We start from the raw sequence: 57,671 nt of genomic DNA, 5'->3' as shown, positions 1-57,671 counted from the left end.
CAGGTAATTCATCTGGGAATAACTTATCAGCACGAACTGGGTTACCATTTTCATCAAATGGCAATTCGTGGAATCCACCAAGGTGAACATCTTGATCAACATCTTTCCAACGAATCTTAGCTAAGTATTGCTTTTCCTTGTCCCGTTCTTCTTCAGTCTTAGAATTGTTAAGACCTGACCACATTGATTCAGCCATGTCGTACATTACTGATGTGGCAACAGCTTTAATCCGGACATCAATCGAAGCAGCAGTTAAAACATGTGATCCTAAACCACAGATACCAATTGCCCCAATCTTTTCACGATCAATGTATTCCTGGGTACCAAAGAAGTCAACGGCAGCAGAGAAGTCTTCAACAAAGATATCTGGAGAAGCCATATTCCGAATTTCACCAGAACTTTCACCAGTAGTTGATTGGTCAAATGCTATAGTTACAAAGCCACGTTCAGCCAAAGTTTGGGCATATAAACCACTAGCTTGTTCCTTAACCGCTCCAAATGGACCAGAAATTACAATCGCAGCATATTTATTCTTCGGATCAAAATTTTCTGGAAGGTAAAGGTCACCAGCAACCATAAAGCTGTAACGGTTTTGGAAACGAACTTCTTTTACTTCAATTTTAGGATTAACTTTGAATACACGAGTGTCTTCGGTTAATGGTTTTACACTATATTTCATGATTTAATCTCTCCTTAGATGTCTTATTTAATTGTACGAACAATCATTTCATTAACTTCTGGCATGTCACTGACAAATTCAACTGTCCTCGCAATATTATCTACATGTAAGGCAACTTTTTTCAAATTCTGCTTTTTATTTTCAGGATTATTGATTAAGCTAGACAATTCCGTGGCTGCCGAACCTGGGTATACAATCGTTGTTCAAATACCATTATTATGTTGTTCTTGGCACAATCTTTCAAAAATTAACCGCACAGCAAACCTTGAGCCATTATAAACTGACAAAATTGGTATAACATATAACCAGCAATTGAGACAGTCGTGATGATTTGATCACTCTTTTGTTTAATCATATAATCCCTTCTTTTAACTTATTATATTTAAATCTCTCCGCTATTAGAAATACTTATATAATATAGGTATCGATAGTTTTTAGTTATTGGAGAGAATTAATAATGGAACTTCGCGTATTACGTTATTTTCTTACTGTTGCACAATATCAAAACATGACCAAAGCAGCTCATGAATTACTTGTTTCACAACCAACCCTTTCGAAGCAATTGTCTGACTTGGAAACCGAACTCGGCGCAAAATTATTTACTCGTGGTCACCGCCAAATTACCCTCACTCAAGAAGGAGAATACCTTCGGACGCGAGCAAGAGAAATTGTTCAATTAGTAGACCAAACAGCTGCAAATATTCAATCTGACCAGGTAATTACTGGACGCTTATCAATTGGCGCTGGAGAAAGTGTCGGAATGAAGCGAATAATGAAAGTTGTCAGTGAAATCATCCAAGCCTATCCAGATGTAAAAATTCACCTCATTAGCGGAAATGCCGATGAAATGGAAACTGCTTTAAAGCACGGAACAATTGATTTTGCAGTTTTAATGGGTAAACGTGATCTTAAGAAGTATAATTACCTAAATTTACCTGAAGTTAATACCTGGGGATTAGTCATAAAAAAGAATGATCCTTTAGCAACAAAGGATGTTATTACTCCTAGTGATCTCATTGGACTTCCTCTTTTAGTGTCAGAACAAGCCTTGGAAGAACATACCTTTCAAGAGTGGTGGGGTAATCTCGATGAAAAAATGAATATTATCGGTACGTTCACTTTAGTATTCAATGCCCAACTAATGGTCAATCAGGGAAATACATATATGATTATATTCGACCATCTTATTAATAATTCGAATAGTAATAATCTTGTTTTCCGTCCCCTTTCTCCTGCTCTTACTGAACCAACAAATATTATTTGGAAAAAGAATATCGTCCAATCAAAAGTAGCCCAACTATTTATTAAACGTCTTACAGCATCTCTCAATTAAAACTATAATTTTAGCTTTAAACATCTAAACGCGATATAGTACAGTTAGAATAATAAAATTGATAATAACTAGCTTTTGGTAAAGGAGAGGTAAATATTGCTTAGGCTTGACTGGTGTTTACGGATGCTTATGGCTGCCTTATGTGGAGGAATTATTGGTTTTGAGCGAAAGAGTAAGGCCAAAAATGCTGGAATTCGTACCCATGCATTGATCGCTGTGGGAGCAGCAATGGTCATGATTATTTCAAAATATGGTTTTTTCGATTTAATGAAGATTACTCATAGTAATTGGAATGTTGACCCATCGCGGATTGCCGCGCAAGTTGTTAGCGGAATTGGTTTTTTGGGTGCTGGAACAATTATTAATCGTCATGATCAAATAATTGATGGTTTAACAACCGCAGCAGGAATCTGGGTTACTGGTGCAATCGGCCTTGCCTACGGTAGTGGTTTATATAGCATCGGGGTTATCGGTACTTGTTGTGTCCTCTTAGCAGAAGTGCTTGGAAAATATCTGGATCAATTTGCACTCAAGCAAAGTAAAGGATTCTCTTGCTTTATCCAGTTAGAAGGAAACACTGATGATTTGCATGCACTTATTAATCAGTTAAACAAAAAATATTTTAATGTCCCGCTCAAATACTCGATCTATGATTATGGAGACGGAAAAATCTCCTGCCAACTTTATGGTGAATTAAGATCTGGGGTTAAATCAGAGAACGTTTTTACTGATCTTACTGGGCTAGGCAATATTAAAAAAGTTGAGCTAGAATAAAAACATAGGAAGTGACAAGATGGCTTATAATTTCAGAAAAGAGCAGAGTTCCCGGAAAGAGTCCTAGTTTAATTTGTTACTCCCCCACTAGAAGGACTATGGTGGCAAGGCGGTATTAAAGGGGGGCGATTACGTGCATAAAGATAAGTTTCATTTTATAAAACAAATTATTAGGCTTAGCAATAAATGATGATGATCTTGATCTAATTCAAAAAAATTTTAGCGAATTTAACGCTTGATTATTAACTAAAAGGGCATCAGAAGTTGTAACTAGCTTCTGGTGCCCTTTTAAAACTTTACTTTTACTTGCGCCGTACTGAAAATCGATCCAACTATAATAGAATTATTTTCTTTATCTATTCGATAGAAAATCTCGTAACTATGTCCAATCAATAACCGGTATGTAGTTTGATTAAACTGATACAGGTCTGTTATATCTGTCCCCATTTGCGGAAAATCTGTTAATAAATCTATCTTTTGGCTGATATGGTCTGTAAAACAGCTAATAGTTATTGAAGACAATTGTAATTTATTTTGCCAATAATTAATAATTTGTTCTAAGGAATCTCCAAATTGACGTGTATACCTAATCTTCATGCTTTCCCCAACCATACTTGCCAAAACGTTCTTTCATTTCCTCAGGAGTAAATAATTTATCACTAGCAAAAGATGCTTCAATCATTTTCCGATCATGTTCAATATCTTCAGAACTGACAATAGGAGAATACATAATTGTTCCATCATCCTTTAACCTAGGTTCGAATAATGCATTTTCACTTACCTTAAATTGAGCAGGAATAGTTAATGTTAAAGACGTCCCTTGTTTTCGCGCTTTTACTGGTTTATATTGCATATAAAACACCTCAATATAATTATAACATAATTATATTGAGGTGTTTTAGCTTACTTAACATCCTTTGGTAACATCCCCACTGGATTTTCATTTAGTGCACCTACAATTCCATCTGCGGTGTATAATTCTTCCAAATTTTTCACTTCAATTCTTCATATAGTGGGGTAAGTTGCCTAATAACTGAACTGATGTATTCTTCCATATCATCAACTTGGTCTTTTCCCCGAAATGCAAACTTTCCAAGCAAAAAGCTAGTTTTTCGTGCCTCAGAATTAAATTGTTGCTGAATATCATGATTATTGAGGTATTTAGTTAGCAACAAATGATCAGAAAATTCCATCTCATTCTTATCCCAAAGATACCAATGTGTGGCATCAATATTATCAGCCCATTCTGGTACTCTATCCAGTAATTGGTTATATTCATCTACCGTGCCTTGGCGTTGTTCACTCTTATAATGTTGAAACATTAGATAGACCTGTAACTGGTTTTTATCAAGCATCACCCCAATACAGGGATTATAGTCTGCTAACGATGCTAAGCGGTAAGAGGCCCAATAATGGTTGCGCAAGTTCCAACCATTTGTCCAACTCTCAACGTGAACCTTCGCAAATTGGTCCGGTGGTAATTGACTAGCGACAGTTTGATTTACCTTCTTCCACACTTGCCAAACTGCTTTAAACTTCTCCTTTAATTCGGCAACTTCTTCTGGTGATTGATTTTCCTTAATTTTCTTAAAGGAAAACTCTGGCTGGTCAAAGATTGCAAACATATCCTCTGATAATGCTGTCATTTTAGCTCGCCCCTTTTTATCTCTTCATCAAAATAAATTATATCAAAGCACGCTCCCCAAGATCGAACAAGCCCTTGCTAATATAAATATTCGCTGTTTTTTCAGGTTAATTCTTCCTTAAAGACAGGGCTTTAAAAGTTACGCAAGTTTTTGCAAAAAGCTAATTTAATTTAAAAAGTGATGTTAAGGATTTTCCCTAGCATCACTTCTACTTTCTATTTAACTCTCTTCCCCGCCATCCAGGTTTCATTAACGTGAATATTTTTGAGTTCACTATGCGCAACTGTAAAGATATCATCATTTAAAATAACAAAGTCCGCGGCCTTTCCTACTTCAAGCGTACCATTATCATCGAAGCCGCCAATTTTAGCACCATCCCGGGTATAACCAAGAATAGCTTGTGGAACCGTAATTGCTTCTTCGGCGTTAACAACATCACCATTAGCGGCCCTTCTCGTTACAGCCGCATAAATACTATAAAAGGGACTATCAGGTTCGGCCCATGGCGTACATGGAGCATCAGAACTTAAACCTAACATTGCTTGAGAATTTAACATTGTTTTAACGCGATAAGCTAATTTAAACTGTGCCGGTGAAAGATAATGACGATAGGATTCATCCTCCGCAAAGAAAAAGATTGGTTGTGTGACTAACGCATAGTTCATTTCACTATTGGCAATTTCTGCAAACATTTGATCAGTCATTAAAGATGCGTGTTCAATTCGTACGGATGGCATCGTTGTTAACCATGGCTTCATATCCTTTGTTACGTCAATTACTGTTTGAATTGCTTTATCGCCCATCGCATGCACAGCTAATTGAAGCTTATTATCACGCGCCATCTTAACTGCTCGCTGAAGTTTTTCCACCGAAGTCAAACTAACTCCCATTTTTCCCGATGGATAAGGATCAGTATTATATGCCGTTTCACCAGAAATGCTACCATCCATAAATACTTTAATTCCAGCAACGCGGAGTTTTTCATCCCCACTTGGTTGCAGTCCAACTTGTGGATCAATTTCATCAAAGACATAGTAGATCGAGGCTTTCGGACCAAACCCTTGTTTAACTGCATCTTGGTATAGTTTTAAGGAAGTATATGGCTTCATCCGGCCCATCATTTCACCAATTGCCACAATTCCTTCTTTAAGATAATGTTCGGAACTATTAACCATATTAGCTACATCATTTTCATAACTCTGGGCTGACTTAGCACGAATAAGCAATTGTGATGCCGCAACTTCCCGCATAAAACCAGTTGGTCGGCCATCAGCAGATCGTTCAATTTTCCCACCAACCGGATCAGGCGTGTTTTCATCAATTCCTGCAATCTCCAAGGCTTTAGAATTGCCGACAGAAGAGTGACAGTCAGAACGATAAATAAAGATTGGTTGCGTTGTTGACACAGCATCTAAATCATCACGATTAGGGCTCCGATGTTCTGCTAATTTTGTCTCGTCAAAACCCCAACCTTCAATCCAAACATCTGCACCTTGACCATATGTGCGAGAATTGCGAAGTGCTTCTTGCATTTCTTTAATACTATTAACATTTGGCGGAGTACAAGCAACACCATGGAGAGCATCAGCGATATATTTAGGATGGGTATGACAATCAATCAATCCTGGCAATACTGTTCGTCCTTGAAGATCAATAACTTCGCCTTCATTAGGTAAATTATCACCAATTTGTTTAACCGCTCCATCGTCAACTACCATGCTATTAACAAAATGGTCCTCAGTATCCCCAACAAAGATTTTACCATTAATAAATGTCTGCGTAGGCATTATCATAACTCCTTTCACCTTCAGATATCCTTACCAAAGATACTTTTATTATAGAATGAAATCGCTTTAAAAATGACTATTATTTAAATAAAAAACGCCATGACATATTAAGCCATCACGTTTTATAAATATTTTTAACTAGTTGTTTGGTCGTGCACGTTCAGGATGGGGATTTAAAATATACCTTCTAATTAAACTTAAGACTTCCTGATTTTGCGGCAATGCTGAATGTTGAGCTAGCTTTCCCGTCACCGTAATTTGTGTATAGTGCCGCACTTCTCCTTGATAAATATATTTTCCAGCAAGCACACTACTTAATGGTACCAACCCGTCTTCAACATAATTTTCTGACCCAGCAATCGAGTACATTGTCAGATTGTTGGGTAATTTTTTACGGTTTTTAATGAAATCAGTTAGCATTTGCGTCCGCCGATTTGAGGGTTCCGCAAAGTTATATGGTGTCCCGATTGTCATTAATCGCTTTATCCGAATTTGTCGCTCATTAAAGTAATGCTCTAAGAAATACGTATAGATTAGCCCACCATTAGAATGACCAATGCCCTTAAAATTATTAAAATTATATTGCGCTTTTAACTGGTTAAAGGCTGTATTAAACATGCGGGCTTGCTTTTTGATGTTACTATAGCCATCATGATTATTTTCGAACCCGACGACAATAAAAGGTTCATTATCGCCTTGTCTGATCTGTCCAGTGTAAGTGATTTTACCATTGTTATAAACTTTAACTTTTAGCAAACTATGATTTTGCCGGTCACGTTGGTTAATCTTTGCCACCAGCGTATCAAACCGGTTAACAGTCGCGCTGCTTCCTGGAATCATAATTACTGGAGACATTTGCGATTGTTGACGCTTTTCAAGAACGCTAACACTTTTTCGAGACCAGCAATAAGAAACCACTGTTAAAAGCACGAGGATGACTATTGAAGAAATAATAATTATTTTATGACGCTTACTTATCTTCATTTTGAAATTCCTCCTGCTCTTTTACTAAGCGTTCCTCAACTGCAAATGCTAATTTGATAAACGGAATATAAATTATTATATCCATAATCACTAATAAGATTGAGATTAAAAGTGCACGCCAATCTCCACCAGTTCCAATGAATGGAATCAATATTCCAGGTGTTCCATTTGGGATCGGATAAACAATTGGTGGAATTGCATGAATAAAGATAAATACACTCGCAATCAACATATTAGCGATTGGCAAAAGAATAAAGGGAAAAACATAAACAGGATTAAGAAAAACACGCGAGCCAAATAAAATTGGTAACCCATGATTAAAAATTGCGGGAAAAACACTTAGTTTCGCTATTTCTTGCTGATTATTCTGGCGTCCCACCCATAAAATACCAATGACTAATGCTAAGGTAACGCCAATTCCGCCAAAGTTAGCAAAGCCATTATATAAAGATGATGGCGTAAAAGGATATGGAACAGCAAATGACTTATGCGTTAAAGCATAGATTAGATTATTTCTGACCTCATTGCTATAAGCATCATTAGCAATATTAGTTGGCTCCGCAAATCCCAACCAAACTAAAAGTGTATTAAAAAATGATAAAGTGATATTAAGAAAATAATTACTATGACGTCCAATGAGTGAAGAGATATTTTGGGTCGTGATGGCATCAAGATTAAATGTCCGCCACACTGCGTATAAAGTATGGAGGATGAAGGCCCCACTAAAGGAAATTGTAAACGGCTTAAGATTTCGCAAAACTCTTGCCATTAGCTTCCTGCTCTCTAAACGAATATCGCTCAAGGTAAAGTGATAACCCCATTTCACAAAAATCAATCCAATAACATATCCCACAAGGCTTCCAATAATCAACCATCCTGCACCAAAATACCGCGTTTCAAGCGTCTGACTACCACGAACACTATGATAAAAGATTAATACATAGCTAATCATTGCACAAACACCCGCAATTAGATTTTCTCGTCGATAGCGGCGGGTAGTCATAATGGCACTGACAAATGCTGCATAAGACGCTAACCAGCCAACAGTAATCATCGTTGCATCATTGAATAATGCCCTAAAAAATTGGCGTTCTGGAAACCACTGCCGAATATATAATACATTCGCCAAAAAGCCATTAGGAGCTAAAAGATTATCGCTAATGATCCAAACAATGGTTCCAATTAAAGCAACGGGGAATAACATTATCATTGTTTCACGAAAGATTTGCACAAATGACAAGCGGTTAAACCATATTGCCCACTTAATTAGTTTTTCATTTTTATTCATAAGTCTTCCTCATTAAAAATTATCTTTAAACCACAAAAAGTCTGAGCCATTTATTGATCTCAGACTTTAGTTTTTATTCACTTACAATTACTAATGACTTAATTGCTTCACGCTTATCCATTGCTTCATATGCCTTTTGAATTTCATCCAGACTGAAGCTCTTAGTAAAGACTTTTCCGGGATGAATTTCACCCTTTAATACTGCATCAAGAAGGACATCACGATCATAAGTAGTTACAGAAGCGATTCCTCCCCGAAGGCCAATGTTCTTCCAGAAAAGATTGTTAGATGCAGGTTCAGTTTGTGGAACACCAACACGACCAATAATTGCACCTGGACGAGCTAACTTCCCAGCTTGTTCAATGGCAGATACGGCACCCACACATTCAAGAACAGCGTCAACACCATTACCATCAGTTAATTCAAGAACCTTCTTAACTGCATCATCGCCACGTTCAGCAACAATATCGGTAGCGCCGAATTCTTTAGCAAGCTTTGCCCGGTCTTCGTGGTGACTCAAAGCAATAATCCGCTTAGCACCACGTAATTTAGCACCAATTACCCCACAAAGGCCGACAGCACCGTCACCGATAACAGCAACAGTATCGCCTTCTTTAACTTCAGCGCTTGCAGCAGCGTGGTAACCAGTTGCCATAATATCAGCTAAAGTTAAGAGGTCATTTAATTGTTCGTCTGTGTAGTCTGATGGTTGACCAGGAATCTTTACTAATGCCCAGTTAGCGTTAGTAAAACGAAGGTATTCACCTTGGTAACCACCATTACCACCAGCTTCTTGGTTCATACAATCACCATCAAAGCCGGCTAAACAAGCAGCACAGTGACCACAACCATGAGTAAATGGTGCAATTACAAAGTCACCAGGCTTAACATCTTTAACGTCAGATCCAACTTCTTCAACAATTGCAATTGCTTCGTGACCAACTAACGATCCTTTTTCACGGTCAGCAATTCCACGGTACCACCAAAGATCAGACCCGCACACACAAGCACGGACAATCTTCAAAATTGCATCGGTTGGCTTTTGGATGGTTGGCTTCTCTACTTCATGAACTTCCATCTTACCAGGTTCCATAAATACGGCTGCTTTCATTTATATCTGCTCCTTTACGTTTTATCTAATTAACAATATACAATATAAACCTTCGAGTCGACTACAAGGCAAGAACTTTTTTAATTAGGCTCTACAAAAATAACAGAATTCAATAGAAAAAGATTTAAAAAATGGCTAGTGAAACATAATCTCATTTTCACCAGCCACATACTTTATTTTGTTTCACTTTTATCATCAAGCATCTTTTCTTTTCTCAACTCATAGTAATTCTCTTCCTCTAAGAAAGGTATTACATGGTCCTCAAAATGATCAAGCTTATATGATAAGTAATTAAGGGTCTTGTCGAGCTCATTTCGCTTAGCTAAAAGAATATCATATTGTTCTTTTACTAAAGACTTTTGAGCTTCACGACTACTTTTATGTTCATTATAAAGGTTAATAAATTCAATTAGCGACTCAACTGACATCCCTGCATTTCGCATGGCTTTAATGAAAAGAGCCCACTTAATTTCATTTTCAGTATAGTCCCGATAGCCACTACTATTACGAGGAACTTCCGGAATCAATCCGCTATTTTCCCAGTAACGCAATGTTTCTTTGGGAATATTTAAACGCTCACTTGCTTCTTTAATATTCATTTAGTTTCCTCCTGTAGTTTATTTTCTATTTTAACACGTTAAGCGAGTTCTTCTTCTTCAATCGTCTTTTCCATTTGATTGAGTTGATCAACTAAGCATTTGTGATCCTCTTTTAATTGGTCGACTTGCTCATTAAGGAGGCTTAGCCGCGCTGGAAGAGCATCCTTACCTAACTTCACTAACTTGACATATTCTATTTGAAAATCAGGAGAAACATTCATCATATTTAGTAGTTTAGCGTATTTAACCCATCGAACATCCGCATCAGTAAAGGTTCTTAACCCGTCACTATCGCGCGTAACAGGTGGAATCATTCCAAGACGTTCCCAACGACGAATTGTATCGGTAGAAATAGATAGTTTCTCCGCTACTTGTTGAATGTTCATTATTTTACTCCTTTAATTTAATTCTTTAAGCCATGTTGCTAAATTATTTGATCCTTCATGTGCAGGGAGCACATTTAGTTTACCAGCCCATTGCTTAAATGTTTCTTCATATCCATTTGCCATTCCGGCATCAGTATAAAAAGATGCTACTTTACCAGAATAATTTTGGATTTTTTCAAGGAAGGTGTGAACTGGAGTTGCTGGTGCCCCTCGCCATACAGGACTACCAACTAAAATAAGATCATATTGGTCGGTGTTTGGCATTTCATTAACTAAATCAGGATATTGGTTATTGTTAATTTGTGCTGTCGCAATTTCATCAGTCTTATACATATCTTGATCGAAAGTATTATCAGGTGCCTCTATTTTATACATATCAGCGTCCCCAATTATCTGTTTTAACTTTTGCGCAACACTTTCAGTTCGTCCTGACCAGGAATAAGTCGCTATTAATACTTTTGACATTATTTTGTCCCCCTTATCTAAACTTTGCTACTACTATAAACCCTGCAGTTAACTTTAAGGCAAGATATTAATTTAAACTTTTTAACCACCGTTCAATTTGATAATCAGAACGGTCAACCTTATTACCATCCACTACTAATGGGCGAGAATACACAGTAGCTTGTACTCCTTTTTGGCGGAGAATCTGTGAAATTCGCTGAACACTATTTCCCTGTCCATAACCGCCTTCAGACATAAAAGGAACAATTTGTTTTTGATTCAATAAATTTCCATAATCAAGCAGGAAGGAAGTCATTGGATGTGATAATGTCATTGCCCAAATCGGATATCCTAAATAGGCACGGTCATATTGACTTAAATCTGGTACCGACATTTTTAACTCTGGATAAGATTCAGTTTGGCGTTCAAAATTTGCTCTTGATAACGTTTGTCGATAATTTCCTGAATATGGTTCATCAATTACAATTTCTAGAATATCAGCTCCGGTAAGTTTAGCCAATTTGGCAGCTAATAACTCGGTACTTCCAGATCGCGAAAAATAAATAATAATCTCTTTTGTGTCTTTTGTTAATCGCCGAGTTGGCTTATTTTGACTATTAGTATCTTTTCCATCCGAAGAAACCCCATAGCCATTTCGCCATTGAAGTGCCGGCATTCCTAATTGAGGTGCCTGAATCGGTTGACCATCAATTTTAGCTGTAATTTGTACATTTCGTTTAAAAAGCGCCATTATGTTCACTTCCTAACGTCTATTTGTCGTACCTGTAATCATGATTAAAAGCAGTATAAATAAAACACTAAGTCCAATTAATTGATTTACTATCATTTCCCTTCCTCCTTAAATTTTGCATTGATTCTCATTGATATTATGTAGGTACTATAAACCTTAAAGTTCGCTGTAAGGCAAGTGTTTTTTAGAAAAAATAATATTTTATATGATTTTAGTTTTGATCAACTGCACTATTTAATTTTTGACGATTCAAAATGAAAACCAATAAGATAATTGGAATTAAAATAAGCATTATTGGATAATACCAACAAATTGAGAAAATATTACTAATTAAGCCACCCAGAATAGGGCCTAATGCCATGCCAATATCAAGGCCAAGATAAAAAGTCGAGCTGGCAAGGCCTTGCTCTTCAATTGGTGCAAGCAAGAGTGATGTTGACTGACAAATTGAAAACATTATCCCATAGCCAAGCGCCATCATCCCTGCTGCAATTGCCATTTCGAAATTGTTATTCATAATTGTTAAAAAAATAATGTAGACTACTGTTGCGATAGTACAAATACCAAACCAGATCCCAAACCTAACAGTATCGAAATAATTTTTTAGCGAAATCCGAATAATAAACAAAACAATTGCATAAATCAGAAAATAAAGACTAATGGTAACATGTAATCCGCGTTGTGCAACATATTCTACAATATCAGCTTGCGTTGCAAAATAGGGGATAGAGAACAACGAGACGATTACTGCTACAGGTAAGGCATCACGTTGAAGGATTTTAAAGTGATTTGTCTTTTTTATAGTTGTTACTGGTTGAGCGCGGTTGCCAATAAACTGAATCGCAATAACCATTAAAATAACAGCAACAGTTGAAATACTAAGCATCGTCTTATAGCCAATCATTTGGTAAAGACTAATTGCTAATGCTGGTGCTAGTGCCATTGAGGTTGCATTTAACAGACCATAATATCCCATGGCTTCTCCAACATGATTACGGGGCACAAGAAAAGCTAACCATGTAGCCATGCAGACAGTACAAAAGACGAACCCTGTTCCATTAATTAGCCGAAATAAGAGTAGTAATCCCGCTTTTGGCGTAATAATGTAACCAATATTACCAATTGTACACAAAATTCCTCCAATAAGCGTCAATCGAAACTTTGAAACTTGATCAGTCAAGTTACCGGCAATCGGTCGTAGAAACATTGAGGTGATACTCATTATTCCAACAATAATTCCTGCAAATGCACTACCAGCACCTAAACTTTTCGCATAACCATTAATCAATGGGTTGACTGACATCACACTAAACTGAAATAAAAATGTAGCAACCATAACTAAAACAATATCTCGCGAAAAGAACGAATCATTCTTTCTTCTCATTTAATCGCTTCTTTCTTTAACTTGTATCTACTATCTACATGTGCACACCAAATAAGCGCCAATCATCCGAAGCTCCGAATGATTGGCGCTTATTTATAACTATCATTGTGACGACAAGGTTTTATCACATTGTCATCCGTTCATCCATTAACCGATTTTTTTCAAAGCCAAGTTTCCGTAATTTTCGACGTACGTAAAGAATCCGTGCTGCAGAGCCAACGATAATTACATTAGCATTTTTTAATTCATTACTACTAATAACTTGAATTAAATCCTTTGGTGTAAAGCGATGAACTTGTGCATCTACCTTTACGCCTTTCTTTCTTAAATCAGTAAGTATTTTTTGATAATAAGGATTATTTACTTGTGGTCCTGACCAAATAAGATGTAACTGTTTTAATCCTGCATACTGTTGCGCCAAACTAATTAATGGTGCAACCCCTGACCCAAGGCCGTATAAGATAAGAGGATCTTGACTATTTTTTACTTCACGGTTAAATAAGCCAAAAGGTCCTTCTAATTTTACTTCCGTCCCTACTGGAACATTGGCTATTTTTTGCGTAAAGTCTCCTAGACGATGAATCATAAAACTAACTTCATTCGGCTTATTCCGTGGCGCCGATGCAACAGAAAATGGATGCAGTTCTTTAGAGATTCCTTTTGCATTTCTGAATGATAAGAAGTAAAAACCACCAGCTTGGTAACTTTCATTATTATTTTCAAATTGCAGCGTTAACTCTTGCATCGATGGACCAAGTGAAACATTATTTTTTACTTTTGCCGCTGAATGATAACGACCAATTTTTAACTTCCACCAGCAATAGAAAATAACTGTTAGTCCGGTATAAATATCGAAAGTTAACCGAAATCCAGGAACCACGCCAAGTCGCGGAATTACATGTACATGAACCCAAATCAAAGCAATGACGACAAAGTTCAATCGATGAATCCACATTGTTACTTGGTGATTTAACAAATGACGTTCAATCCACACCTTTAGCCGATTTAAATTACGCAAGCGATCTACTAGCCAGCCTGATAAAAAGAGAACAGCATAAGCTAATAAAAAGATTTCCAAATACCAAGCAATATTTCCTGTTTGCTTAATTAACGGAAACATGGAAAAAGATGTAAATCGATGAATTGTTGCAGCAATTAATGCCATTACACCTAATGCCCCATGGATGGCGTATAATGCGGGCATGCCAATTTGTTGTATTAGCCAATGAGGACGCGTTGACATTAAAATAATCATTAGCCACCAGACGTAAGCAACAACTCCCAAGTCATATGCTAGTAAGTGTCCAGGGGTATCAATTAAACCGCGATTTAAGATAATAATTAACGGAAACGGTGAAATTATTAGTACTAACCACGTTAAAGCTAGGTAAATTCGACGGCTTTTTTTCATCTTTTACTCCTGCCTAGTACTAGTAGCCCAAGTCGTCTAACCAACTATTTACTTGACTCCGTACACGGTTAGGATTGTTCTTAACCGTATTTCCAGTAGCAGTAAATCCTTGGCGAACCTTTGACTTAGGGAATTGCTTCTTCAAGACTTGGCGAGTATTTCCTAATCCTGAACCTTCGTTAGTAGTAAATGGAATTAACGTCTTTCCGTTCAAGCCACTTTCCTTATCAAGGAAGGTCCGAACAACCATTGGATATTCACCCCACCAAATTGGGCCACCAATGAAGACAGTATCGTACTTACTTACATCTGGTAACTTGCCCTTAATTGCGGGACGAGCATTTTGATTTTGTTCACGTTGAGCCACTTGAGTAGTTCGATCATAGCTCTTTGGATAAGCCTTCTTCGGAACAATTTCATAAGTATCAGCGTTAGTTTTTTGTTGAATAAAATCTGCTACCCGGGCAGTATTTCCACGCTTCAACCTGCCGCCGTAAACACCTTGAGTTCGTGAGAAATAAACAACTAATACTTTCTTGTTGTTGCTAGCAGCTTGTGCACTACTGTTTGGATTAACCGCAAAGCTAGCTACCGCAGCAAATACAGTTACGATCACAGTAATAATTGACCAAAATTTCTTCATGATTTGACTCCTTCTTTCTTTAATTAAAGATTTGGTTCGCATAGTGATTAAAAATTTGCGCAATTGTTTGCGGAGTATGGGTCCCATTTGGCGCTTGATAATACTTTAAGTTTTGCTTATCGAATTCTGATAAGCGGCGCATTGCATTGATCTGCGGTGTCATTGATCCAGACGTTCCATCATCAGCACCAACACCAGCTAAAATCTTAAATTTCATATTTGGATTGTCCTGCACTGTCTTTGCAAGACGTTGTGCAGTTCGTGTACTTGCGGCAGCACCACCGTCATCAGTAATTGTCCAACTATCACCAGCCATTGGAAGATAAGTACTAAAGTATGGCAATTGATATTCAAAAACATACCAAGTAGTGATGCTTCCCATTGAAAAACCGCCAAATGCACGGTGTTTTCGTGAATTTCTTAATTCTGTTTTACTTGTCCCATTGGCATAAGTACTATAGTGACCTTCGACAGCTGGAATAAGATCATTAACTAATTCATTTTGAGCAAATGCGCGATTTAAACGATTATCGCGATAATAATTTGAAGTAACAAAACTTCTCGATGGATAATAGGTAGGGAATACAACAATCGTATCTTTTAAGCGTCCATTTTGATTTAACCGATCTAATAAGCGTTTAAATCGTCCATCGCGAAAGAAATCTTGACTACTTTCTGTTGATCCATGCAACAAATAAACAACATTATATTTTTTGGTATTGGTATAGTCTGTTGGGAGATAAACTAAAGCCTGCTTATTATATTGACGACCTTGGTATTCAGTCTGATACCGAATCATTTCTGTTCGAGAAGCCGCTTCAGCATGATTGGAATTAATTAAAATCATTAATCCTAAAACACCTCCAACAGTAAGTACTATTTTTAAGAGTCTAGCAAGCATTGGTCTTCCCTACTTTCTAGTTACTATTTTGTAGGAGACCATTACGTTGTAAGAAGCGCCGTAACTGAGCGTTGTTATTATCATAGCGGAAGCCCGACTTGATTGTTGCTCCATCAGCCTTCGCTAACCGACGCATTGTTGGCATTGAATCTTTCATTGGGGTACTCATGCTGGTGGTAAATGGAATTATCGTCTTACCACGGAAGTCATAAGTATCAAATAAGGAGTGAATTACCATTGGCGGTTGTTGCCACCATGTTGGGAAACCAATTAAAACCGTGTCATATCGATTTAAGTTAGGAATATTACGTTTAATTGCTGGGTGAATGTTTCGACGGCGTTCACGATCAGCTACCCGCGCGTAATTGTCGTAACCCTTAGGATAAGCTTTCGCACGTTGTAATCGGACAATATCAGCGCCAGTATCACGTTGAATTTGTTCAGCTGCTTCTTTAGTTGTACCGGACATTGAGAAGTAAATAATCAATGTTCGATTATTTGAGGCAGCTTGAACTTGACGAGTTTGTCCAAAGCCAATAATCATTGCTAAAACTGTAACTACTGTTGTTAAGATGGAAATAATCCATCGGTTCTGCATTCGCATCATTACTCACTTCCTAAATTTATATTTGAGATTGTGAGTAGTATAGACCTTAAAGTTGACTTCAAGGCAATACCTTTTTAAACTTTTTTCATTATATTCTAATTATGCATGTTAACTTCCCAGAAATTGATGGCGTCATTAATCCAGCCTTCAGCAACCGTTCCTTCACCTAGTCCAAAACCGTGGCTAAGTCCAGAATAGACATGAAATTCAGTTGGAATTCCAAGTTGCTCCAAATAAAAGAGACGTTGTTTCATAGTTCGCCAATTAGCAATCCAATCATTATTACCAACGCTAACATAAGTAGGAGCGTCAGCCGAGGATACCCTACTAAAGCCGGTATACTGCATAATAACTGCATCAGCTTGTGGAATATCTGAGCGACCAGTTAATTGATAAAGCACTTCTTTATTTCCGAGTTCGGCTGCCATTCGCGCTCCAGCAGATCCTCCCCATAACGAATAATGACGTGGATTCACTCCTAGTTCTGTGGCATGATCCTCAATAAAGCAAATTGCTTGGGCCAAATCTTCATACGGATTCGTTGGCCGATAGATTAATGCAAATGCATTGTAGCCATACTTACTAATCTCTAAAGCATGAGGGAAACTATCCTGCATTGCTGCTACATATGCAAAGCCACCACCCGCATTATTAATTGCAAACGGTGCTCCTTCTTTTACACGAAAGAAATAAAGGCCAGTATTAGCTCGACTCGGATGAGCTGCGATTTCATCTTCAGAATAGATCGGGTAAAAGATTTGGTGCTTCTTTTGTTCTGCTGCCAAATAATTTAAAACTTCTACTGTTTTATTTGTCTTAATATTTGAATACCAAATGTAGTGAGCGCTGTTACTAATTTGCGCTAACGTTTCATTTGGATTAAATGGACGATCCACTGGAAATAGTAATCGGCCAGCATTCCCAAAATAATTTTCTACATCATTGACTGTTGAGTTAAGGGTAAATTGAGCCATTTTAATTCTCCTTCCATAATTGAATTAAACAATTGTAAAAATCTTCAAGGGCATTTTCCGGACTATGTGTTCCACCAGGGGCAACAAGATAATATAAGTTGCCGTCTTTTTCGTTTCCCGCAAATTTAAACATCTCTTTATAGGATGCCATTGCTTGAATTTGGGCAGTAAACCCCGAATAAGCAAAATCCGCCGTCCCTGAAGCCGCAAAAATATAGAAATCAAAGGAACGATACCCTTGCTTTTCAACAAATTTTGCAAGAAGCTCGGCGTTTGCGGTTAAAGCACCACTAGACGGGAAAAAGTAGCGGAAATACCTTAAGCAGTATTGAAAAACATGCCAAGTAGTTACTGAACCCATTGAAAAGCCACAAAATGCACGATGATCTCGAGAATCAATCAAGCCTTGTTCTGTAACATTTTCAGCATAAGTACTAAATTCATTTTCAATCGCTGGAAGGAGGTCATTAGCAAGTTCATTGTGGTAATTATCAGTTAACTGCAACGCCAACCCATAATCACTACTATCTTGAACGCTTAGATTGTTATAAGTTGGGCATACCACAATCATGGGAGTAATCTTTCCTTCCGCAATCGCATTATCCAAAATATTTTTTAATGGGTGAGGATTGTCAGGAGTACCTAAATAAGTAGTTTCGTCGCTCCAACCTCCATGCATTAAATAGAAAACATTGTATTCATTAGCTGAAGAATAGTTGTAAGGGAGGTATACAATAGCACGTTTTGTCAATTTTTGGCTCTTCTGTTGATAGCTAAATGATTCATAGGTATCGTAGTTAAAACTAACAAGTTTTCCTGGTTTAGCATTATTTTTCTGTAAATATCGACTAGGAATTTTTTGCAGTTGAGTTGGAAATTGGAGCATTTTTACATTCACCTCTTCTATCAATTATTAAAAATATCGATTAATCTAAACCTGGTAATGGAATCCCATTACGATATGAAACTACTCGTGTTGACCCATCTTTATCTGCATAGTTATCTACGAATCCATCAGGTAGTCCAACAGCTTTAAGCTTTTCAATAGTAGTCGTATTAACAATTTCTTCTGGTCGGTCTTCCGCAATCTTTTGAACAAAATCAGGATCCATTAATAATTCACGACCAACGTATACCCCTTCGGCATCAGTTACAGCCGCCAATGCATCATCAGCTGTTAAAACATTACTTCCGATATAAATTGGACAATATCCGCGTAATGCAGCCCGATAATATTCAGGAAAACTCTTATCAGTTCCCTTTACTTTTACGTCATAACTTGGTCGCACACTATTAGAATAGTCTGCCGATAAGTTCAATGAAATGTTTAGATAATCAATTCCAAGCTCAGCGACCTTTTTAGTTTGGGCAAACATATCATCGACATCATAGCCAATTTCATCACCATGTTTTTCTTGTGGACTAATACGCCAACCCAGAATGAAGTTAGCGTTTCCTGATTCGGCAATTACTTTTTTTACTGCACGTTGGATAGCCAATGGTAGTGCCATTCGTTTTTCGCGCGAACCGCCCCATTCATCATTTCGGTGGTTTGCACTAGCAGAAAAGAATTGTTGCAGTAAGTCATGATTACAATTATGAATCTCAATCCCATCAAAACCGGCAGCAATTGCGCGTTTAGTTGCTTGAGCATAGTCCCTGATTACTTGCTCAATATCAGCAGTCGTCATCTCATCAACATCGTAATCAAGCCAAGGAAATGAAAGCTTACTTGGTGCATATACTCGATAACCTTTTGCTACGGAACCGCCAGCACCACAACCAGCATGCGAAAGTTGCAAAATAGCTTTCGCACCCCCAGCCTTCATTACCGTGGCCAATTTTGCTAAGCCGTTGATGTCTTTATCATGAGCCACGCTAAGTTGCCCCGGAACTTGGTCACCGGAATCATTAACATAGGCATAACCGGTAACTGCAATTCCTACATTAGCTGCACGCGTTTTCATATATTCAAGTTGCTGCTCTGTAACTTGTCCATTTTCTGCTGAATCATCGCACATTGGAGCAAGCATAAAGCGATTTTGTGCTTTAACTCCATTGCTAAAAGTAACTGGTTCAAATAACTTTTCATATTTTGTCATTATTAACTCACTATCCTCAATTTATTTGGTAATAGTGTAGACCTTGTAGTCGACTTTAAGGCAAGCGATAAAAACAAAAAATAGGAGTCTGAGAAACTCTTTACTTTTCTCAAACTCCTATTTTTAATTAATCATTCCAAATATCCTTTGCAATATTAAATGCAGACCAAGCATTTGGCCAGCCAACATAAAAGGCTAATTGAGTAATTACTTCAACAATCTCATCCTTAGTAATGCCGTGTTCTTTAGCTAACTTCATGTGTGCTGGAAGTTGAGTAAATGCACCCTTAGTAATCAATGCTGATACAGTAATCATACTACGATCACGAAGGTTTAATTCCTTTTCACGGGACCAAACTTCACCAAATAATACGTCATCATTTAATTCTGCAAACTTAGGAGCAAAATCCCCTAAGTTATCGCGTCCAGCAGTTTGTTTTTTTGCCATTCGAACTACTTCCCTTCCATATTTTATTTACCTAACTTATCGTATTCTTCATCAGTAACCGGACCAAACCATTCAGCTGTTCCCTTTGTAATCGCAATGTGGGAGAACCAACTATCTTTAGTAGCACCATGCCAATGTTTGATACCTTCGTGGATTGTAACCACATCACCAGGCTTCATTAATTGCGCTGGTTTTCCTTCTTCTTGGTACCATCCTTCGCCCGCAGTACACATCAGGATTTGATAACCATTATGGTGAATATGCCAATTATTACGGCAGCCAGGTTCAAAGTTAACATTAGCAACAGATATATCAATATTATCGTCACTTGGGACTAATCCATTAAGGTAACTTGTTCCAGTAAAGTATTTCGCAAAAGCAACATTCTTTTCGCCCAAACCAAACATATCGTTTTTAACTGCTTCTTCATTCTTACCCATTAAACATCAACTCCTTTATTTATGATCATAATAAACCATTGAGTATAGTCTAAGGCAAGAATTTAATATCATTAAAAATGAGCAGAAAATCTGCACTTTCCCGCTCATCTTAAATAATTACTTTTCAATTTTTGTCCCGCCAAATACTTCTGACATTGGTACAGCATCAAGTGCCTTATCAATTTGAGCAACTTCTTCAGGAGTCATCTTGATTTGGGCTGCCTTTAAGTTGTCTTCGATCCGGTTAAGATGACGACTACCTGGAATTGGCACAATGTACGGCTTCTTGTTGACCATCCATGCCAAGGAAATTTGTGCCGGAGTAGCATCGTGATCTGCTGCAATCTTATCAAGCAATGCTAATAATTCCTTGTTCTTTTCTAAGGCTTCTGGCGTAAATTGTGGCATTTTATTCCGTAAATCCTTATCGGAAAAACTACTTTGCTTAATTTGACCAGTTAATAAACCATTTGCTAATGGTGAAAATGCAACTAAACCAATGTTTAATTCTTCAAGTACTGGGAAAAGAGCTTCGTATTCCCGGTACATCATTGAATAACGGTTTTGCACTGCGGTTACCTTGCAAACTGCATTAGCACGACGGAGGTAATCTTCATTAGCTTCAGAAATACCCCAATGCGTAATCTTACCTTCATCCATCAATTCTTGCATAACCTTGGCAACTGTTTCCGGTTCAACATTTGGATCAATCCGGTGTTGGTAGTAAAGGTCAATATGGTCCGTGTTAAGTCGCTTTAATGAACCTTCAACTGACTTACGGATCGTTTTTGGACTTGAATCAACTTTAATTCCGGTTCCTTCATGAGCCGCAATTCCAAATTTTGTAGCGATCACAACTTGATCACGCACATCATGGAGAGCTTTCCCAACTAATTCTTCGTTGTAATTAATTGAACCATCCGGATTCGTGCCTTGATAAATCTCAGCAGTATCAAAGAAACGGTAACCCATGTCATATGCGGCACGGATTGTCTTCACAGCTTCATCAACATCTGTTGGCTTACCATATCCATGAGAAAATCCCATACAACCAAGGCCGATTGCTGTTACTGTTAAATCTTTTCCTAATGTCCGTGTTTCCATAAAAACATCCCTCCATTTTTTGATATTGGTATTCTAAACCTTGAAGTCGACTATAAGGCAAGGACTTTATTTATGTGAACCACGTAAAATATTAAGACCAGCAATTAACATAATTACAGCTAGAACGACCATCCACATCTGAGCATGATCTATCATCGTTGCTGGGGAAGTAATTCCGGCAACCATCTCAGAAACGATTGATAATCCCACAGCTCCGCCAATTTGGTGCACGGTATTAACAACGCCAGAAGCTGCACCGGCAATATCGCCGGATGTATCAGCAACCCCGGCAACTGTTAATGGACTCATGATTAATCCCTGACCAATACCAATGAAGACCATTGGCAATGCCACGCCCAACCAATATCCTTGTTGGATGCCAATAATTGCGCCTAATGATAAACCCAATGTATCGATAATTGCCCCACTAATAAGTACAGCTGCATTGGAGAAACGGAAAGTCAAGCGAGCTACTAAGAGGGAAACGCCAAACTGAATTACTGTTAATGGTAAGAAAGCAATGGCAGCTAGCAATGGTGTAATGCCAAAGACTCGCTGTAGTGCTTGAGGCATTAGGAAGAAATAAGACATACTGGCACCCAACATAAAGAACCGGGAAACCAATGCACTTGCCCGTTGATTATCCTTAAAAATAACTAATGGCATGAGCGGATTCTTTGTGTGGGCCTCAATCAATACAAAACTTACTAATGCAACAATAGTAACAATAATTGCTGCACTACGGTATAGACTTCCATTAATACTGTAGACCAAAGCACTAAAGCCAATAATTGAGGTGATGGTACCCCACCAGTCAATCGTTAACTTATTTTGATAGTCAACAGTTGGATGGACGTAGCGCCAAGACATGATGATTAAGATTAATCCCATTACCATATCTAGATAAAAACCATTTCGCCAACTTGAATAGCTACTAATAATTCCACCAACGATTAAACCAAGACTCGTTCCAATACCAGCAGTAGCTCCGTAATAAGCGATGGCTCTTGTTAACATTGGACCAGAATAGTAGTCCATTAGTAAGGCCAATGTTGCTGGGGCTAATAATGCTCCACCAATTCCTTGAACTGCCCGCATTGCAATTAATATCGTTTGGTTTGGCGCGATTCCGACTAAGAATGACGCTATCGTAAAAATCCATAATCCTGTTAATAACACAGCACGTCGGTTTAAAATATCGCCAAGCCGAGCCCCAAATGATAGGAACCCACCAAAAGTTAAAGCGTAGGCATTACTTACCCATGCAATCATAATGCTATTCATATGCATATCGCGGCTAATTTGAACAGTACTTGTAAATACTAATGAATTATTTAATAAAATCAAAAAGTAACTAATTAAAACAATCGGTAAAATAATCCCAAATTTACCAGAATCATTTACTAAATCATCGGTTTGATTTTCCAATTTCGTATCCTCCTCACAATTTAATTTATGTTGCTAATTGTAAGAGGATTGGGATTACTTGAAAATTACTACTTAACTATGGTAGGTTACGTGTGACGCAAGCTAAGAAAGGAAAAGAATCATGATCGATAATTATCTCTTAGAATATCTTGTTGCCTTTGCGCAAACCGGAACAATTGCTGGCGCTGCTGAGCAATTAAATATTACGCAACCAACTGTTAGTCGAGGCCTGAAAAAATTAGAAACTCTACTGGACGTAAAGTTATTTGATCGTCAGCCACAAAAACTCTCTTTAACTGCCACTGGTAAATTTACCGCGCAACGAGCCCGTATCCTTTTACAACAGCAACATGATTTCAAAAAAGCTGTCCAACATTTTGCTAGTAAGAATGACTATTTACGAATTGCTGGAACTATACCAGGGCCATTATTATTACTAGAAAATATAATTGAACGTCTCGACAACCAGCTTGTTATTGAAACGAAAACAATTCTGTCAAATAACATTGAATCTCTTCTTCATAACCATAATTATGCCTTAATATTTAGTGCCCATGAAATACAAAATGCTGATATCGAATCACGATTTATTGGGATGGAGAAACTAGCAATCAAAATTACTAAGTTCAACCCGCTTTATCATCGGGCGACTGTCAATTTTAATGACTTAAATGGTCATGAATTTGTTCTTTCTGATAACATTGGTGAATGGCGTAAAATAATCGAACAGTATATTTCAAATGCACAATTTCTTTATCAAGCACAACCTGAAGCGCTTCGTGAATTAGTGCGCTATTCAAATTTTCCCATTTTTAAAACGAATATTACTAATTACCTTGATGAAAGATTAGCAATTGTTGATAGAAAGAGAAAATTTATTCCAATTAATGATCCCCATTCTGCGATTGAACTATATGCTACTTATTTAAAAAATGATCGCCAGAAAGTTACCCCTTTGATATCAGAAATGACAAAAATTTTGACACAGATATCAGATTAAAAAATGCCAGACCATGGATGCTTTTCATGATCTGGCGTTTAACTTTTTAAAAGACTGATGTAATAATTGCACCAACAACAATTAATACTAAACCAATACTGGTAAAGATATACCCGCGCTTACTCTTCCGTTCGTGAAGGAAAATAAAGCCACCAAGCGTTGAAATTACAACGGATAATTGTGAAACAACAAAAGCTGTATTAACCCCATTATCTCGAACACTGAGGATATAAGTAAGGGATGCAATTGAGAAGACAAACCCAATGATTAAACTACGCCAACTTGCCGGTTCACGTAATGCTGTAGTCCGGTGAGTAGCAAAGATATAGATCAATACACCAATCACCATCCCAACAGATTCTGGAAAGAAGATAGCGATTCCGGAAGTTGTTAAAGCCCGTGGAATGGCATTGTAAATAATATAACCGATGGTAGTTAAGAGAAGCATCAAAAGCGTTGTTGCTTTGCTACCATGAACATTATTTGCTTCTCCGTGGTCATTAATTGACGTTAAAACAGCACCAACAATCAAAAGGGCAATCCCAACAAAACCAGCAATCCGAGCAGTTGTCGTTGCCCACTCACCAAAAATGAATACCCCAACTAATGAGGTCCCAACTAACTGTAATCCTGTTGAGATCGGCATAGTTTGGGAAACGCCAATTCGTTGATAGGCAGTGTATTGTCCTAATTGACCAACAATCCACATCGCACCGGCAACAGCAGCCATGATAAACGTAGTAACTGATAGTGACGGCCGTAAAATAATCATCACAAAAATACTAACGATTAATGTTCCAACGGCAGTACCAAAAATTTGATTAACAACTTTACTGTTTGTTTTCACAACAATCAAAGGCAAAATACCCCAACCGATTGCTGGTAATAATAACCATAAATACTTCATTTGTATCCTCCTAAATTTTTACTAATTTAATAATCGACCTTGCGTAATCATGATTAGCAAAACAACAACCGCTCCACTTAAGAACCAGATTGTTGGTGCAAATGCAATTCCAACTAAAATAATGCCTTCAATGATTAAATACCCAGTGATTAATTTTTTATTTTCTTGTTTTTCTGTTTCTGTCCCAATAAAGACAATTGCGCGAATAACCGCTAAAAATAAAATCAAGCTCAATACAAAAGCTAAATTACCCATCATTTGACGAACAGTCCCTTCATAGCGAAGCACTATTTGAATCGTAACTCCCATATAAAATGAGAACATTATTGCAAGAATAAAGAGCCAACCAGTCAAAATAGTCGCAATTGATGAAGATAAAATAATGTGGAGTGTTCCAAGAACCTGGTAATAAATTGCGGCGATCAAGGCAATTAAAATAATACAGATGATAAAGCGAATAATTGTATCACTAGTGATTCGGCTATTAACTGTCTCATACAAGCCAGCAATAATTTCACCGAGGGCAATCATTGTCATCAAGCCGTATCGCTCAATCATTGAATCTTTAATTTTGTGTTCCATCTCAGCTTGATCATACTCTCTAGCTAAGCGCGGATTGGCCGCAACAACATCAAAAATATTGAGTAATAGGCCGAAGCAAAGACCAATCACTAAGACAACATTACCGATAAAATACGTTATCAACATTATCGCTAATGAAAAAAGATGAACTGATCCCCACACTCGAGAAGCAGGACCATGGATATGATCAAAATAAGCTAAGCCGAACCAAACGGTTGCCATCAATAATTCAATCAGCATTAATACAATACTGATTCGAGTAAATTCACCGTCAATCGCTTCTGAAATAAACAATGACCCAATTCCTGTTAGAATCATTTCTGTATTAATAATGAGCACGTTAATAATTGAGTCATTTCCATGATTATCAAAATAGCCTGATACCTCATTCCAGCCCCAAATAAACCAACCAAATATAAGTACTGAATATCCAATACTAGTAATCGTTAAATTTTCTAACAAACTATCAGTTAATCTAGCGATAACAACCGCAAAAATTAAATCGTAGAACAATTCTAACCAGCTTACTTTACGATTAGCGATTTGATGATTAATTGTTCGCGGTTTACCCAAAAACGTGAATATCTTATTCAATTCGGCTTCTTCCTTTCTTCCAAATTTGACTGTCAAAAGTATAGACCTTGAAGTCGACTGCAACGCAAGGCCTTTTTTGTAATTAATTTCCACGATATCGTAACAACATTCGTATAAAAAAAGAGACTGTTGAAAAAACAAAAGTTTTTTCTCAGTCTCTTATGGGGATATGAAAGGTTATTGTATTAATGAATATTTACTATTTTTATTAAGGGGATATTTATTCTTTTGGGAGAGAAAAATAAATATTAATATACTGGACGGTTGCTACCTTGAGTATCAGGATCAGCAATTCCTAAACTATCATTGCTACCAAACGTTGGATCAGCAACAATCTTCAAAACAACGTCAGCAATACTTTGACGCGAACCAGATACACCAACGTATTCATCATCTTTATGAGTGATAGTGTATTTAATTTCATCGCGGTCGTTAAGCCATGGTAAACGAAGCGTAGTGTAGTCTAATCCAGATTCGGCAGCTAACCGGTCTGATACTACAGCAGCGTTGTCATCTCGAACAGTTCCACCGAAGCAAGTATCACGGTTCCACTTACCAAATTCACCAGGAACTTCATCATAAATTCCAAGTAAGTTGGTAAGGATAAGACGGTTTACACCATCCTTCTTCATGGCATCAATAATGTTATGAGTTGGCCGATTATGACCAGCATCATCATGGTCAATAACAGCATTGAAGACCATATCTTGGCCCTTAACAGCCTTTTCAACATCCTCAGGGTTATTTAAATCTCCTTCAATAACCGTAACGCGAGGATTATCAGCTAGGTCACTGAGCCGACTGCTGTTACGTAAGAATAATGTCAATTCAACATCCTTAAATTTATCTTCGTTAAGAATACGATTTTCAACGATCCGGGCGATTTGTCCGTTTGCTGCTAAAATTGCTAATTTCATTTCTATTCCTCCACATCAAATTGATTAGTAATAACGCTTATTTTTGTTAACCTTGGCAATTTCTGCCATTTCTTCATCAGTTAACTTAAAGTCAAAGATATCGTGGTTGTCGTGAATATGTGCAGGGTTAGTAGATCCTGGAATTACAACAAATCCCATTTGAGTGTGCCAACGAAGAATAATTTGGACGTTGGACTTACCATACTTTTCTGCAAGCTTAGTAAAGATTGGTTCATTGATTAGGGAACGATCACCTGAACCAAGTGGGTACCAAGCCATCAGACGGGTACCATATGGTTCAAGGATTTCCCGCGCTTCTGTTTGTGGGAAGTATGGGTGTGCTTCAGCTTGAAGTACTTGTGGCTTAACTTCCGCAAAATCCATAATATCTTTTAATAATGAAGCACTTCGATCAAAGTTAGAAATACCAATTGCCTTAATTTTGCCATCTTTGTAGGCTTTTTCTAATGTCCGGTAAGCTGTCTTCCAATCACCAGTTGGTTGGTGAAGGAATAACAAGTCGATGTAATCAAGGCCTAGACGATCAAGGGCCTTATCAACTGCATCTGGATCATTATATGAAGTAGTCCAGAGCTTAGTACTTACAAACAAGTCTTCACGGTTTACCCCTGAGTTTTTAATTCCTTGGCCAACACCGTCTTCATTGTAGTAAGCTTCAGCAGTGTCAATTAAATGGTAGCCATCCGCAAGAGCTGCTTCCACTGATTTTTGAGCAGCACTAGATGACATTCTAAAAGTTCCTAAACCAACTTCTGGCATCTTTACACCATTGTTCAAAGTAAATGTTTCTTCCATCATTTTCACCTCATTATTTTTGATATCCTTTCAACAATTTATATCCTAATCCTTGGAGTAGACTATAAGGCAATACCTTTTTTCAAAAAAATCAAAAATATTTAGTAATGTTGAACACAAATAGGCTCGGGGCAAGGAATTTCAGCCTGTAATAAAGTTAATTTACCAGTATTTGGATTACGCTGAAATAATGTCAGGCTATCTGAATTTTGATTAGCAGCAATTATAAAGTTTTCGTCCTGACTGAAATTAAAATCGCGTGGGTAGTCCCCTTCAGTATCTATTGACTGAAGATGCTCAACCGTATGATCAAGCAGGATCCGAAATACCGCAATCGTATTCTCTCCACGATTAGAAGTATAGAGATACTTACCATCACTTGAAATTCGAATTGCGCCTGCTCCGTTATGCTTTGTCCAGGTAGAAGGAATTGTCTTTAATATTTGAATCCGTTCTAACCGGGCGGTGTTTTGATCGTAAGTTAATACTTCTAATTCACTACTTAATTCATCAAGAAGATAGACCGTTTTTCCATCAGGATGAAAGACTAAATGACGTGGGCCACACCCAGGATCTGTTTGATAACGTGATACTTCTTTCAATGTACCATCGCTTAATATATCGTAAACCGTAACTAAGTCTAGCCCCAGGTCACAGGTAATTAAGCGCCCATCAGGAGTTACGTCTGCATAATGTACATGTGGAATATTTTGTTCAGGACGTGGGCCTACTTTACCTGTATGAGTAACACTATCAACTCGCTTTAAGTCACGATTATCTTCACCTAAGTCAAAAACATCAATTCGACTACCATGATAGTTAGCCCCGAATAATAAGTGACGTTTTTCATCTAAACCGACATAAGCAGGGGATGGTCCGTTAAATAATTCTTCTTTTACTAGTTGAGCATTAGCGGGGCCTTCATCCTTAAGTTCGTAAATAGCAACTCCTTTTTGACCGTCTATTTCCTTTTTAATTGTATAGACTAAGTGATTAGCCCCTACTTGTAAATATGATGGTTTTAGTAAGCGAACAGCCAAGCGGGGGAGCTTTAACTGATTATTTTCCAACGTTACACGGTATATCCCTTGACTTGTTTTATTTGTATAAGTACCAATTAGAAAATCTTCTGTCATTATCAATTAGCCTTCTTCTGTTTGATTTTTTACTGCTTTGGGACCAGTAGCTGCTTGCTTCTTTCGCCGTTGCAGTTCTGCTCTTAGCATATCATAACGCCGTTCAGAACTTTGATATGAAGCTTTGGCAATTTCCATGTTTCGACGGGTGATTTTTAATTGGTCTTCAATATCTTTAGGAGAATATTGAGATAATCGCCGTTGCATTAAGTTTGTTAATTCATATGAACGGGATACAAGATCATAACTACTTTTACCAAAACGTGTTAATAGATAACCTACACGGCGTCCAGCAGACATATCTTGCGCATTATCAATTGTCCGGCGCATTGGTAAACTAACATGGTTATCCCAGAAAGTAATGAGGGGACCAGTAAAGAAGGCAACAATAACAGTACCAACACCAACGGGACCTCCAATAAAGTAAGCGACAATCATAAAGAGAATATCTTGTGCAATCCGAATTGTCCGGTATTGGGTGTGCAAACGATCAGATAGAATAGGCGCAATCGCATCATATGGGGCAACCCCTAAATCTGCCCCCATATACATTGAAGCTCCTAACGTAAATAGAATTAATCCAATAATCAAGTCAGAAATAATGACAATAATATTAGCATGTGTTCCAAAGATTTGTTGATAAAGAGCAATAAACCATTGAACTTCAAAGCCAACTAAGACCATGTTTAATAAGGTTCCAATCCCAATTTTGTGCCGATCCATAATCAAAATAAAGATAAAGATCGCAGCATTTGCTAATAATTGATAAACTCCTAGACTCATACTTAAATGTCCAGAAATCCCTGTATTAGTAGCAGTAAATGGATCTAGTCCTACTTGACCACCACGTAAAAATGCTGTCCCTAACGATAAAATTGTAATTCCAACAAATGACATTAAAGTACGCCAGCCTAAATTTGATACTGAATGCTTCTTCTTCATAAATAAACACTTCCCTCTCAATATAAACTTATATGTAGTAAAAGCGCGGCGACTTGACGTCAACCGCACTTTTGATATTAATTAGATTTATGTTATTAACCCCGGCCACCTTCAAATGATGGGTAAAGTGTCATTCCACCATCAACAAACATGGTAATTCCAGTAACGTAACTTGATTCGTCAGATGCTAACCAAGCAGCAGCGGCAGCAACTTCTGATGGGTCACCAACCCGCTTCATTGGAATCATTGAAGTAGTAGTGGCAAGTTGTTCTGGATCAGCGAACTTCTTCGCGTTAATAGGGGTATTAATTGCACCAGGACCGATAGAATTAACCCGGATACCCTTATCAGCATATTCCATCGCAATTGTTTCCGTGAAAAGCTTTACCCCACCTTTACTTGCAGCATAGTGGGCAAATGTTGGCCATGGAATTTGTTCGTGAACAGATGACATGTTAATGATGTTACCCTTTTTATTATTCTTTAAGAAGTAATTCAAGGCTGCCTTGGCACCAAGAAATACACCAGTCAAGTTAACATCAATTACCCGTTGCCAGTCTTTCAGGCTCAACTCATTTGTTGGGTGTTGATTTTCCATTCCCGCATTGTTAATCCAAATGTCCAAGTCGCCAAAAGTATCAACAGCAGCATCTAATAATTTTTGTACGCCTTCTTCAGTGGAGATATCCGCTTGAACAGCAACTCCTTCACCACCAGCATTTTTGATTTGTTCAACTGCTTTATCAGCACCAGCCTTATCTGAATTGTAGTTAATAACTACTTTCATTTGTTCTTGACCGAAACGTTCAGCAATCGCGTTTCCAATTCCCTTAGAACCACCAGTAATTACTGCTACTTTACCTGTTAAATCTTTGTATAGCATACGTTTCACTCTTCTTTCCTTTAGTAATTGACAATAGTTTAATCCTTGCAGTCGACTTCAAGGCAAGAGAAAATTTCAAAAAAGTAGAAATAATTTTTAGAAAAAGTTGAGGCCGCGGAATCACTGTAACCTCAACTTTTAAACGCATTGTATCACTTAGATTATTTATATCTTACATTTGTTGACTAGTTGGTCGAATAATTACTTCATTCCAAGCAGCATCTGCTGGTAAGTCGATCGATTGCTTAATGGTTTGAGCAATCCGATCAACGGGAATACTGAAATTCTTGTAGAATTCTTCTGTTCCCTTCTTAACTTGTTCATCGGTAATTGAATCCACTAAGCCAGTATCAACCGCCCCTGGTGAAATCAAAGTTACCCGAACATTAGACTGAGCTTGTGCCATTTCTTGACGAAGGCCCTCACTGATTGCTCGAACTGCATACTTGGTTCCAGAATATACTGAACTCAATGGACCGACAATGTGACCAGCAATGGAAGCGATATTAATGATTTGACCGCTCTTTTGCTTCATCATGTATGGCAAAGCAGCACCAATACCATATAATGTTCCCTTGATGTTGATATCAATCATCATATCCCAGTCTTTAACTTTCTTTTGTGCAAGCAATGATTGAGGCATGATACCAGCAGAATTAATCCACACATCAATTCGACCAAACTTATCGATTGCAAGTTTTGCTAATGCTTCAACTTCATCATCATTAGTAACATCTGTAGCGGCATAAACTGCTTCTCCACCAAGCTTTTCAATATCCTTAGCTATTTCTTGAAGGCGGTTTTCACGACGAGCGCCAAGAACTAACTTGTCGCCATCCTTAGCAAGGAGTTTAGCAGTTGCTTCACCCATCCCACTCGATGCACCGGTAATTACTACTACTTTACTTTCTGCCATTTAATTTGCCTTCTTTCTTTTAGTCCCGTAATGCCTTTAAACTTGATCCAAAAATACTCTCAATCGCTGCTGGGTCGCGATGGTCAAAGAATTGGCTCTCATTCTTATCAAGGCTTGCCATTGTCTTCATATCTTCAGGACTAAGCTCAAAGTCAAAGACATCAAAATTTTCAGCCATCCGCGTCTTGTGAACAGACTTTGGAATAACCACGATTCCCCGTTGAATTAACCAGCGAAGTATTACTTGACCATTGCTCTTACCATATTTAGAACCAATCTTAGCAATTGTTTCATTGGTAAAGATATCATGTTTACCTTCAGCAAACGGTGCCCATGCTTCTGGTTGAATATCTTGTTGCTGGTTGAATTTAACAGCATCGTCTTCTTGGTACCATGGAGAAATTTCAATTTGGTTGACAGCAGGCTTTACATTACTCATCAATTCCAAATTAATTAATTGGTCAGGCGCAAAGTTAGAAACACCGATTGATTTAATCTTACCAGCTTGTTGGGCTTCTTCTAATGCACGCCAAGCCCCAGCTACATCCCCGTATGGTTGATGAAGAAGATAGAGGTCCATGTAATCGAGACCAAGCTTAGTTAATGAATCGTCAATCCCTTGTTTTGCTTTTTCATATGTAAAGTGATCAACCCATAGTTTAGAAGTAACAAAAATTTCATTTCGATCAATACCACTCTTCTTAATCGCATTACCAACCGCTGATTCATTACCATAAGCAGAAGCAGTATCAATTAAACGATAGCCAACTTCAAGTGCGTCACTAACGGCTTGCTCTGCTTGACTAAGATCTGGTACTTGGAAAACACCGAAACCTAATTGTGGCATCTTATTTCCATCGTTTAGTGTTACATAATCCATATAAATCAATCTCCTTTGCAAAAGCTGGTTTAACTTATCAACTTGGTTATAGTATAGTGAGCAAGCTTGAAAAAGAAAATTACTAATTAAGTATGTTACTATACAGATAACGAATAGTAGAAAGGTTGGATATTATGGTTGATTTAGAACTTCTCACCGAATTAGTTGCCTTCCATAAGTATGGGACCTTGAGTGCAACGGCTGAACATCTCATGGTTACACAACCAACCGTCACTCGTGGAATGAAAAAGCTGGAGCAAGAATTAGGCGTTTCCCTATTCAATCGTGAAATTAGTAATCGAATTTTGCTTAACGAAACTGGCCTTCTTGCAGCTGCCGAAGCTAAAAAATTACTTCAAGCAGAGAATAACTTTACCGAAAAAATCCTAAACTTTGACCGCTTAAGCCATAAAATCACAATATCGTCAATTGCACCTGGACCGATTAGACTTATTGATGCCTTTAAGAATCAATTTACAAGTCATTTAGAACTCAACCATCAATTAATAAAACCAGAGAATATCCTTACCAATCTCCAAACACTTAAAGAACGTTTAATCTTTACCGATAAAGAATATAACACTGATGAAGTTGAATCGATGTATATTGGAATTGAGTATATCGGTGTCGGAATTGACAAATTTCACCCATTAGCTCAGCATAAAAGTGTTTCTTTTAAACAGTTAGTTGGCCTTATCTTTTTGGTTGTTCAGGATACGGGACCTTGGGAAAAAATTATCGAAGAACACATTCCCGCTGCGAAATTTCTGTATCAACAAGATCTCTCTTCAATGCGCGAACTTAGCCAATACTCGAATTTTCCTTTTTTCTATTCCAACCTAACAGAAGAAACGTCAGCTACTTTTGAACGATTTAGTAATGGTAATCATACTAAACTACCGATCGTTGATAAAAATAACAAAATTGAGTTTTATGGTACTTATTTAAAAAGGGATCGACAGTTAATCCAACCTTTCTTAAAACATCTTATTCAGATTTGGCCTAAATAAATTAACAATACATGAAAAGACGCCAATTATTCGAATTTAGAGTAATTCAATAATTGACGTCTTTTATTAATCATTTATTTTTAGTAAAAACTGAGCTTTGTCCATTCAGTATTTGGTTCACCGATACCGAGACTTTCGCGATGATAGTTTTGCTTACCCGTAAGAAGTTCAGCAGCAAATTTAGCAACTGCTTCACGGGTGATTTGGGCATCCTTGAATGGTTCACCCTTCTTAGTAACATCTACTTCTGTCTTTGCTGGATCATTGCATAACCAGTGTGTTCACGATATCAAGCTTGGAAAGAACCTGCAACTTCTTGCTAAATATCAGAGACTGACATTGCGATAAAACGCTTGACACCAGCTTTGTCCATTACCTTAATTAGTGGCTTCATGGTAGGCATAGCAACATAAACATAAACATCAACATCAACACCAATCAATACCCTCTTTATGCTCGCTAGATCCTTAGACCGACCATTTTTTACATTTTTCCGCCATAAACTGGGAAGACATCAAAATCGCCGTAGTCTAATGGCTTTACCCGCCGCAATAGATCCATATCAGCTTCGGAAATTTCAAAATTGATTTCAGCATTCTCCTTCATGTGCGCTGGATTAGCAGTCTTTGGTAAGACAATCATTCCTAATTGCCAATCATACCGAATGCATAATTGCGGGACTGAAACGTTGTACTTTTTCGCCATCTTTTCAATTACGGGGTTATCTAAAGCAGCTCCGTGAGCAACTGGTGAATATGCTTCAACCGCAATGTCATGTTCGTGAGTAAATGATAAAAGATTGAATGGAGTATGACCAATATGAGCTAAAACTTGATCAACAGCGGGAACAGTATCGCTATTCTTGATAAGATTTTCAAGATCAGCTTTTTCAAAATTAGAAACCCCAATTGTCCGAATCTTACCTTCATTTACAGCATCTTCCATAGCCCGCCATGCCGCAAGATTTCCTTCAAGGTATCGATTGTCAGACTGATTTACTTCTTTCCATGGTTGTGGACTATGGATGATCATCATATCGATATAATCAAGCCCCATCTTTTCGAGAGTTTCATCAATTGACTTTTTAGTTACATCATAGTCCTTATGTTCGGCAGCTACCTTTGAAGTAACAAAGATTTTATCTCGATCTACACCAGCTGTGCGGACACCTTCACCAACTCCTCGCTCATTTCCATATGCTTGAGCAGTATCAATGTGCCGGTAACCAAGCTTAATTGCATTGCGAACTGCTTCGGCTACTTGGTCATCATCAATCATCCAGGTTCCTAATGCAAACTTTGGAATTTTCACACCACTGTTAAGAGTAATTGTCTCGTCTAAAATCATTGTTCTCCATCCTTTCATACTTAAAGTTGTCCCTACAAAGCTATTGTCGTCATTTATTCGATAAATGTAAAATGGTAAGCCTTGATTTGAACAACAAAAAAGAGGTTGAAACTTACATTTGTTCAACCTCATAAAGATTTCTACTCATTAAAATGCTTACCCATCATATAAAGAGAGCGCATTTGACCATTTATTTCAGAAATTTGTGGTAACTTGCCCCATTCTTTGTACCCGCAGGAAGTAAAAAGATGATAGCTTGCTTGATTTTCAATATAAATATACGCAATTACAGTTCTTATATCTAAATGATCTTCAATTTGTTTTTGCGCATATGTTAATAAATCACGGCCTAGATGTTGCCGTCGATAATCTTCATGAATATAAATAGCTATCTGTGCCGAATGATCATAGGCGGGATGCGGATAAAAATACTCAAGCGCACACCAAGCGATCACCTGGTCATCTATTGTTGCGACCCAAATTGGATGAGTACTGTCAAATTGCATAAACCATTCACGCCGATCAACAACCTCAATCGGTGCACTCTCATCGTTGACTTGCAGCGGAATGGCTTGATTAAATATATCGACAATCGCTGGTAAATCATTTATTGTCGCTAACCGAATTTGATAATCCATATCAAAGCTTCCTTACAGTATTTTTACCCACTAATTATTACTTATCATAGAAGTGCTGCCATTCTTTATTAACATTTTCGCGAGTCGTCTTTGTCCCAGTCCATGATGGAACTTTTACAACCCCATCAATCTTACTCTTAGGTACAAATCCCCAGTAACGACCATCATTTGAAACGCTCCGGTGATCCCCAAGAACAAAGTATTCACCCTTCGGAACTTTTGTGGCACCGTTATTTTTTAGCCAGCTATTCTGAACTGAAATACTACGCAATGTCCAGTTTCCAGTTCCAGTTGTTCGTTGACTCTTGCTAATGTAGTCTTGATTAATCTTTTTGCCATTAACATAAATGTTTCCATTCTTAGAGCTAACAGTATCACCAGGAAGTCCAATTACTCGCTTAACATAATCAGTCTTGACCGATACTTGCGGATCAACACCATTAGCATCAAATACAACGACACTTCCATGATGGATCTTGGCAGTTTTCAAGCAAAATACTCGTTCATTATTTTGTAAGTTTGGTTGCATGGATGGTCCATCAACCCGAACAATTTGAAAGAAAAACTGCTTAATTACTAATGCGATTATTAACCCGATTAAAATGGGAATAATCCAACTCATTGCTTCACGAAATGCTTTCATTATAATTCCTCAATTTCTTTATCTAACTGTTATTAATCATACAACTAGTAATAAAACCTGAAAAGTTATTTATAATAAATAATATATTATTTTCACATTTAATAACATTAAAAAGATATTAAGGCGCAAAAAAAGAAGCAGAAAATTTATGCATTTCCTGCTTCTTTTAATTTTTATTTCTTTTCGACAAAGTACTTTTCAAAGTTCTTTTGATAATTATGATTAATCCGTTGTTCCATTAACCACCGCATGAAATTCATGTCCTTGTCATAATGGAAAGTTGTTCCATAGCGGCCTTCTTTAATAAGTTTTTCAGCCTGCTTTTTAATTTCATTATTTTTAGCATACTGAAGGAAGGTCTTTTTTGAAACCCCAAGCCATAACTTGTAGTTACTTTCATCCTTGTTCCCATAAATCGTCTCTTGATCTTTTAAGTTATCAAAAACGTAATCTTCAACTGGGAAAGTAGCAAGTTGATAGCCATTTAATGAAACGAAGAAACTACTACGACCTTGGCGAGGATTGAGGTCAAATACCTTGAATTGGCCATCACGACGGTCATATTTTAAATCAAAGTTAACAAATCCAGTAAATTCAATACTTTCAAGGAAATTCTTGATGTTGTCATAGATTTGTTGGTCATTCGTTGGCATAATCGCAACATAATTACCAACATTTGCTGGATTACAATCTTCAAGAAGTGGGTGACCCAAACACATCATCTTTACCTTATGATCTTTATCGACATAACAATTAATGGTCCGCATATTACTATCATCACCAGGAATAAATTCTTGTAAAACGAGGTCCCCATTGTATGGACTATGCTCATAGATAATCTCAAGAACTTCCGCTAATCTTTCTGGCGTCTTAATAATATAAGCCTTTTCGTATCCTTCAAAGTTTCCCTTATGCCATTGCACCGCATCAGCAGCCTTCAAAGCAATTGGAAATTCAAATGGTGATTTATAGTTCTTATAATCAAGGTCTGGTTTTAAAATATCAGTTTTAGGATAAGGCAAACCATACTTTTCGCAGACATTGTAGAACTTCTCTTTATCCGTTAATGTTGCTACTTCATCATAATCAGCATACGGGCAGAACATGTGCTGAGAAAGTTCTTTACGATTTTTCGCAACTAATTCAGTATAGTCATCCCCGCAACTAATTAAAACGGTCTTCTTGCCCTGCTTAGCAAATTCATCTGCCGCTTCAATTAAAACCTTCGTAAACACTTCTGGTGATTGTAATTGTTCATTATAGTGCAACTCGACAATTTTTGAATAACGGGTTGGTGCCAATGGTTGGCGAGCATATAATTGCGACTTAATCCCATATTTTTCATACATCGACCGTGCCATTCCGTAAGCGTTGAAATCACTACCTAGAATCAATGGAACAAAAGGTTGTTCACTCATTAGATCCCCACTCCTCTTTATTTTTCTAGTTCATTAATATAATCACGTGCAATCTTCACATCAGTTGGGTAAGGGACATCTTCACCATTAATCTTCTGGTAAGGATCTTCACCCTTCCCTGCAAGGACTACAATATCATCATTTCCACTACCGTCAATTGCCTTTTTGATCGCCGTTTCGCGGTCCATTTCAAATTGAATATGGTTAACCTTATCATGATCAATATAAGAATCTATTTCCCGGGCAATAGTCATCGGATCTTCAAACCCTGGATCATCAGTCGTCAAAATTACTTCATCTGGTTGTTCTTCAGTTAAAGCTTTACCAAACCCTGGACGGCGCGAAATGCCTTTATCACCGGTTGCTCCTAAGACAACTGTTACTTTACCAGCATTAGTTTGTCGTTTTAAGAATGCCAAGAGTCGCTTCAAGCTAGCGTAATTATGGGCATAATCAACATAAATTGTTCCATGAGTATTACTGTTAATCATTTCCATTCGACCACGGATGTGAACATGATTTAATGTTTCTACGGCATCGTTAGCACTCGCCCCAGCTAATCCACTGACAATGATTGCAGCGACCGCATTTCCTTCATTATAATCTCCAGGGACACTCGTTTTATAACGACCACCTAAGTTCAACTGCTTTGCTTTCTCAGTTAAGGCGGTCAACTCAAATTCACTTTCATGAAGGTCTTCTAAATCATTTCGATATTCAAAATCTATTTGGGCATTATCAGGTAATTCGATGTTCGCTCCTCGCCGTGCAAATAAGAAAATGTCTTCTGGCTGTGTAGTTGCCTTAGCAGTGTAATAAACATCGGTAAATTTTTCAGTTTCTGCATTGATTAAGCATTTAGCAGAATTTACTAATAATTGTTCCTTACAGTGAAGATAATCAGCAAAAGTTGGGTGCTCATTTCGTCCAATATGGTCTGGCGAGATGTTTAAGAAAATTCCAACATCATACTTTAAACCATAAATCCGGTTTTTCTTGTATGCTTGCGATGATACTTCCATTACTAAATGCGTCATTCCATTATCAACGGCAGCGCGCATATCATGGAAAAGGTCTAAGGATTCAGGAGTAGTCAAATCAGATTTAAATTTATCTTCCGGCTTATTGCCTAAAATCCGATCAAGCGTTGAAAAAAGGGCAATATGATTAGCTGTACTTTGGGCTAGAATATGGTCAGCAAAATAAGCCGTTGTTGTTTTTCCTTTTGTTCCTGTAATTGCAATAATGAACAAATCATTTTGCGGATAACCATAAAATGCTGCCCCCAGTAAAGACATTGCTTTTTGTTCGTCGTTCACGATAATAGCTGGCAATCCTTCACCTTCTGGATATTCTTTTTCAGCCACATACGCAATCGCACCTTTTTCTTTAGCGGATGCTAGGTATTTAGGCAAAAAATTTCCTTTACAAAAGAATAAAGTTCCTGATTTTACCTTCCGTGAATCATAGGACACGCTAGTTGCGGTAAAATCAGTCAAATTACTAACATGATCCAATAAATGGTGCTCGCGCAATAATGCTAAAGCAGGTGTAATATGCAATTTCATCTTGCAAATGACTCTCCTTTAATCTAATCTGCCCTATATTATTTCATTTTTTATCATAAAAATAAATAAGGGTTACCAATTAACAAAAAAAGGAGACTTAGAAGAGTCCTACCCTTCGCCAGCCTCCTTTAATATTTTTCTATGCTTCTGTTGTAGCTGTTTTTTGTGCGCGGTCAATTCCTGATTCATCAAGTTTAAAGTTGTCAATGAAGTATAACTTATACCACGTTAAGAAGGTGTAGATTGTCCAAATCTTACGACGACCATCCACCTTGCCTTCAAAGTTATCATCAGCAAGTTTTAGAAGCTTTTCTTGATCAAAGAACTCTTTTACGAAGTCTTGTTCAAATAATTCACGTACTTCTTGGTAATACTTCTTTTCCCGAAGCCATGCACGGACTGGGGTTGGGAAGCCCATCTTAGGCCGAGTAGCCCATTCTTCTGGTAAATGCCGATTAGCTGCCATTCGGAATGCCCACTTTGTATCCTTATAGTTAAAGAGGTACTTAGTTGGTGTCGTTTCAGCCACTTTCATTACCTCTTTATCAAGAAGTGGTACCCGAATTTCAACAGAGTTAGCCATACTCATCTTATCTGCCTTTAAGCAAATATCACCAGGCATGAAACGGTGTAAGTCGACATATTGCTTCTTTGCGACTTCATCGATATCCTTCTCTTCCATCTTATCAAAAAGTGGATTAAGGATATCAGCAATACTTGGTCCGCAATCAAATTCTGGTTGCAAGTAGTCAGCAGCTTCTTCCGGACTAAAGATGTATGCTTGACCAATAAAAGTATCCCGTGCTGGCGCTAAGTTACGGTACATATGCTCTTGACCGTGGAAGTGTTTCCCATCTAACCACTTAGCAAACTTATACCGACGTTCACGAGGCATTTTCTTTAATTGGTCAGTTACCCAACGGATAAACTTAACCTTTGTATTAAAACCATAATCAATGTATCCCGCGAACAATTCATCGGCACCTTCCCCAGAAAGAAGGGCCTTGTAGCCATTATCCTTTGCCAACTTGTTCAAGAAGTATAAAGGTACAACAGATGGGTTAGAATCGGGTTCATCTAAGTAGTACTGAATCATTGGGAATGCATGGAAAGCTTCTTCGTTAGTTAACTTTTCATCAGTATTCTTCAAGCCCATCTTAGCTGCTAATTCACGTGCTTGTTTGGTCTCATCATAAGTACTATCAAACCCGATTGAGAACGTATTATCTGGACGCATCAAAGCTGTTACTAAACTTGAATCAACCCCTGCGGAAAGGAACGAACCAACCTTGATCCCTTTATCTGCAAAGGTATGTGCCTTAACAGAATTCTTAACAACATTGTCAATCTTGTTAACAGCTTCATCAAAGGTCTCATCTTCTGGGTCAAAGTCTTCGTCCCAGTATTGTGTCATTTCAAATTGTCCATCTTTATAAGTGAAGTAATGAGCTTCTGGAAGGCGGTAAACTCCCTTAAAGAAAGTTTCCTGAGTAACTGGGTATTGGAATGTCATGTATGGTTTAAGCGCTTCTTTATTAAGTTCCTTCTTAAAGTTAGGGTGGTCAAGGAATGCCTTAATCTCAGATCCAACAAAGAAAGTACCGTTCATCTTAGCGTAATATAATGGTTTGATACCAAAATGATCACGGGCACCGAACATTTCTTTAGTCTTGAAATCCCAAATAATGAAGGCAAACATTCCACGCAACTTGTTAACAACATCCTTGCCCCATTCTTCATATCCGTGCAAGATTACTTCAGTATCAGCATGCGTCTTAAATGTGTGACCCTTACTGATTAATTCTTCACGTAATTCTTCAAAATTATAAATTTCACCGTTGAATTCAATGGCCTTTGAGCTATCTTCATTAAAGATTGGTTGATTACCAGACTTCACATCAATAAAACTTAAACGCCGGAAGCCAAGTGCTACATTATCATCCACATATTGACCCTCCGCATCAGGTCCCCGATGAATAATCCGGTCTTTCATTTTTTTGATTAATTGGTCTTTAATTTGTGGTTTTTCATTATCAACAAATGCAACAATCCCACACATTATAAATTTCCTCTTCTTTCTCTTAAATTCACGGATCACAAAATAGTTATTTAAAATTCGTTATTAAAACTCGAACCTAAATTATACCATATAATGCCAAACTTAAGTATATTATCCCTTTGCTTTAAGAAAACCATAATAAAATCTAGAGATCTGAGTTATCACTCTGTTTTTTCAGACTTTATTTCCTGGGAAATTTTATTTACGATCCTTTTTGGAGAACTTTCCCTGGCGGACGTAAACACTCAAGATTGCAATATCAGCGGGGTTAACTCCACTAATTCTTGAAGCTTGGGCTAAAGTTTCCGGACGAATCTTCTCTAACTTTTGGCGACCTTCAGTTGCGAGGCCATCAATATCACCATAATCAATATCATCTGGAATCCGTTTAGCTTCCATCCGCTTCATCCGTTCAACCTTAACTTCCTCTTTCTTGATGTAACCAGCATACTTTAATTGGATTTCAACCTGCTCAATCACATGACGATCAAGTTCCTGTTCTGGTGCCGGAATAAATTCTGCCAACATTTGGTAATCGAAGTATGGTCGCTTCAAGAGGTCAGCTGCTGCAATTCCATCTTTTAAGCGGTTATCTCCATGGGCTTCAATGAATTCATTAACCTTATCATCACTTGGCTTAAGCTTAATTTCTTCCAAGCGCTTAATTTCTGCTGTAACTTGCCGCTTTTTATTTTCCATTTTAGCAAGCCGCTCATCACTAACAAGACCAATTTTATGTCCCATTTCCATTAACCGGAAATCAGCATTATCATGACGTAAAATCAGCCGGTATTCTGCTCGACTTGTAAGTAAACGGTAAGGTTCCTTGGTTCCCTTTGTTACTAAGTCGTCGATCATAACGCCAATGTATGCATCAGAACGCTTAAGGACAAATGGTTCCTTGTCCTGCGCCCGTAAGCCAGCGTTAATTCCCGCAATCAAACCTTGTCCCGCTGCTTCTTCATAACCTGAAGAACCATTTGTTTGACCAGCAGTATAGAGGTTCTTGATGATCTTTGTCTCAAGCGTTGGATGAAGTTGGTATGGCGCAACTACATCATATTCAATTGCGTAACCCGGTCGCATCATTTCAGCATTTTCTAATCCTTTGATTGAATGCACAATCTTTTGCTGGATTTCTTCTGGCATTGATGTTGAGATCCCATCAAGATAATATTCATCGGTATCACGGCCTTCCGGTTCAAGGAAAACTTGGTGCCGTGGCTTATCAGCAAAACGGACAATCTTATCCTCAATTGAAGGACAGTAACGAGGGCCAACCCCCTTAATAACTCCCGAGAACATTGGTGCCCGACTAAGGTTTTCTCGAATAATGGCATGGGTCCCTTCATTTGTATAAGTCAGCCAGCAAGATAGCTGTTCACTGATTGGAATATAAGAACTATCAGGGGTATCAAAACTAAAGTGATGTGGTTCTTCATCCCCGGGTTGTTCTTCCGTTACACTATAGTCAATTGTCTTTCCATTGACCCGTGGTGGCGTCCCCGTCTTAAAACGTTCAAGGTCAAAGCCAAGTTCTTCAAGGTTTTCCGAAAGTTTTACTGCTGACTTAGAATTATTTGGACCAGATTCATATTGCAATTCACCAATAATGATCTTTCCGCGTGCCGCAGTTCCAACTGTTAATACAACCGTTTTAGCATGGTAACGAGCTCCTGTATTAGTAATAACCCCCTTGCAGACACCATCTTCAACGATTAACTGGTCAACAGTTGCTTGACGGAGAGTAAGGTTAGGTTCTTCCTCAATTGTCTGCTTCATCGCACGGTGATAAGCATGTTTATCTGCTTGGGCCCGTAATGCACGGACAGCGGGACCTTTACCGGTATTTAACATTCGCATTTGAACATAGGTCTTATCAATGTTATGGCCCATTTCACCACCAAGAGCATCAATTTCGCGGACCACGATTCCTTTTGCCGGACCACCAACAGAGGGGTTACATGGCATAAAAGCAACCATTTCAAGATTAATTGTTACCAATAAGGTTTTATTCCCCATCCGGGCTGCGGCAAGGGCGGCTTCACTTCCAGCATGCCCCGCACCGACAACAATTACATCGTATGATCCCGCTTCGTATTGAACGGCATCAGATGTTTGCAATGCTTCTGAACTCTTCATTCTTTTATTCCCTACTTTCCTAAACAGAATTGACTAAATAACTGGTCAAGTAACTCATCTTGGTAACTATCCCCAGTAATCTCACCTAATAATTCCCAACACCGGGTCATATCAATTTGAACCAGATCCACCGGCATTCCATCGTTAATTCCTTTTAATACATCGCTTAAAGCATCATTAGCTTGGTGTAGTAAGCCAATGTGCCGAGCATTGGTAACCATTACATTATTTTGGTTACTTTCAATCCCTTCGTTGAAGAACATGTTACTAATTTGTTCACCAAGTTGGTCCATTCCTTCATGGTTAACGATTGAAGTTTCAATAACGGCACTCTTGCCAGCTAGTGATTTTAATTCTTCTAAATCAACCCTGCGTGGCAGATCCGTCTTATTTAAGATGATGATCCGCTGCTTATCCTTTGTCGCTTCAAGTAATTGGCGATCCTCATCAGTTAATTCATTTGAACTATCAATCAAGAGAAGCACTAAGTCAGCGGCACCCAAGGCTTTGCGACTCCGTTCTACCCCGATCTTTTCAACTTGGTCATTTGTATCGCGAATTCCTGCTGTATCAATTAACTTCAATGGCACCCCATTGACATTGACGTATTCTTCAATTACGTCCCGAGTAGTCCCAGCAACGTTTGTAACGATTGCCTTATCTTCGTGAAGCAAGGAATTCAACAAACTCGATTTACCAACATTTGGTTGCCCAATGATGGCCGTTGCTAAACCATCCCGTAAAACCTTTCCTTGCTTAGCTGTTTTAAGAAGGCTTTGGATTCGTTGTTGAATGTCCTCTGCTTTTTCTTTTAAGAGCTTCGTCGTCATTTCTTCAACAGCATCATATTCTGGATAGTCAATATTAACCTCTACCTGTGCTAATACATCCAAAATATCCTGGCGCAAATTACGAATTAACCTCGACAAATCACCATCAAGCTGGTTTAATGCAACCTTCATTGATTTATCTGTCTTTGCACGAATTAGATCCATTACCGCTTCTGATTGGGATAAATCCAGACGACCATTCAAAAAGGCCCGTTTAGTAAATTCACCTGGTTCTGCCATCCGGGCGCCAAAGCTCAGCACCAATTGCAGAATACGGTTAGTTGCTAACAATCCCCCGTGACAGTTGATTTCAATCACGTCTTCACGTGTATAGGTGTGAGGAGCGCGCATTACTGAGACCATCACTTCATCAACTTCTTGATCCGTATCAGGGTCGACAATATGACCATAGTTAATGGTATGAGTTGCTACTTTGGCGAGATCTTTTCCTTTGTAGATCCGTTGAGCAACTTTCACCGCATCATCCCCACTAATTCGGATAATGGAAATTCCACCTTCACCAACCGGCGTCGAAATTGCTGCAATCGTATCATTCTCGCTATTTGCCATCGCTACTTTACTCCTTTCTAACAAAAAAAGTGCTAGTCCATGCATAGTAATAAAAATATCACTAACATGGTCAAAGCACTTTCACTACTTTAACGAATATTAAATTTATAACCGCTCATATTCTAAAATCATTACCAGAAATTGTCAACAAATAAGTTAGTCTTTGGGGGCAATCACGATACTCCGATAAGGTTCCCGACCGTGGGAGTATGTTTTTACATGGTCGTTATCCTCAAGCTCCTGGTGAATTTGTTTCCGTTCGCGAGCTGGCATGGGATCCATAAAAACTGCTTTCCCGCTTGCAACTACTTCCATTGCCGCCTTTTGTGCTAAGTTATGAATGGTTTCTTGACGGCGTTCGCGATAATTGGAGGTATCAAGTTCAACATTTACTTTCGCCGCTCCATGGTAATCCATGAATATATTGCTAAGCTGTTCCATCGCGTTGATCCGGCGACCGTGCTTCCCAATCACCCATCCATTTTCCTCAGTCTGGAGATCAATTTTGAGGTCATGAGCTTCTAAATTAATAATCCGCGGTTCAACAGTAATACTCAATTCCTTAAATACTGTTGTTAGGTATTCGATCAATTCTTTACTAGTTGCTTGCACTTTTTTTAAGTTTGCTTCTTGGCGACGTTTGATTTCAGCAGGATCGAGCTCATCTTCAGCGAAATTTAAACTTGCAGGCTTTTGTTCTGGCTCTTTTGCCGGTTGCTTATCTTTTTCTTCCAGTGAGGGCATCGCAATTTCTTTATCTTTTATTACTGCATCCACTTGCGCTTGGCGTCGTCCAATTCCAAGAAAACCGTGCCGCGGCTGTTGAAGAACCGTAAATTCAATTGTCTGATTAATGGTTGGCTTCAATTGCACACGTGCCTTTTCTTTCGCTTCTTCAATTGTTGTTCCAGTAAAAACTGCCATTTCTATCCCCCGTGAATTTAATTAATTTCCACTCTTTAAATTTATTACTAAATAAAAAGGCTCGCAACAACCTTTACTTGTCACAGCCTTAATAACTTATTTCCGCCGACTCTGATAAGCGCGACGTTTTGCCTTTTCAATCTTGCGACGTTTTGCTTTCTCAGCCCGTTGCTTCTCTTCACGTTCACGACGAATCTTAAATGGATTCTGGATAATAAGCGTTTGGACAACTTGGAAGGCATTTGTTACTACCCAGTATAAGGTAATAGCTGAAGAGAATCCTAATGCCATGAAGAATACCATGATCGGCATAAACCACGTCATTGTAGTTGTCATTGAATTTTTTTCAGGCATTGAAGCCATGGATAACCATGAACTAATAAACGTTAATAATGCCGCTAAAACAGGCATGATATAGTATGGGTCCGGGTGACCTAACTGAAGCCACAAGAACGTCCCATTCCGTAAAGCCGATGTCCGCCAGATCGCTTGATAAAGAGCCCACATAACTGGTAATTGAACCAGTAATGGAAGCATCGAAGCCCATGGATTAACCCCTGCTTCTTTATAGAGCTTCTGCGTTTCCATTTGCATCTTTTGCATTGACTCGCGATCACGTGATGAGTACTTTTTCTGAATTGCCTTTAATTGAGGAGCAAGTTCTTGTGTCTTCATCATGGTCTTTGTTTGGTAGAACATCAATGGCAGTAAAATGATCCGGATGATAATTGTAAAGATAATGATCCCCATTCCGTATCCGCCAAAGTGCTTTGATAACCAAATAATAAATTGTGAACAGTTATAGATAATGTAGTGGTCCCAGATACCAGTACTGTGACTAGTAATTGGCTTATTGGAGCAAGCAGCTAAAAATAGGGTTAAGCTCATGATTGCTCCCAAGCTTAGGAATTTTTTTGTTTTCTTATTCAAATCCTAATCCTCACTTTTTTCATCTAACAAATGTGCCCGCTTTAAAACGTGCACTAGGTTTTTCTTTGTTTCTGCCATTGATAAACCATCTGCCGCTGACCGAGCAATAACCAAGAAATCAACATCAGACCGTAATTGCGGTTTCACCTCTAATAACGTTTGACGAATACGCCGCTTAACCCAATTACGATGAACAGCATTTCCAATCTTTTTTCCGACAGAAATACCGACACGAAAATGTTTTTGTCCTGGTTTTTCCATTTGATATACGACAAATTTGTGGTTGGCCACGGAATTATGGGTTTCAAAAACCCGTTGAAACTCACTTTCCTTTTTTACGCGATATGATTTTCTCATTTATATAATCCCCAGCCTTAATTTAAGTAGATATAAAAATAGGGCCGGGCATACGACAACTTTAACGATTCAAATTGCTCGTCAAGCTGACTGCCCTGCCCCACACAATAAAAAAAGCCACTATAAAAGTGGCCGTGGTTATGCAGATAATACTTTTCTGCCCTTTTGACGCCGACGTGCTAATACCTTACGGCCGTTACTGGTGCTCATGCGCTTACGGAAGCCATGGACACGTGCACGGTGACGCTTCTTTGGTTGAAACGTGCGCTTCATACAATTGCACCTCCTATTAAATTCGAGTGGTTTGGTTTCTAGAGTCTAAAAGACGATCTCTTCAAACATACTTTGGTAGTATAACACACTTACCGAAATTAATAAACGGCGAATTTTTATTTAAATTTTTTTGATTATTAACAAAATTGGTAAAATAATCCACAGCGTTGTGTAAATTCATAATTTGTGGACAAGTTATCAACAGTGTTTTTCAGCGGTTATCCCCAAATCCACACCTGTTGATAAAGTTATCCACAGCCACCCTTCCATGTGTTGATAACTCTCTAATTTACTACTATATCAATAGCATATATCAACATAATTCTGTGGATAAGTTAGAATAAAATCTCTTTTTCCCCATTTTTCACAGGAATATTATTAATTTACACACAGTGTTGTGTAAACTTTTTTATTATTATCCACTTGGTTGTGGAAAACTTCCCCATGTAATGATAAAATACCGTTTGTAATTTAATACTTTAGGAGGAAATTATTTTGACTGAGCTCGATTCTCTGTGGGAAGCGATCCAAAATTCATTTCGTCAGGATACCACTCCGGTTACCTTTGACACTTTGATTGCTCCGGCAAAAGCAATTTCTCTCTCTCAAAATCAACTGGAAATCGAGGTGCCCACTCCGGTGCACCGCGATTTTTGGCGCAAAAATTTAAATACGCAGCTTAAAGAATTCGCTCAACAAAAATTGGGACGTAATATTGAGCCGCATTATATTTTAGAGGGAGAATTTACCTATACAAATAAAAAAACAGAAGATGATCCAACTCCTTCTTTTGAGATGGATACTCCTCTTAATCCTCACTACAACTTTGGAACGTTCGTTGTTGGAGAAGGAAACAAGATGGCACACGCTGCAGCATTTGCCGTTGCCGAAAGCCCCGGTAGTCTTTACAATCCACTATTCATTTATGGGGGGGTTGGTTTAGGAAAGACCCACTTAATGGAAGCGATCGGTAACCATATGCTTCAAGTTAATCCAAATTCGCGTGTCAAATATGTGACGAGTGAGGATTTTACCAACGATTATATTAATGCTATTCGTAATAATACGACTGAACAATTAAGAGAAGAATATCGTAACCTTGATCTCCTATTAATTGATGATATTCAATTTTTAGCCAACAAAGAGGGGACTCAACTAGAATTTTTCAATACTTTTAATGCCCTTCATGATCGCAAAAAACAAATTGTTATGACATCTGATCGAATTCCAAATGAGATTCCTGAACTGCAAGACCGGCTTGTATCACGTTTCAGGTGGGGACTTACTGTCGAAATTACTCCTCCTGACTTAGAAACGCGAATTGCCATCTTACGGAGCAAAGTTGAGGAAGATCATATTGATATTGGAAACGACACCCTTAACTATATTGCTGGTCAAATCGATACAAATATCCGTGAACTGGAAGGAGCCTTAACAAAGGTTCAAGCATTTGCTAATTTAAGTGGTGAGCGAATTACGCCGAGCTTAGCATCTCAAGCATTAAAGGGGCTTCACCGCGTAGCAAAAAACGAAATATCAATCGCTACAATTCAAAAACAAGTTGCTGACTTTTATAACATAACCCAAGGAGATATTCTTGGTAAAAAGCGAGTTAAACAAATCGTTATGCCTCGTCAAATCGCCATGTATCTTTCTCGAGAACTCACAGATTCCTCATTGCCAAAAATCGGCAATGAATTCGGCGGCAAAGACCATACCACTGTTTTACATGCTATTGATAAAATTGAGGCAGAACTTAAAAAAGATACTGACTTACAAAACGATATTACAAAATTAAAAGCTAAGCTCCGATCATAAGCTGTGGATAAATATAATAATTATCCTCAAACTTATCCACAAGTTATCAACAGGTGGATAACTCGAAAGAAAAGGCATTTAAATAGTTTTCCACAGTATTAACAGGCCCTACTACTACGACTATATTTTAAACTATTAAATATATTTATATACTTACACAAAAGGACTGAAATATATGAATTTTACAATTAACCGATCTGCATTCATTAGTCAATTAAATAATGTCTTACGTGCTATTTCTTCTAAAACAACTATTCCAATTTTGACTGGATTAAAGATGGTCGTAAACGAAGATAACATTGTGTTAACTGGTAGCAATTCAGACATCACAATTGAAAGTGTTATTAGTGCCAATGATGCTGATAATGATTTAACAATTGAAGATACTGGCGCTATTGTATTACCTGCCCGCTTCTTCAGTGATATTGTTAAAAAGTTGCCAGATAAGAAAGTAACTATTGAAGTTACAAGTGGTTTTCAAGCAGATATTACATCTGGTTCAGCTAAGTTCCAAATTAATGGCCAAGATGCCGAAAACTTTCCACATTTACCAGAAATTGAAACTAATAAATCAGTAACCCTTCCTAACGACATCCTTAAGGAAGTAATTCGTCAAACCGTCATTGCAGTATCTAAGCAAGAAAGTCGTCCAATCCTTGCGGGAGTTCATATGACTTTAAAAGATGGCGTCCTAACAGCTGTTGCAACAGATAGTCACCGACTTGCACAACGGAAAGTGGTCCTCGAAAACATCGATAACGGCATCGATTTTGATGTGATCATTCCTGGAAAGAGCATGGAAGAACTATCTGGAATGATTAGTGATGTCCATGAAGATGTACAAATGCAAGTAACTGAAAATCAAGTGTTATTTATCTTTGGTAATACTCATTTCTATTCTCGATTACTAGAAGGAAACTATCCTGAAACTAGTCAGTTAATTCCACAAACTGCTGATACCACAGTTGAACTAGAAGCTGGGACATTTTTATCATCAATTGAGCGTGCTTCCCTTTTATCCCATGAAAGTCGTAACGATGTGGTTAAGTTAAGTCTAAAGCCATCAGAAAATCTTGTTCGAATTAGTGGTGATTCTCCAGATATCGGTACTGTTGAAGAAGAGGTAGTAACGTCTGCTCTTGATGGTAATGATCTTGAAATCTCGTTCAATCCTAACTATATGAAAGATGCTTTGCGTTCTTTTGGTCAAGCAACGATCAAGATTTCATTTACATCACCATTGCGACCATTTACTCTAGTTCCAACAGAAGATCAGGAAAATTTTGTCCACTTAATTACACCAGTACGGACATTTTAGAAAGAATTTTAATTTTTATAGAAGAGGCTACAGAACGTTTTGTTTTGTAACCTCTTTTATATTTGGCATAGATTAAATTTAGTTAGTATCTCTAATTTATATTCAGATTTTTGACCATAGAGCAAATTTAACCGAATTTTGATAAAAAAGGCTAAAATAAGTTAATGCGCTCAGAAAGGCTAATAACGCAAAATTAGGCCAAATAATGTGGTATAATAGAATTACAAAAGTAGGTGAAAAAAATGGAAGAAAAGTCAGTGTTGATTGATAGTCCATTTATTACACTCGGCCAGTTACTCAAAGAAGAGGGGATTATTCCTACTGGCGGAGCAGCTAAATGGTTTCTAAAAGAAAATACTGTATTAGTAAATGATGAGCCAGATGATCGGCGGGGACGCAAATTGTATCCCGAAGATAAGATTCAAATTCCTGACCACCAATTACTTGTTATTAAGAGTAAGTAGGGATAAACATGATTCTGACGGAATTGCATTTACATCACTTTCGAAATTATCAGGATCTAACCGTTCACTTCAACCCTGGAGTGAACGTTTTAATTGGCCCTAATGCACAAGGTAAAACGAATATGTTAGAGGCAATCTATGTCCTTTCCCTGACCAAGAGTCATCGAACAAGTAATGACCATGAACTTATTAATTGGCAAGAAAAATCGGCCCTAATAAGTGGCACAGTAGAAAAAAGCATTGGTAAGATTCCACTTGAATTACAATTCTCGAGTAAGGGAAAAAAGGCAAAGGTAAATCATTTAGAACAAGCGCGATTATCACAGTATGTGGGTCAACTAAATGCAATATTATTTGCCCCAGAAGACTTGTCGTTGGTAAAAGGGTCACCAGCTTTACGCCGCCACTTTATGGATCGAGAGTTTAGTCAGATGAGTAGCAAATACCTCTACAATGCAGGCCAATATCGCACACTCTTACGGCAAAAAAACAAATATTTAAAGCAACTAAAATATAAGCAACAAACTGACCGCGTCCTTTTAGGGGTCCTATCTGATCAGCTTGCTGCTTTTGGTGCGGAAGTAATTATTGCCCGTCAACATTTTTTAAAGCACCTTGAAGGATGGGCAGCGGATTTACATCAAGAGATTTCATTAAACAAGGAATCATTACGGCTTGAGTATGTCAATCAATTAAAGGTTAATGATGATACTACTGTTGAAGAGGCTTATCAGAAACTTTTTAAGTTATATCAGGATAATGAACAGCGTGAAATCGAGCAAGGGACAACAATTTATGGTCCTCATCGTGATGATATCCGCTTTCTGGTAAATAATAAAAACGTGCAGGCTTTTGGATCGCAAGGACAACAGCGAACGACAGCACTATCAGTAAAACTAGCAGAGATTGATTTGATGAAAGAGCAAACAGGCGAGTATCCATTATTATTATTAGACGATGTGTTATCTGAACTAGATACAATTCGACAAACACACCTGTTAACAGCCATTCAGAATAAAGTCCAAACATTTTTGACGACAACTAGTCTGAGTGATGTTGCTCGCCAGCTAATTAATGAACCTACGATTTTTGAAATTGAGCACGGCACTTTGAATAAGGAGGAAGTAAAGTGAGCAACGAACAACAAAAAGAAACCAAGATGGAATTGGCTAGCGAATATGATGCTAGTCAAATTCAGGTTTTAAAGGGATTGGATGCAGTTCGAAAGCGTCCCGGAATGTACATTGGTTCCACTTCAGCCCAGGGACTTCATCACCTTGTTTGGGAAATTGTTGATAACGGAATTGACGAAGCCTTAGCAGGATTTTGTGATGAAATTAATGTTGTAGTTAATCCCGATAACAGTATTACTGTTAAGGATAATGGACGTGGAATTCCAGTTGATACGCAAAAAGAAACTGGAAAGTCAGCCCTAGAAACTGTCTTTACTGTTCTCCACGCCGGAGGAAAATTTGGTGGCGGCGGATATAAGGTTTCCGGAGGTCTTCACGGGGTAGGGGCATCTGTTGTAAATGCCTTATCTACTGAATTGGATGTTAAAGTTGCTCGTCAAGGTAAACGTTACTACATGGATTTTGATCATGGTCACGTTAAGTCTGCAATGAAGGTAATTGAAGAAGGACTTCCAGAAACTGAGCATGGTACGACCGTTCATTTTAAGCCGGATCCGGAAATTTTCCGTGAAACAACGACTTACAATATTAAAACTTTAACTGATCGATTAAGAGAGTTAGCCTTCTTGAACAAGGGACTTAAAATTACGATCGAAGACTTACGACAAGCAGACCATGAACGGAAAGAATTCCATTATGAAGGTGGTATTCGACATTATGTTGAATACCTTAATGAAGACCAAAATGTCTTATTTGATCCACCAATTTACGTGGAAGGTAAAGAAAACGATATTACTGTTGAAGTTTCCTTACAATATACAGATTCATACCGTAGCAACTTATTAACTTTTACTAACAATATTCATACTTACGAAGGTGGAACTCATGAGACCGGATTTAAGATGGCTCTTACACGTGTTATTAACGACTACGGCCACAAAGCAGGTATCTTAAAGTCTAATGAGACCTTATCAGGGGATGATGTGCGTGAAGGTTTAACTGCCGTTGTCTCCATTAAGCACCCTGATCCGCAATTCGAGGGGCAAACTAAGACTAAGTTAGGAAATTCAGATGCACGAACAGCGACTGACCATGTCTTCGCGGCAACATTTAACCGATTCTTATTAGAACACCCAGACGAAGCGCGGCAAATTATTGAAAAAGGTCAACTCGCTTCCAAAGCACGGGTGGCTGCTAAACGGGCACGTGAAGTTACCCGTAAAAAGAGTGGTCTTGAAATTAGTAATTTACCAGGTAAGTTAGCTGATAACACAAGTAAGGATCCTGAAATTTCAGAATTATTTATTGTCGAGGGTGATTCTGCCGGTGGTTCAGCAAAGCAGGGACGTTCCCGCCTCACCCAAGCAATCCTTCCAATCCGCGGAAAGATTTTGAATGTTGAAAAAGCAACCCTTGATCGAGTCCTAGCTAATGATGAAATTCGTTCTTTATTTACCGCTCTTGGAACAGGTTTTGGGGATGACTTTGATATTACAAAGGCTAATTATCATAAATTAATTATCATGACTGATGCGGATGTCGATGGTGCCCACATTCGGACATTACTGTTAACCTTGTTCTACCGCTTTATGAAACCAATGATTACGCATGGGTATGTTTATATTGCTCAACCGCCACTATATCAAGTTCGACAGGGTAAATTTGTGAAATACATTGACTCTGATGAAGAACTAGAACAGGTTGTAAGCTCACTGCAACCAAGTCCTAAGCCTGTTATTCAACGTTACAAAGGGTTAGGTGAAATGGATGCTGAGCAATTATGGGAAACGACAATGGACCCAGAAAATCGGCACCTATTACGAGTAAAATTAGACGATGCAGAACAGGCTGATAAGATTTTCCCAATGCTAATGGGAACTAAGGTCGGACCACGGCGCGATTTTATTGAACAAAATGCTAAGTTCGTTGAGAATCTTGACCTGTAATTAACTGTTGTTTACTGCTAACGCAAAAAAGGAGGAACGACATTGGCTGAACAAGATATGCCTAATCGGATCACGGATGTAAATCTTACGAGTCAGATGAAAAACTCATTCTTAGATTATGCAATGAGTGTTATTGTTTCACGTGCGCTTCCAGACGTCCGTGATGGATTAAAACCGGTACAACGCCGGATTCTATATGGAATGAATGAATTAGGGGTTACACCAGATAAGCCTTACAAGAAGTCAGCCCGGATTGTCGGGGATGTAATGGGTAAGTTCCACCCTCATGGTGACTCTTCAATTTATGAGGGACTTGTTCGAATGGCTCAGGACTTTAGTTACCGTTACATGCTTGTTGATGGTCACGGTAACTTTGGGTCGGTTGATGGTGATGGAGCAGCTGCCATGCGTTATACCGAAGCAAAGATGAGCAAAATTGCAGTTGAAATGCTTCGAGATATCAATAAAGATACCGTTAATTTCCATGATAACTACGATGGTACTGAAAAAGAACCGGATGTATTACCAGCTCGTTTTCCTAATTTATTAGTTAACGGTGCCTCAGGGATTGCCGTAGGGATGGCTACTAATATTCCAACTCATAATTTAGGGGAAGTTATTAACGGGATTCATATGTTAATGGACAATCCTGATATTACAACTGAAGGACTAATGAAGGCTATTCCGGGCCCTGACTTTCCAACTGGTGGAGTAGTAATGGGGAAGTCTGGTATTCGTAAAGCTTACGAAACTGGTCGGGGAACTATCATTGTTCGAGCAAAAGTTGATATTGAAGAACAAAAGAATGGTAAGCAATGGATCATTGTCCACGAAATTCCTTATATGGTTAATAAAGCAAAATTAATTGAACGAATTGCTGAATTAGCTCGGAATAAAGACATTGACGGAATTACTGATGTTAATGATGAAACTGACCGTGACGGAATGCGAATCGTAATTGATGTTCGTCGTGATGCCAGTGCAGAAGTTATCTTGAATAACCTTTACAAGATGACCTTGATGCAAACAACTTTTAACTTCAATATGCTAGCAATTGTTAATGGTGCTCCGAAGATTTTAAGCTTGAAACAAATTTTGCAACATTATCTGGAACACCAAGAATCAGTTGTACGGCGACGGACAGAATTTGAATTAAAGAAAGCCCAAAATCGTGCGCACATTGTTGCCGGGTTGCGGATCGCTTTAGACCATATTGATGAGATAATTAATATCATTCGTAATTCACAAACAAGCGAAGTAGCGAAGAATGAGTTGATGAATAATTATGGTTTATCAGATCGGCAGGCACAAGCTATCCTTGATATGCGGTTAGTTCGGCTGACTGGCCTAGAACGTGAAAAGATAGAGGATGAATATCAAAAATTAATGGCTGCAATTGCTGATTACAAGGATATTCTTGCTCACCGTGAACGGATTAATCAAATCATTTATGATGAATTAATGGAAATTCAAAAACGTTTTGGGGATGAACGACGAACTGAGCTTCAAGTTGGTGATATTACCAATATTGAAGATGAAGACCTAATTGAAGAAGAAGATATTATTGTTGCCTTGACCCACAATGGATACATTAAGCGTCTTCCGGTTGATGAATTTAAGTCTCAGCATCGTGGTGGTCGTGGTGTTAAGGGAATGGGCGTTCATAAAGATGACTTTATTGAACAACTAATTTCTAGTTCAACTCACGATATGTTGCTCTTCTTCACTAATTCAGGAAAAGTATACTCAATGAAGGGATATGAAGTTCCTGAATATGGCCGGGCTGCTCAAGGAATTCCAATTATTAACCTTCTTGGGATTAATAATAAAGAGAAAATTAGCGCTGTTATCAATGTTTCACATGAAACTAACGATGACGATAAATACCTCTTCTTTACTACTAAGCTAGGAACCGTTAAACGGACAGCAGTAACAGAATTTAAGAATATTCGAAGCAATGGATTAAAGGCGCTTAATCTTCATGAAAACGACGAATTGATCGATGTAGAAGTTATTAGTGAAGATCAGCCAATGATTATTGGTACTCATAATGGATATGCTCTTAGCTTTAAATCATCAGTTGTTCGGTCAATGGGACGAAGCGCAGCCGGAGTTCGGGGAATTCGCTTACGAGATGAAGACTATGTAATTGGCGCTGCCCCCCTTAATCCTGATAGCAAGGTTCTTGTAATTAGTGAAAATGGTTTTGGAAAACAAACTCCTGCTTCTGAATACCCAATCAAAGGACGTGGCGGACTAGGGGTTAAGACAGTCAACGTTACTGCAAAGAATGGTCCGTTAGTTGGTTTAACAACTGTCAATGGTGATGAAGACATTATGTTAGTTACCGACCAGGGAGTAATTATTCGTTTTGACATTGAAAGTGTATCGCAAACTGGACGCTCTGCTGTTGGTGTCCACTTAATTAAGATGGATAATGGTGCCCGTGTTGCTACGATTGCAAAGGTGGATAAAGAAGTAGATGAAGAGACTGAGGAAGCAACTAGTAATTCCTCCCAAGAAGAAAGCCAACCAACAGAAAATTAAAAAATAAAGTGAGAAAGTAGATATTTTACGTATATATAGTTATAGTGACCGCAACATTTAGGATTTCTTGTTAGATGTTCCTTGTTTTAAATAGAATTTTATGCTATATTTTATGTCTGTGAGTATACGTAATGACGTCTACTTTCCTTGTTCTTCTCAAATAGCGAGAAGAGCCAGAGTCCATAAGGAGGTGTAACATTCATGGAAACACGCAAATATGAAATTACTTACATCATTCGTCCTGATATCGAAGAATCTGCAAAGAGCGAATTGGTAGACCGCTTCGACAAGATCTTGGCGGACAATGGTGCAACTATCGCTGACTCAAAGGATTGGTCAACTCGTCGTTTTGCTTACCCAATCGCTAAGTACACTGAAGGTACTTACCACGTGGTAAACTTAACTACTGATTCAGATCAAGCTTTAAACGAATTTGATCGTTTAGCTAAGTTCAGTGATGATATCCTACGTCACATGATTGTTAAGCTTGATGCTTAATTAATTTGTCAATAAAGTAAAGAGAGGAGAAAGATCTATGCTTAATCGTGCAGTCTTAACTGGGCGTTTAACAAGAGATCCCGAGTTGCGGTACACAACCAGCGGGACAGCAGTTGTTTCATTTACGTTAGCTGTTGATCGGCAATTCCGAAACCAAAATGGTGATCGTGATGCTGATTTTATCAATTGCGTTATTTGGCGTAAATCCGCTGAAAACTTTAGTAACTTTACGCATAAGGGTTCACTTGTTGGAATTGAAGGGCGTATTCAAACCCGAAATTATGAAAACCAACAGGGTAACCGTGTATATGTTACCGAAGTTGTTGTAGATAATTTTGCATTGTTAGAACCTCGTCAAAATGGTGGTATGAACCAATCAGGGATGCAACAACCGTTTAACAATAACCAACAATCGTTTGGTGCTCAGGCTCCACAATATG

The 57,671-nt window shown here is 38.1% G+C and carries 59 protein-coding genes and 1 pseudogene (2 of these 60 cut by a window edge); 12 read left to right on the top strand and 48 right to left on the bottom strand.

Going from position 1 to position 57,671, the window contains the following annotated elements:
- On the bottom strand, nucleotides 1–679 hold the 5' portion of the coding sequence (locus H5S10_RS01630; protein WP_182588509.1) for an alpha/beta hydrolase. It extends 341 nt beyond the left edge of the window; the window shows 679 of its 1,020 coding nt (coding positions 1–679); the start codon lies at nucleotides 677–679; the stop codon falls past the left edge of the window.
- 23 nt (nucleotides 680–702) lie between these two features.
- The gene (locus tag H5S10_RS01625) at nucleotides 703–846 is read right to left on the bottom strand and encodes a hypothetical protein (protein WP_182587272.1); all 144 of its coding nucleotides are present in this window, start codon (nucleotides 844–846) and stop codon (nucleotides 703–705) included.
- A gap of 290 nt (nucleotides 847–1,136) precedes the next feature.
- Here H5S10_RS01625 and H5S10_RS01620 point away from each other — a divergent pair, with 290 nt between their 5' ends.
- Both H5S10_RS01620 and H5S10_RS01615 read left to right on the top strand, forming a co-directional pair.
- Nucleotides 1,137–2,012 (top strand): LysR family transcriptional regulator, encoded by an 876-nt coding sequence (locus tag H5S10_RS01620; RefSeq protein WP_182588508.1) that lies wholly within the window; start codon nucleotides 1,137–1,139, stop codon nucleotides 2,010–2,012.
- 96 nt (nucleotides 2,013–2,108) lie between these two features.
- The gene (locus tag H5S10_RS01615; protein ID WP_182587274.1) at nucleotides 2,109–2,786 is read left to right on the top strand and encodes an MgtC/SapB family protein; all 678 of its coding nucleotides are present in this window, start codon (nucleotides 2,109–2,111) and stop codon (nucleotides 2,784–2,786) included.
- A 288-nt stretch (nucleotides 2,787–3,074) separates the two neighbouring features.
- On the opposite strand, the gene H5S10_RS01610 is transcribed toward H5S10_RS01615, so the two are convergent.
- From H5S10_RS01610 to H5S10_RS01500, 23 genes are all read right to left on the bottom strand, one after another.
- Nucleotides 3,075–3,398 carry a type II toxin-antitoxin system RelE/ParE family toxin gene (locus H5S10_RS01610; protein ID WP_231795674.1) on the bottom strand — a complete coding sequence of 108 codons (324 nt, stop codon included), beginning with the start codon at nucleotides 3,396–3,398 and terminating at the stop codon, nucleotides 3,075–3,077.
- Nucleotides 3,373–3,639 (bottom strand): toxin-antitoxin system, encoded by a 267-nt coding sequence (locus H5S10_RS01605; RefSeq protein WP_182588639.1) that lies wholly within the window; start codon nucleotides 3,637–3,639, stop codon nucleotides 3,373–3,375. The genes H5S10_RS01610 and H5S10_RS01605 overlap by 26 nt, the downstream gene beginning before the upstream one ends.
- Before the next feature lie 139 nt (nucleotides 3,640–3,778).
- Nucleotides 3,779–4,432 carry a glucose-6-phosphate 1-dehydrogenase family protein gene (locus H5S10_RS01600; RefSeq protein ID WP_182588506.1) on the bottom strand — a complete coding sequence of 218 codons (654 nt, stop codon included), beginning with the start codon at nucleotides 4,430–4,432 and terminating at the stop codon, nucleotides 3,779–3,781.
- A 215-nt stretch (nucleotides 4,433–4,647) separates the two neighbouring features.
- Nucleotides 4,648–6,219, bottom strand: coding sequence for an amidohydrolase (locus H5S10_RS01595; protein ID WP_182588505.1), 1,572 nt, complete (start codon nucleotides 6,217–6,219; stop codon nucleotides 4,648–4,650).
- A 138-nt stretch (nucleotides 6,220–6,357) separates the two neighbouring features.
- Nucleotides 6,358–7,203, bottom strand: coding sequence for an alpha/beta hydrolase (locus H5S10_RS01590; protein ID WP_182588504.1), 846 nt, complete (start codon nucleotides 7,201–7,203; stop codon nucleotides 6,358–6,360).
- Nucleotides 7,190–8,491 carry a PTS transporter subunit EIIC gene (locus tag H5S10_RS01585; RefSeq protein ID WP_182588503.1) on the bottom strand — a complete coding sequence of 434 codons (1,302 nt, stop codon included), beginning with the start codon at nucleotides 8,489–8,491 and terminating at the stop codon, nucleotides 7,190–7,192. The genes H5S10_RS01590 and H5S10_RS01585 overlap by 14 nt, the downstream gene beginning before the upstream one ends.
- Nucleotides 8,492–8,564: 73 nt before the next feature.
- On the bottom strand, nucleotides 8,565–9,602 hold the full coding sequence (locus H5S10_RS01580) for a zinc-dependent alcohol dehydrogenase family protein (protein ID WP_182588502.1): 1,038 nt from the start codon (nucleotides 9,600–9,602) through the stop codon (nucleotides 8,565–8,567).
- Between the two features lie 173 nt (nucleotides 9,603–9,775).
- Complete coding sequence (locus H5S10_RS01575) at nucleotides 9,776–10,201, bottom strand: MerR family transcriptional regulator (protein WP_182588501.1); 426 nt, start codon at nucleotides 10,199–10,201, stop codon at nucleotides 9,776–9,778.
- 38 nt (nucleotides 10,202–10,239) lie between these two features.
- On the bottom strand, nucleotides 10,240–10,587 hold the full coding sequence (locus tag H5S10_RS01570) for a MerR family transcriptional regulator (protein ID WP_182588500.1): 348 nt from the start codon (nucleotides 10,585–10,587) through the stop codon (nucleotides 10,240–10,242).
- 12 nt (nucleotides 10,588–10,599) lie between these two features.
- A complete protein-coding gene (locus H5S10_RS01565; protein ID WP_182588499.1) occupies nucleotides 10,600–11,052 on the bottom strand; it encodes a flavodoxin in 453 nt (150 codons plus the stop codon).
- Nucleotides 11,053–11,119: 67 nt separating this feature from the next.
- Nucleotides 11,120–11,782 carry a flavodoxin gene (locus H5S10_RS01560; RefSeq protein WP_182588498.1) on the bottom strand — a complete coding sequence of 221 codons (663 nt, stop codon included), beginning with the start codon at nucleotides 11,780–11,782 and terminating at the stop codon, nucleotides 11,120–11,122.
- Between the two features lie 211 nt (nucleotides 11,783–11,993).
- Entirely contained in the window at nucleotides 11,994–13,166 is a 1,173-nt protein-coding gene (locus tag H5S10_RS01555) for an MFS transporter (RefSeq protein ID WP_182588497.1), read from the bottom strand.
- A 124-nt stretch (nucleotides 13,167–13,290) separates the two neighbouring features.
- A complete protein-coding gene (locus tag H5S10_RS01550; RefSeq protein ID WP_231795603.1) occupies nucleotides 13,291–14,577 on the bottom strand; it encodes a hypothetical protein in 1,287 nt (428 codons plus the stop codon).
- 19 nt (nucleotides 14,578–14,596) lie between these two features.
- A complete protein-coding gene (locus H5S10_RS01545; RefSeq protein WP_182588496.1) occupies nucleotides 14,597–15,220 on the bottom strand; it encodes a flavodoxin in 624 nt (207 codons plus the stop codon).
- A gap of 19 nt (nucleotides 15,221–15,239) precedes the next feature.
- The gene (locus H5S10_RS01540; RefSeq protein ID WP_182588495.1) at nucleotides 15,240–16,067 is read right to left on the bottom strand and encodes an alpha/beta hydrolase; all 828 of its coding nucleotides are present in this window, start codon (nucleotides 16,065–16,067) and stop codon (nucleotides 15,240–15,242) included.
- A 70-nt stretch (nucleotides 16,068–16,137) separates the two neighbouring features.
- Complete coding sequence (locus H5S10_RS01535; protein ID WP_182588494.1) at nucleotides 16,138–16,725, bottom strand: flavodoxin; 588 nt, start codon at nucleotides 16,723–16,725, stop codon at nucleotides 16,138–16,140.
- 98 nt (nucleotides 16,726–16,823) lie between these two features.
- The gene (locus tag H5S10_RS01530; RefSeq protein WP_182588493.1) at nucleotides 16,824–17,702 is read right to left on the bottom strand and encodes an alpha/beta hydrolase; all 879 of its coding nucleotides are present in this window, start codon (nucleotides 17,700–17,702) and stop codon (nucleotides 16,824–16,826) included.
- Nucleotide 17,703: 1 nt separating this feature from the next.
- On the bottom strand, nucleotides 17,704–18,588 hold the full coding sequence (locus tag H5S10_RS01525) for an alpha/beta hydrolase (protein WP_182588492.1): 885 nt from the start codon (nucleotides 18,586–18,588) through the stop codon (nucleotides 17,704–17,706).
- Nucleotides 18,589–18,628: 40 nt separating this feature from the next.
- Nucleotides 18,629–19,804 (bottom strand): oxidoreductase, encoded by a 1,176-nt coding sequence (locus H5S10_RS01520; protein WP_182588491.1) that lies wholly within the window; start codon nucleotides 19,802–19,804, stop codon nucleotides 18,629–18,631.
- A gap of 127 nt (nucleotides 19,805–19,931) precedes the next feature.
- Complete coding sequence (locus H5S10_RS01515) at nucleotides 19,932–20,252, bottom strand: carboxymuconolactone decarboxylase family protein (RefSeq protein WP_182588490.1); 321 nt, start codon at nucleotides 20,250–20,252, stop codon at nucleotides 19,932–19,934.
- Nucleotides 20,253–20,275: 23 nt separating this feature from the next.
- On the bottom strand, nucleotides 20,276–20,692 hold the full coding sequence (locus H5S10_RS01510) for a cupin domain-containing protein (RefSeq protein WP_182588489.1): 417 nt from the start codon (nucleotides 20,690–20,692) through the stop codon (nucleotides 20,276–20,278).
- Between the two features lie 117 nt (nucleotides 20,693–20,809).
- On the bottom strand, nucleotides 20,810–21,796 hold the full coding sequence (locus tag H5S10_RS01505) for an aldo/keto reductase (RefSeq protein ID WP_182588488.1): 987 nt from the start codon (nucleotides 21,794–21,796) through the stop codon (nucleotides 20,810–20,812).
- 66 nt (nucleotides 21,797–21,862) lie between these two features.
- A complete protein-coding gene (locus H5S10_RS01500) occupies nucleotides 21,863–23,224 on the bottom strand; it encodes an MFS transporter (protein WP_182588487.1) in 1,362 nt (453 codons plus the stop codon).
- 121 nt (nucleotides 23,225–23,345) lie between these two features.
- Between H5S10_RS01500 and H5S10_RS01495 the strand changes: the two genes are divergently transcribed.
- Complete coding sequence (locus H5S10_RS01495) at nucleotides 23,346–24,224, top strand: LysR family transcriptional regulator (RefSeq protein ID WP_182588486.1); 879 nt, start codon at nucleotides 23,346–23,348, stop codon at nucleotides 24,222–24,224.
- A 46-nt stretch (nucleotides 24,225–24,270) separates the two neighbouring features.
- On the opposite strand, the gene H5S10_RS01490 is transcribed toward H5S10_RS01495, so the two are convergent.
- The 9 genes from H5S10_RS01490 to H5S10_RS01450 form a co-directional block, all read right to left on the bottom strand.
- Nucleotides 24,271–25,131: a GRP family sugar transporter gene (locus H5S10_RS01490; protein ID WP_182588485.1), complete on the bottom strand. Its 861-nt coding sequence runs from the start codon at nucleotides 25,129–25,131 to the stop codon at nucleotides 24,271–24,273.
- Between the two features lie 21 nt (nucleotides 25,132–25,152).
- Complete coding sequence (locus tag H5S10_RS01485) at nucleotides 25,153–26,307, bottom strand: low temperature requirement protein A (RefSeq protein ID WP_182588484.1); 1,155 nt, start codon at nucleotides 26,305–26,307, stop codon at nucleotides 25,153–25,155.
- A gap of 248 nt (nucleotides 26,308–26,555) precedes the next feature.
- Nucleotides 26,556–27,224, bottom strand: a complete 669-nt coding sequence (locus H5S10_RS01480) for an NAD(P)H-binding protein (protein WP_182588483.1) — start codon at nucleotides 27,222–27,224, stop codon at nucleotides 26,556–26,558.
- Between the two features lie 24 nt (nucleotides 27,225–27,248).
- Nucleotides 27,249–28,040: an aldo/keto reductase gene (locus H5S10_RS01475; protein ID WP_182588482.1), complete on the bottom strand. Its 792-nt coding sequence runs from the start codon at nucleotides 28,038–28,040 to the stop codon at nucleotides 27,249–27,251.
- Nucleotides 28,041–28,141: 101 nt separating this feature from the next.
- Nucleotides 28,142–29,176 (bottom strand): lactonase family protein, encoded by a 1,035-nt coding sequence (locus H5S10_RS01470; protein ID WP_182588481.1) that lies wholly within the window; start codon nucleotides 29,174–29,176, stop codon nucleotides 28,142–28,144.
- A 6-nt stretch (nucleotides 29,177–29,182) separates the two neighbouring features.
- The gene (locus H5S10_RS01465; protein ID WP_182588480.1) at nucleotides 29,183–30,118 is read right to left on the bottom strand and encodes a YczE/YyaS/YitT family protein; all 936 of its coding nucleotides are present in this window, start codon (nucleotides 30,116–30,118) and stop codon (nucleotides 29,183–29,185) included.
- 95 nt (nucleotides 30,119–30,213) lie between these two features.
- Nucleotides 30,214–31,002 carry a glucose-1-dehydrogenase gene (locus H5S10_RS01460; protein WP_182588479.1) on the bottom strand — a complete coding sequence of 263 codons (789 nt, stop codon included), beginning with the start codon at nucleotides 31,000–31,002 and terminating at the stop codon, nucleotides 30,214–30,216.
- Between the two features lie 172 nt (nucleotides 31,003–31,174).
- A complete protein-coding gene (locus tag H5S10_RS01455) occupies nucleotides 31,175–31,918 on the bottom strand; it encodes an SDR family oxidoreductase (protein WP_182588478.1) in 744 nt (247 codons plus the stop codon).
- Between the two features lie 19 nt (nucleotides 31,919–31,937).
- A complete protein-coding gene (locus H5S10_RS01450) occupies nucleotides 31,938–32,798 on the bottom strand; it encodes an aldo/keto reductase (protein ID WP_182588477.1) in 861 nt (286 codons plus the stop codon).
- Nucleotides 32,799–32,932: 134 nt separating this feature from the next.
- Between H5S10_RS01450 and H5S10_RS01445 the strand changes: the two genes are divergently transcribed.
- A complete protein-coding gene (locus H5S10_RS01445; protein WP_182588476.1) occupies nucleotides 32,933–33,808 on the top strand; it encodes a LysR family transcriptional regulator in 876 nt (291 codons plus the stop codon).
- A gap of 80 nt (nucleotides 33,809–33,888) precedes the next feature.
- Here the strand turns inward: H5S10_RS01445 and H5S10_RS10475 are convergent.
- The 14 genes and pseudogenes from H5S10_RS10475 to rpmH all read right to left on the bottom strand — a co-directional run.
- Nucleotides 33,889–34,029: pseudogene (locus H5S10_RS10475) on the bottom strand (NAD(P)H-binding protein); the annotation flags it as partial.
- Between the two features lie 98 nt (nucleotides 34,030–34,127).
- Nucleotides 34,128–34,250, bottom strand: a complete 123-nt coding sequence (locus H5S10_RS10190; RefSeq protein WP_220480915.1) for an SDR family oxidoreductase — start codon at nucleotides 34,248–34,250, stop codon at nucleotides 34,128–34,130.
- 41 nt (nucleotides 34,251–34,291) lie between these two features.
- Nucleotides 34,292–35,155: an aldo/keto reductase gene (locus H5S10_RS01440; RefSeq protein ID WP_182588475.1), complete on the bottom strand. Its 864-nt coding sequence runs from the start codon at nucleotides 35,153–35,155 to the stop codon at nucleotides 34,292–34,294.
- Nucleotides 35,156–35,295: 140 nt separating this feature from the next.
- On the bottom strand, nucleotides 35,296–35,793 hold the full coding sequence (locus H5S10_RS01435; protein WP_182588474.1) for a GNAT family N-acetyltransferase: 498 nt from the start codon (nucleotides 35,791–35,793) through the stop codon (nucleotides 35,296–35,298).
- A 37-nt stretch (nucleotides 35,794–35,830) separates the two neighbouring features.
- Nucleotides 35,831–36,436, bottom strand: coding sequence for a signal peptidase I (gene lepB / locus H5S10_RS01430; RefSeq protein ID WP_003665211.1), 606 nt, complete (start codon nucleotides 36,434–36,436; stop codon nucleotides 35,831–35,833).
- A 173-nt stretch (nucleotides 36,437–36,609) separates the two neighbouring features.
- Entirely contained in the window at nucleotides 36,610–37,854 is a 1,245-nt protein-coding gene (locus tag H5S10_RS01425; protein ID WP_182588473.1) for a carboxylate--amine ligase, read from the bottom strand.
- Between the two features lie 17 nt (nucleotides 37,855–37,871).
- The gene (locus tag H5S10_RS01420) at nucleotides 37,872–39,422 is read right to left on the bottom strand and encodes a UDP-N-acetylmuramoyl-L-alanyl-D-glutamate--2,6-diaminopimelate ligase (protein ID WP_182588472.1); all 1,551 of its coding nucleotides are present in this window, start codon (nucleotides 39,420–39,422) and stop codon (nucleotides 37,872–37,874) included.
- A gap of 139 nt (nucleotides 39,423–39,561) precedes the next feature.
- Nucleotides 39,562–41,481 (bottom strand): asparagine synthase (glutamine-hydrolyzing), encoded by a 1,920-nt coding sequence (gene asnB, locus H5S10_RS01415; protein WP_182588471.1) that lies wholly within the window; start codon nucleotides 41,479–41,481, stop codon nucleotides 39,562–39,564.
- Nucleotides 41,482–41,679: 198 nt separating this feature from the next.
- Nucleotides 41,680–43,623: a tRNA uridine-5-carboxymethylaminomethyl(34) synthesis enzyme MnmG gene (gene mnmG / locus H5S10_RS01410; RefSeq protein ID WP_182588470.1), complete on the bottom strand. Its 1,944-nt coding sequence runs from the start codon at nucleotides 43,621–43,623 to the stop codon at nucleotides 41,680–41,682.
- Between the two features lie 11 nt (nucleotides 43,624–43,634).
- On the bottom strand, nucleotides 43,635–45,023 hold the full coding sequence (gene mnmE / locus H5S10_RS01405; protein WP_182588469.1) for a tRNA uridine-5-carboxymethylaminomethyl(34) synthesis GTPase MnmE: 1,389 nt from the start codon (nucleotides 45,021–45,023) through the stop codon (nucleotides 43,635–43,637).
- 156 nt (nucleotides 45,024–45,179) lie between these two features.
- Nucleotides 45,180–45,947: an RNA-binding cell elongation regulator Jag/EloR gene (gene jag, locus H5S10_RS01400; protein ID WP_182588468.1), complete on the bottom strand. Its 768-nt coding sequence runs from the start codon at nucleotides 45,945–45,947 to the stop codon at nucleotides 45,180–45,182.
- Between the two features lie 96 nt (nucleotides 45,948–46,043).
- Nucleotides 46,044–46,877 carry a membrane protein insertase YidC gene (gene yidC / locus H5S10_RS01395; protein WP_182585939.1) on the bottom strand — a complete coding sequence of 278 codons (834 nt, stop codon included), beginning with the start codon at nucleotides 46,875–46,877 and terminating at the stop codon, nucleotides 46,044–46,046.
- Nucleotides 46,878–46,880: 3 nt separating this feature from the next.
- The gene (rnpA, locus tag H5S10_RS01390) at nucleotides 46,881–47,234 is read right to left on the bottom strand and encodes a ribonuclease P protein component (protein ID WP_003665224.1); all 354 of its coding nucleotides are present in this window, start codon (nucleotides 47,232–47,234) and stop codon (nucleotides 46,881–46,883) included.
- A gap of 138 nt (nucleotides 47,235–47,372) precedes the next feature.
- Entirely contained in the window at nucleotides 47,373–47,507 is a 135-nt protein-coding gene (gene rpmH, locus H5S10_RS01385) for a 50S ribosomal protein L34 (protein WP_003665227.1), read from the bottom strand.
- Between the two features lie 495 nt (nucleotides 47,508–48,002).
- On the opposite strand from rpmH, the gene dnaA reads away from it, so the two are divergent.
- The 8 genes from dnaA to ssb all read left to right on the top strand — a co-directional run.
- On the top strand, nucleotides 48,003–49,325 hold the full coding sequence (dnaA, locus tag H5S10_RS01380) for a chromosomal replication initiator protein DnaA (protein WP_094501227.1): 1,323 nt from the start codon (nucleotides 48,003–48,005) through the stop codon (nucleotides 49,323–49,325).
- A gap of 175 nt (nucleotides 49,326–49,500) precedes the next feature.
- Nucleotides 49,501–50,643: a DNA polymerase III subunit beta gene (dnaN, locus tag H5S10_RS01375; RefSeq protein ID WP_182588467.1), complete on the top strand. Its 1,143-nt coding sequence runs from the start codon at nucleotides 49,501–49,503 to the stop codon at nucleotides 50,641–50,643.
- 242 nt (nucleotides 50,644–50,885) lie between these two features.
- Nucleotides 50,886–51,107, top strand: a complete 222-nt coding sequence (gene yaaA / locus H5S10_RS01370) for a S4 domain-containing protein YaaA (RefSeq protein WP_003665230.1) — start codon at nucleotides 50,886–50,888, stop codon at nucleotides 51,105–51,107.
- Nucleotides 51,108–51,115: 8 nt separating this feature from the next.
- The gene (gene recF / locus H5S10_RS01365; RefSeq protein WP_182588466.1) at nucleotides 51,116–52,240 is read left to right on the top strand and encodes a DNA replication/repair protein RecF; all 1,125 of its coding nucleotides are present in this window, start codon (nucleotides 51,116–51,118) and stop codon (nucleotides 52,238–52,240) included.
- A gap of 26 nt (nucleotides 52,241–52,266) precedes the next feature.
- Complete coding sequence (gene gyrB, locus H5S10_RS01360; protein ID WP_035152443.1) at nucleotides 52,267–54,186, top strand: DNA topoisomerase (ATP-hydrolyzing) subunit B; 1,920 nt, start codon at nucleotides 52,267–52,269, stop codon at nucleotides 54,184–54,186.
- Nucleotides 54,187–54,228: 42 nt separating this feature from the next.
- Complete coding sequence (gyrA, locus tag H5S10_RS01355) at nucleotides 54,229–56,733, top strand: DNA gyrase subunit A (RefSeq protein ID WP_182588465.1); 2,505 nt, start codon at nucleotides 54,229–54,231, stop codon at nucleotides 56,731–56,733.
- A 201-nt stretch (nucleotides 56,734–56,934) separates the two neighbouring features.
- Nucleotides 56,935–57,231 (top strand): 30S ribosomal protein S6, encoded by a 297-nt coding sequence (rpsF, locus tag H5S10_RS01350; RefSeq protein ID WP_003665235.1) that lies wholly within the window; start codon nucleotides 56,935–56,937, stop codon nucleotides 57,229–57,231.
- Nucleotides 57,232–57,268: 37 nt separating this feature from the next.
- Nucleotides 57,269–57,671 carry the 5' portion of a single-stranded DNA-binding protein gene (ssb, locus tag H5S10_RS01345; protein WP_004562487.1) on the top strand. Its footprint extends 161 nt past the window's final position, so the window shows 403 of its 564 coding nt (coding positions 1–403); its start codon is at nucleotides 57,269–57,271; the stop codon falls past the right edge of the window.

Origin of the sequence: Limosilactobacillus balticus, assembly GCF_014145615.1 — a bacterium.
Lineage (GTDB): Bacteria > Bacillota > Bacilli > Lactobacillales > Lactobacillaceae > Limosilactobacillus > Limosilactobacillus balticus.
The sequence above is the reverse complement of the archived record's forward strand: the minus strand, read 5'-3'. Positions and strand labels throughout refer to the sequence as shown.

What these genes read in the sequence shown, in the direction of transcription:
- H5S10_RS01585 (WP_182588503.1), bottom strand. Translation starts at nt 8,491, where the DNA reads ATGAATAAAAATGAAAAACTAATTAAGTGGGCAATATGGTTTAACCGC.
- H5S10_RS01550 (WP_231795603.1), bottom strand. Translation starts at nt 14,577, where the DNA reads ATGAAAAAAAGCCGTCGAATTTACCTAGCTTTAACGTGGTTAGTACTA.
- H5S10_RS01455 (WP_182588478.1), bottom strand. Translation starts at nt 31,918, where the DNA reads ATGGCAGAAAGTAAAGTAGTAGTAATTACCGGTGCATCGAGTGGGATG.
- H5S10_RS01505 (WP_182588488.1), bottom strand. Translation starts at nt 21,796, where the DNA reads ATGGAAACACGGACATTAGGAAAAGATTTAACAGTAACAGCAATCGGC.
- H5S10_RS01570 (WP_182588500.1), bottom strand. Translation starts at nt 10,587, where the DNA reads ATGAACATTCAACAAGTAGCGGAGAAACTATCTATTTCTACCGATACA.
- H5S10_RS01540 (WP_182588495.1), bottom strand. Translation starts at nt 16,067, where the DNA reads ATGATTTTAATTAATTCCAATCATGCTGAAGCGGCTTCTCGAACAGAA.
- H5S10_RS01425 (WP_182588473.1), bottom strand. Translation starts at nt 37,854, where the DNA reads ATGAGTGAACAACCTTTTGTTCCATTGATTCTAGGTAGTGATTTCAAC.
- H5S10_RS01600 (WP_182588506.1), bottom strand. Translation starts at nt 4,432, where the DNA reads ATGACAGCATTATCAGAGGATATGTTTGCAATCTTTGACCAGCCAGAG.
- lepB (WP_003665211.1), bottom strand. Translation starts at nt 36,436, where the DNA reads ATGAAAGCATTTCGTGAAGCAATGAGTTGGATTATTCCCATTTTAATC.
- H5S10_RS01495 (WP_182588486.1), top strand. Translation starts at nt 23,346, where the DNA reads ATGATCGATAATTATCTCTTAGAATATCTTGTTGCCTTTGCGCAAACC.
- H5S10_RS01490 (WP_182588485.1), bottom strand. Translation starts at nt 25,131, where the DNA reads ATGAAGTATTTATGGTTATTATTACCAGCAATCGGTTGGGGTATTTTG.
- H5S10_RS01450 (WP_182588477.1), bottom strand. Translation starts at nt 32,798, where the DNA reads ATGGATTATGTAACACTAAACGATGGAAATAAGATGCCACAATTAGGT.
- H5S10_RS01420 (WP_182588472.1), bottom strand. Translation starts at nt 39,422, where the DNA reads ATGAAATTGCATATTACACCTGCTTTAGCATTATTGCGCGAGCACCAT.
- yaaA (WP_003665230.1), top strand. Translation starts at nt 50,886, where the DNA reads ATGGAAGAAAAGTCAGTGTTGATTGATAGTCCATTTATTACACTCGGC.
- H5S10_RS01610 (WP_231795674.1), bottom strand. Translation starts at nt 3,398, where the DNA reads ATGGTTGGGGAAAGCATGAAGATTAGGTATACACGTCAATTTGGAGAT.
- mnmE (WP_182588469.1), bottom strand. Translation starts at nt 45,023, where the DNA reads ATGGCAAATAGCGAGAATGATACGATTGCAGCAATTTCGACGCCGGTT.
- asnB (WP_182588471.1), bottom strand. Translation starts at nt 41,481, where the DNA reads ATGTGTGGGATTGTTGCATTTGTTGATAATGAAAAACCACAAATTAAA.
- H5S10_RS01440 (WP_182588475.1), bottom strand. Translation starts at nt 35,155, where the DNA reads ATGATTTTAGACGAGACAATTACTCTTAACAGTGGTGTGAAAATTCCA.
- H5S10_RS01605 (WP_182588639.1), bottom strand. Translation starts at nt 3,639, where the DNA reads ATGCAATATAAACCAGTAAAAGCGCGAAAACAAGGGACGTCTTTAACA.
- H5S10_RS01525 (WP_182588492.1), bottom strand. Translation starts at nt 18,588, where the DNA reads ATGCTCCAATTTCCAACTCAACTGCAAAAAATTCCTAGTCGATATTTA.
- H5S10_RS01575 (WP_182588501.1), bottom strand. Translation starts at nt 10,201, where the DNA reads ATGAATATTAAAGAAGCAAGTGAGCGTTTAAATATTCCCAAAGAAACA.
- rpsF (WP_003665235.1), top strand. Translation starts at nt 56,935, where the DNA reads ATGGAAACACGCAAATATGAAATTACTTACATCATTCGTCCTGATATC.
- H5S10_RS01565 (WP_182588499.1), bottom strand. Translation starts at nt 11,052, where the DNA reads ATGTCAAAAGTATTAATAGCGACTTATTCCTGGTCAGGACGAACTGAA.
- H5S10_RS01515 (WP_182588490.1), bottom strand. Translation starts at nt 20,252, where the DNA reads ATGGCAAAAAAACAAACTGCTGGACGCGATAACTTAGGGGATTTTGCT.
- H5S10_RS01535 (WP_182588494.1), bottom strand. Translation starts at nt 16,725, where the DNA reads ATGCGAATGCAGAACCGATGGATTATTTCCATCTTAACAACAGTAGTT.
- H5S10_RS01480 (WP_182588483.1), bottom strand. Translation starts at nt 27,224, where the DNA reads ATGAAATTAGCAATTTTAGCAGCAAACGGACAAATCGCCCGGATCGTT.
- H5S10_RS01580 (WP_182588502.1), bottom strand. Translation starts at nt 9,602, where the DNA reads ATGAAAGCAGCCGTATTTATGGAACCTGGTAAGATGGAAGTTCATGAA.
- H5S10_RS01510 (WP_182588489.1), bottom strand. Translation starts at nt 20,692, where the DNA reads ATGGGTAAGAATGAAGAAGCAGTTAAAAACGATATGTTTGGTTTGGGC.
- H5S10_RS01465 (WP_182588480.1), bottom strand. Translation starts at nt 30,118, where the DNA reads ATGAAGAAGAAGCATTCAGTATCAAATTTAGGCTGGCGTACTTTAATG.
- recF (WP_182588466.1), top strand. Translation starts at nt 51,116, where the DNA reads ATGATTCTGACGGAATTGCATTTACATCACTTTCGAAATTATCAGGAT.
- mnmG (WP_182588470.1), bottom strand. Translation starts at nt 43,623, where the DNA reads ATGAAGAGTTCAGAAGCATTGCAAACATCTGATGCCGTTCAATACGAA.
- dnaN (WP_182588467.1), top strand. Translation starts at nt 49,501, where the DNA reads ATGAATTTTACAATTAACCGATCTGCATTCATTAGTCAATTAAATAAT.
- H5S10_RS01520 (WP_182588491.1), bottom strand. Translation starts at nt 19,804, where the DNA reads ATGACAAAATATGAAAAGTTATTTGAACCAGTTACTTTTAGCAATGGA.
- H5S10_RS01545 (WP_182588496.1), bottom strand. Translation starts at nt 15,220, where the DNA reads ATGAAGAAATTTTGGTCAATTATTACTGTGATCGTAACTGTATTTGCT.
- H5S10_RS01530 (WP_182588493.1), bottom strand. Translation starts at nt 17,702, where the DNA reads ATGGCTCAATTTACCCTTAACTCAACAGTCAATGATGTAGAAAATTAT.
- H5S10_RS01475 (WP_182588482.1), bottom strand. Translation starts at nt 28,040, where the DNA reads ATGGAAGAAACATTTACTTTGAACAATGGTGTAAAGATGCCAGAAGTT.
- H5S10_RS01620 (WP_182588508.1), top strand. Translation starts at nt 1,137, where the DNA reads ATGGAACTTCGCGTATTACGTTATTTTCTTACTGTTGCACAATATCAA.
- rpmH (WP_003665227.1), bottom strand. Translation starts at nt 47,507, where the DNA reads ATGAAGCGCACGTTTCAACCAAAGAAGCGTCACCGTGCACGTGTCCAT.
- jag (WP_182588468.1), bottom strand. Translation starts at nt 45,947, where the DNA reads ATGGCAGTTTTTACTGGAACAACAATTGAAGAAGCGAAAGAAAAGGCA.
- H5S10_RS01590 (WP_182588504.1), bottom strand. Translation starts at nt 7,203, where the DNA reads ATGAAGATAAGTAAGCGTCATAAAATAATTATTATTTCTTCAATAGTC.
- H5S10_RS01560 (WP_182588498.1), bottom strand. Translation starts at nt 11,782, where the DNA reads ATGGCGCTTTTTAAACGAAATGTACAAATTACAGCTAAAATTGATGGT.
- H5S10_RS01555 (WP_182588497.1), bottom strand. Translation starts at nt 13,166, where the DNA reads ATGAGAAGAAAGAATGATTCGTTCTTTTCGCGAGATATTGTTTTAGTT.
- gyrB (WP_035152443.1), top strand. Translation starts at nt 52,267, where the DNA reads ATGGAATTGGCTAGCGAATATGATGCTAGTCAAATTCAGGTTTTAAAG.
- H5S10_RS01470 (WP_182588481.1), bottom strand. Translation starts at nt 29,176, where the DNA reads ATGACAGAAGATTTTCTAATTGGTACTTATACAAATAAAACAAGTCAA.
- H5S10_RS01595 (WP_182588505.1), bottom strand. Translation starts at nt 6,219, where the DNA reads ATGCCTACGCAGACATTTATTAATGGTAAAATCTTTGTTGGGGATACT.
- H5S10_RS01435 (WP_182588474.1), bottom strand. Translation starts at nt 35,793, where the DNA reads ATGGATTATCAAATTCGGTTAGCGACAATAAATGATTTACCAGCGATT.
- H5S10_RS01445 (WP_182588476.1), top strand. Translation starts at nt 32,933, where the DNA reads ATGGTTGATTTAGAACTTCTCACCGAATTAGTTGCCTTCCATAAGTAT.
- rnpA (WP_003665224.1), bottom strand. Translation starts at nt 47,234, where the DNA reads ATGAGAAAATCATATCGCGTAAAAAAGGAAAGTGAGTTTCAACGGGTT.
- H5S10_RS01460 (WP_182588479.1), bottom strand. Translation starts at nt 31,002, where the DNA reads ATGCTATACAAAGATTTAACAGGTAAAGTAGCAGTAATTACTGGTGGT.